The following is a 57,671-nucleotide window of genomic DNA, read 5'->3' on the forward strand; positions in this document are numbered from 1 at the left end:
GATACGACAAACTCGCCGTCCGCTACCTGGCCACTGTCCACATCGCAGCCATCAACATCTGGCTTGGCACCGGCTACTTCTTAAACACGGCCTAGTCGGGAAGAAGCTTTCCCAAGGGACCCAGGTCGATGTTGAGATCTTCTGGGGTGAGGCCGAAATGGTCACGCAGTTCGTCCATGCGTTGTTCGAGCAGCATCAGGGTGGTGCCGATGCGTTCGATCTGGGTTTCGGTCAGCTCGCCGTCGTCCACGCGCCGCAGGGCCTGCCGTTCCATCAGCTGCCGCAGCAATTCCACCAATGTGAGCACGAGCGTGACGAGCCCACGCTCGACGGATTCAGGGTTGGTATCGATACGCGGTGGAATGCCACTGATTTCAGTCATCGCGGGGCGGTTCCAGTTCAGGGTGAGCCGCCGCGGGTTCGACCGAGAAGGCAGACAGCGTACTGATGGATGAGACGAGGGCTCGCAACGAGATCGCGACCAGGTCTACGTCCGCGATGGCCAGCCTGATGTCGCCGGTGATGATTACCCCGTCGGCCAGCACTCGGTCCAGCAGGTCGACGAGCGCGACCCGGCGCTCGCCGTCGACGCTCTGTTCCGCGGGTTTCATATCGGCTCCTGGTCCACGCCGGCGAACGAATACGGCGGCCACGGACCGGTGATTTCGAACCGGATGCCGGGCAATTCCTTGCCGAGTTCGTCCACGGCCGCGGCGAAGTCACCGGCATGGTCGTCATCGACCAGATAGGTGCCGTTGAGCACCATCCAGTCACGGCGGCCGCTCAGCGCCGGATCCGTCGCCGCTTGACGACGGCCCGCGGCGGACTGGCGAACCAAGCGCGCATGTACCGCCTCGGCCCGCTCTGCCGCGTCGCGTTCCACAGTTTCCTGTGCGGACAGTTCCGCGCGACGACGAGCCAGATAGGCCGTGCCCGAGCCCTTTTCGCTCCCGGCACTCGCGGCCCTGGCATCGGCCACTGCGGCGGTGAGGGCAGCACGGTCGGTATAGGCTTTCACGCCCCACTCGGTGCGGCCGGTCACCAGCGTCAGCGCTGCGATGAAGTCCGTACGCCTCGTATCGAGCAGCTCGCGTACCCGCTCGTCGTCGAGAAAAACCGTGGCCAGACGTAGCGGGACGGTCGGGCCGCGGCGCACCAAGGCCGACACGACGGCGTCGTGCGCGCGGGCGGTCGCCGCGAGCCAGTCCAGATCCTCCAAGTTCCGGTGTAGGGGCTGCTCCCCGAATACTGCGAGGGGCACCGATCCCACGAACGCCGCCAGCCCATCGCAGACCACCGTGCGTACCCGCTCGCCCGCCACACCGGTGATCGAGCCCAGCCCCGACGCGGCGTCGGTGGCGCGAGTCACCGCGTACAACCAGACGCCGACCTCGTCAGTCACGCTCTCTCGATTCCTCGGGTTCACGGCGGCGTTCGATGGATTGGTGGCGCTTGCCCGCGGCCTCGAGTTCGGCGATTCGGTCGCGTAGTTCCCGGTTCTCCAGTTCGAGGTCGTGATCCTGCCGCTCGAGCGTGCGGGCCTTGCTGTTGAGCCAGGGGTCGGTCTCCCACCAGTCGATGCCGACCGCCTTCGCCGTCTCCAAGGACGCGATGACCAGCCGCAGCTTGATCGTGAGCAGTTCGATGTCGAGCAGATTCACCTGGATGTCGCCCGCGATCACCAAACCCTTGTCGAGCACCCGTTCGAGGATGTCGGCGAGATTCGTCGACTGATGTCCGCCACCGTACGGCTGCGGTGCCGACGACTCGCCTCCGACCACCGTCATCGTCGATTTCTTCCGCCGATATCGGTGCTGCCGCGGTAGTAGCGCCTGGTTCTGCGGTAGGCCAGTAGATTTCCGTCCAGGTCGAGCTCGAGCTCGTATAGCGCCAGCATGTCTCCCGACGACGGGATACGGCGATCCTCGAGCACTTCCATCTCGACCAGCCATCCGTCCTCGATCGGCTCCATGGAGGTGACTCCCTCCACGTGCTTCGAGGTCAGTTCCACGAGGATCTCGATTGCCGCGGCCGAGGCCTGCGCCGCGGTGATGGGAGGCGGTTCGTCCGACACCGAGTCGACATCCTCGGGGTTTTCGGGAGTGGTCATGCGTGCCACGTGAGTCACTCCTTCCGGTTGGTCGCAGTCGTGCCGCCCGCGGGCCGGAGCGTGCGATCGAGAACAGCCTTCTGCGCTTGCTTGCGCTCTTCTTCGGACAGGCGACCGGCTGCGGCCGCCGCATCGATCTCCTCGAGTTCGCGCCGCACTGCCGCGGGACTTTGAACCTGTTGCTCTACCTGGTCCTGGATCAGTTCGCCCAGCCAGATCACGCCGCGCACCGGAGCGAGGGGCAACGACAAGATCGATGACAGCAGACCCATGGTCAGCTTTCGGGTGCCTGCTTCATCACGAAGTCGTAGGCCGCCATCGGTCCGAGCAGAGTCAGTTCGACGCGGTCCTCCCAGTCCGCGGCGAGCCGGCGCAACACATCCTCCAGATCGCCTTGCCGACTGCTGTCGAGCAGAACCGCGACGTGGACCGCGTCCTCCTCATGGGTGGGCTGGCGCTGGTTGACGAGCGGATCGAAATCCTCGAGTTCGGAAATCACCCTGCGGGTGTCCTCGGCGCGTTTGGCTTCGATTGCCTGATTGATCATTTCACCCAGTGCGATTCGGGCATCGCGGGTGGCGTCTTCGGGTTTGTCGTGGATCTCCTCACGTAGCCGGGCGACTTCGGCGTTCTCGTCGACGAGTTCACGCAGGACGGCGTTCTCGACGTAGCGTCCCTTGATCACGAACTGCGCACGACCCTCCAGTTCCGCCAGCGCGGCGCGGAACTCGTCCTCGTGTTCGCCGAGCAACTCGTTCTCCACCGCCTCCTCATCGGTCATCACCGCTCCGAAGCGCAGCGGCAGCACCGGAACCACGGCCGCCGAATCGTCCAGCAGCTTGGCGTGCGCGGCAAGGTCATCGGGCTCGCCGAGCGGGTGATCGGTGGCGATGTCACTGACCAGCGCGGCGATCTCGCCGTGCCGCACCACCGCGACATCGCTCGGGGGGTCGCCGATACCACTGGCATGCGGCTGCGGCTCCACATCGGCGGGCACGATGCCGTAGACGTACACGGCGTGGGCGGTAGCCATCATTCCTCCCTGCGCCGCGAAGACCGGGGTGCTGTCTGGCGCTTGTCCTCGACGTCGTCGAGGAAGCTTTTGACTTTCTCGCCCGCCGCCTCGAGCGCACCCTTCGTCTTGTGTTTGCTCGCGCCTTCGGTGACGTCGCCGACGATATCGGTCAAGCCCTTGGGTTCACTGGTGGAAATTTCGAGCCGGTTGACGGCCTCCGCGAAGCGCAGATACGTGTCGACGCTGGCCACCACGACTCGGGCGTCGATCGTCACCAGTTCGATGCCGACCAACGACACGCGCGCGAACGCATCGATAACCAGACCTTTGTCCAGAATCGTGTCCACAACGTCGGCAAGGCTGGAGGAATTCGGGCGCGCCATCGTGCCGGCTCCGCCACCGCCCGCGGGTTCGATGGTCATGTTCGTGCTCTCCTCTCGCTCGACCGGCGGGCCGCCGTGGTGCGGCGCTGCGAACCCGATCGACGGCGGAGCGGCGGGGGCGTGGTCTGCTCGTCCTCGTCTTGCTCGTTCTCGTCTTGCTCGGCCTCGTCGTACTCGTCGGACTCCTCTTTGCGTTCCTCTTCGTCTCGGTTTTCGTCGTCCGCAGTTTCGGCCTCGGCGTCTCGATCTTCCTCGTCCGCAGTTTCGGCCTCGGCGTTCTCCTGTTCCTCGCGCCGCGCGGTCTCGTCGTCCTTGACGACCTTGCTGTCGTGGATCTCGCCGTGCCAGCCCACGATGTCGTCGGGGTGCAGCACAGCCTCGGTCATGACATGCCGCTCGAATTGCTTCAGTTCCAGGCGGCATCGGCGACCGGCCGCGCGCCACAGATTGGCTGTCTTCTCGAAGACGCCGTTGGGTTGGTACTCGAGCACTACGAGGATGCGGGTCAGATCCGGTGTGATCTCATGGAAGCTCACCGCGCCGTCGATGTAGCCCTTGGCACCTGAGGAACGCCAGACGATCCGCTCGAAGGGCACCTGTTCGAGGATCGTGGATTTCCAAGTCCGCCTGGACCAGAACACCTTGCCGGTCCAGGTGAGTTTCTCGTCGGACTCCTGCTCGACCTGCTCGATCTTCTTGGTGAACTTCGGAAAGTCCGCGAACTGGGTCCACTGGTCGTAGGCGAGGTCGATCGGAACGCCGAGATCGAGTTGCTCGACGATATTGGTCGGTTTGCGCTTGTTGCCGCCACCCTTGCCCTTGCCCCCGGTCACGGACTCCTTGACCGATTCGAAGTTGTCGCGGACGGAGTGCTTCAGCTTCTCCATGCCCGCACTCATCGTCGCTCGCAGCGGCGAGGCGCCTTGGCTGAGTTTTTCCACTCCCGTTATCGCCGAAAGTAGATTTCCCCCACCGTCTTCAGCGTATTGATTCAGCCGGTCGGCGGCCTTCGATACCTTCCCCGAGAGCCCGGAAGCCGCACGTTCGGCCAGGGTCGCGGTGAGATTCTGCACCGATTGCTGCAGCGGGCCGGTCGGGACCGCTTTTTGGGTCTTCCTCTGAATGGTCGATCCGGCCCCGGTCGCGGCTTTTGTGGCCCGGCCCGCGGAGGCGGCGGCCTTCTTGCCGACTCCGCTCGTCGCATCACGCAGTGTCTTGGCCGCCATCGGCCTCATCTCCTCGTGCGTCGCACAGGCGCTTCGTCGGCTTCATCGGTATCGACGCGACTACGGCGTCGGCGGGCCGAGGATGCCTTACGCTCGGCGGACCCGGGCGCACGGTCCGCGGTCCGGGAGCCCGTCCTACGCGTGGCTGTACGCGTCCGGCGTGCCCGCGGCCGCGCGCTGGTCCGCTCGGAGTCCTCGTCGTACTCGTCTCGGGTTCGGTCGGAGTCGTCCTCGTCGTACTCGTCTTCGTCGCCTTCGTCCTCGGCCGGTTCTTCCTCAGCGGATTCTTCTTCGGCCAACTCGTCCTCGGGCCGCTCGTACTCGTCCTCGTCCGAAACCGGCTCCTGCGACTCGGCTCGGTCCTCCTCCGCGTCGGGTATCGCACGCTGCTGCAACCGGGCGTTGAGCGCGTCGATGCGGTTGCTGGCCGCGGTGACTGCGGCGGAGCGCACAGCGCCCACCAACTCACCCTTGACGGTATCGGTGATCTGGGTCAGCTCCTGCGACGATTTGAGCAACGACGTCCCCCGCTCCAGCAGTTCCGCAGGCATTCCCGTCGACCGCCTCGACATCGCCGCCCCTGCCAGCGCCAGCGCGAATCGCATCTTTCGCGTGCGCCCCAGCACGTAACCGATGCCCACCCCTATGGCAATTCTTGCTCCACCTTTCACAGCTCACTCCTTGCTCGCCTCGACACCCAAACGCATCAGCGAAGCCCGGACATCCGAGACACGACGCCCCAGAGTGGGGACACATCGGGGCGCAGAATTTTGGCAAACTTCAGCGTATTCCTGGTTACCGAATAGGTCCATGGGTGCGGCCGGCGAAAAGCGGTCGAGATGGATGTCAGTGCTGCCCGAAACCGTGAGACCGCCGATGGTGGACCAGTGTTGCTCCGGTTGGTTCGCTTCTGCTGACGACGCTGGATCAACCAGGCCCTGACAGATGCCGTGGAAACCCGGACCACCTGCGCCAGGTCCAGGCACATCCAGGTCGAAGCCTTCACGGCCGGGCCGCGGACTTCCGACGAAGTCACCGTCTCGACCCGTCGCCGATCAAACTCGGCCTGTATCACTCCGGGCCAGCCGCATGATCCGCGATGCCGTCGCGGCTGGTTACCGCACTCGCGTCGACTCCGCCCATGACCGGCGACGAGTGGTACCGAAACTCACCGACAACGGTCGAGACTTGCTCGCCGTCTCCCGCGATTGGCAACGGCGATGCTTCGATCAACTCACCGCGTCCTGGCACGAACGCGACCGCCGCCTACCTGCGACGCCTGGCCGACGGTGCAACCACCTGCCCCTCGAAATCTCTTGGGACGGTGTCGCATATCGACGTCGCAACGGCACTGAGTAGCGTCGACTGGTATGGCTACACCCCCGCATCCGGTCGCCACGGCGGGTACACGGAAGTTGGCCGCGGCCTGCCGGGCGGAGATTCCAGTGCTGACCCGGCGGTTGCTGTCGGCGATTTTCACCGATAACCCGGAGTGGACGGATTACACCTCGGTGCCGCGCAAGGAGTTGCGGGAAGGGTGCCGGCAATATCTGACCCGGATCTTGGATCTGCTGGGTGGGGCGGCGACCGATCCCGAACACGATGATGTGGCCGCGGCGATCGGCAGGCATCGCGCTGCGCAAGCGGTGCCGTTGGAGGCGATGTTGCGCACGTTCCGGCTCGGCGGCGGGATCGTATGGGAGGCGTTGCTGGGCAAGGCCGAGGCGATCGACGCGCGGGAGGTCCGCGAGGCGGGTACCGCGATGTGGACGGTGATCGATGGGTTGTCCTCGGCGTTGGTCACGTCGTATCGCAATGCCGAACTCGAACAGGTGCGCCACGATGAACGCCGCAGGCATGCGCTGATCGAGGATCTGCTCGCCGGGCGCGCGCACGATGCGACGTTTGCCGCGCGGGTGGCGCGCGAGCTGAACTTGCCCGCCCAGGGTGCGTATCTGGTGGTCGCGGTCCGTGGCGGTGAGGGACGGCCGCTGCGCGCAGGTGCCGAAACCGCGTTGGGCGCGTCGGGGATTCGGTCGGTATGGCATGACCGGGTGGATGCCACGATCGGGCTGGTGTCGCTGGCCCGTCACGACAGCGCTACCGTGCTGGCTCATCTGCGTCCCCAGATACGCGGACTGGCCGGCGTCTCCCCCGCTGTCGCGGGACTCGCGGATGTCGATACCGCGCACGCGCTCGCTCTCGTCGCGATGCAGACAATGCCCTGGGACGCAACGGGATTGGTCGCCTTGGACGAGCGTTATCCGGAAGCGCTGCTGGTCCGCTCGCCCGACCTGACCGAACTGCTGGTCACCCGAACCCTGGGCCCGGTGCTGGCGCTCCCGGTCAAAGAGCGTGACTCGCTGCTGCACACCCTTGCGGTGTGGCTGGCGGAGAACTGCTCGGCGGCCAATGCCGCACCGCGTCTGCATTGCCACCGCAATACCGTGATCAACCGGTTGCAGCGCATCTCGACCCTGCTCGGTCGTCCGCTCGACGGACAACGCTCTTATCTGGAGCTTTCGCTCGCGCTCGCGGCGCTCCGACTCGGCGAATCAGAGTACCGATAGGCATCCGCGAAATTGGGCTCAGCGCCCATTTTCGAGACCGATTTCCTGGGCTTCGGAGTGATTGTCTGTGCGCTGGGTGGTGACGAGACTCGTCGATGATGACTCGCGCCATACCCGTGCCGAGTCGAAATCGTTCGAGACGAGGAGCACCACGAGTGCCGGACTTCGATCTATTGGTGGTCGGTGGCGGCCCCGGCGGCTATGTGGCCGCCATCCGGGCGGCCCAGCACGGCTCGACCGTCGCCCTGGTGGAGAAGGAACGGCCCGGCGGGGTCTGCCTGAACTGGGGCTGCATTCCGACCAAGGCCATGCTGCGATCGGCGGAGGTTTTCCAGACCGTCAGCGCCGCAGCGGATTTCGGTGTCTATGCCGACAATGTGCGCTTCGACTTCGCCGCTGTGCGCCAGCGCAAGGACGGCATCGTCAAGGAACTCACCGACGGGGTCGCGGGTTTGCTCGCGGCCAACGGCGTGACGGTCATCGAGGGCCATGCCCGGTTCATCGATCCCACCACCGTCGAGGTGCACGAGGTGGGTCCCTCACCCGTCGGTCCGCAGGGACCGCGCTACGCCGCCGCCCCGACCACGCCGATCCGGCAGGTCAGTGCGCGCGATGTGATCATCGCGACCGGCTCGGTGCCCGCTCGGCTGCCGATTCCCGGCGCCGACCTGCCCGGCGTGATCACCTCCGACGGCGCCTTCGGGTTGACCGAGGTACCGAAGCGGCTGGTGATCATCGGCGGCAGCGCGGTCGGCGCCGAATGGGCCAGCCTGTTCGCCACCTTCGGCGCCGAGGTCACGATCGTCGAAATGCAGGACCGGCTCGTTCCCGCGGAGGACACCGATATCGGGACCGCACTCGGCCGTTCCTTCGGCAAGCGCGGCATTTCGGTGCTCACCGGGTCGACAGTGAAATCCATTGCACAAGAGTCGAATCAGGCACTGCGCGTCACTGTCGACGGCCCGCGAGCATGCGAGCTCGATGCCGACGTGGTGCTGGTCGGTGTCGGCCGGCGTCCCAACACCGCCGACCTCGGCTTGGACATTGCCGCAATCGCCACCGACGACCGTGGATTCATCACCGTCGACGAGCAATTGCGTACCGGTACCGCGCATGTGTACGCCATCGGCGACGTCACCGGTCGGGCGCTGCTCGCCCACGTCGCCTCCCATCAAGGCCTCACCGCCGCCGACGTGATCGCAGGACATCAGGCCCATATCGATTACACGGTGATCCCCGCGGCCACATTTACCCATCCGGAGATCGCCAGCGTCGGACTCACCGAAGCCGCCGCCCGCGCCGCCGGGCACGAGGTGATCACCGCGCGCTTTCCGTTCGCAGCCCTGGGTCGAGCCAAAACGTTCGGCGAGACCGAGGGATTCGTGAAAATTGTTGCCGGGCTACAGCATCAGGAAATCCTCGGTGTGCACATCATCGGGCCATCGGCCAGCGACCTGATCATCGAAGGCGCACTGGCGATTTCCCTCGAGGCGACGCTCGACGAGCTGGCCGACACCATCCACGCCCACCCGACCCTCGGCGAGATCGGCATGGAGGCGGCGCTGGCCGGCCTCGGACTGCCCGTACACATCGCGCCACGCAAACGCTGAGGAGCCACCGTGACCACGACCACAGCACCCCGTAAAATCACGTCGAAGGCCGCGGCCCGCAAGGCATTCACGGGTACCGATCCCGACACCCTGCGTGGCTACTTCCGCGACATGCTGTTCGTGCGCCGCTTCGAAGAGCGCACCGCGCAGGGCTATACCCAGGCCAAGATCGGCGGCTACTGCCATCTCAACCTCGGCGAGGAAGCCACCGTCGTCGGACTCGCCGCGGCGATGCGCCCGACCGACTACCTGTTCACCAACTACCGCGAACACGGCTACGCGATCGCCAAAGGCATCGGGCCCGGCCGGGTGATGGCCGAGCTCTACGGCCGATCCACCGGCACCTCCAAGGGCTGGGGCGGCTCGATGCATATGTTCGACACCGCGACCCGACTGCTCGGTGGATACGGGATCGTGGGCGGCCAATTGCCATTGGCCGTCGGCGCCGCACTGGCGATCGACTACCGCGGCGGGGACGATGTGGTGGTCTGCCAAATGGGTGATGGCACAACCAATATCGGAGCATTCCACGAATCGCTGAATATCGCGGCGCTGTGGCATCTGCCCGTGGTGTTCCTGGTGATCAACAACCAGACCGGCATGGGCACCACAGTCGAACAGTCCTCCGCCGAACCCGACCTCTACAAGCGCGCAGGCGCATACCGGATGCGCGGCGAACGAGTCGATGGGACCGATGTACTCGCGGTGCGGGATATCGCCACCGAGCTGGTGGAAGCCGCCCGCCGGGAGGGAAAGCCAGCTCTGCTCGAGGCCGTCAGCCACCGACTCAAGGGGCATTCGGTGGTCGACCCGGCGAAATACCGTAGCGCCGAAGCAGTTTCGACCGCGCGTGAATCCGATCCGGTCGCGCGGCTACAGCGCGAGCTGATCGTCGCCGGTTTCCTCGACGAGGACACCGTCGCCGCCATCGAGGCCGAGGTACGCGAGGGAGTCAACGCCGCCGTGGCCTTCGCCGACGCCAGTCCGCACCCGGAGCCGGCGAGCCTGTTCGACTACACCTACGCCACCCCGGTGGCCGGTGAATCCCGACGGCTGCCAGCCGATCCGCTGTTCTGAAAACACTTCCCGCGACCGCTGAGGACACCACCGTGCCTGTCATGACCTATCGCGAAGCGCTGCGCGAAACCCTGCGCGAGGAGATGCGTCGCGATGACGACGTCCTGCTCATCGGGGAAGAGATCGGCATCTTCGAAGGCTCCTACAAGATCACCGCCGGACTGCTCGCCGAATTCGGCGAGAAACGGGTCCGCGATACCCCGATCGCCGAGGAGGGATTCGTCGGCGCGGCCATCGGCGCGGCCATGCTCGGCCTACGCCCGGTCGTGGAACTCATGACGATCAACTTCTCCCTGCTGGCGCTGGACCAGATCGTCAACCACGCCGCCAAGATCTACGGCATGTTCGGCGGACAGACCAGCGTGCCGATGGTCATCCGTACTCCCGGTGGCGGCGGCCAGCAACTGGGCGCCACCCACTCGCAGAACATCGAGCTGTATTACGCGTTCGTGCCCGGACTGAAGGTCGTCGCCCCCAGCACTCCGGCCGACGCTCGGGCACTGCTGCGCGCCGCGATCGAGGACGACGACCCGGTGCTGTTCCTGGAGAACCTCGCCCTCTACAACACCAAAGGCGAAGTGCCCGAGGATCTTCCGCCCGTCCCGATCGGCAAGGCAGCGATTACGCGTCCCGGGACCGACATCACCCTCATCGGCTACTCGCGCATGGCGACGATCGCCACCCAGGTCGCCGAACGCCTGGCCACCGAAGGGATCTCGGCCGAGGTCATCGACCTGCGCAGCCTGCGCCCCTTGGACCGCGACACCATTGTCAGCTCGGTACGCAAGACCGGCTGCGCCGTGGTCGCCGAAGACGACTGGCTCACCTACGGCATCGGCGCGGAAATCGCCGCCTCCATCTCCGACGGCGCCTTCGACTACCTCGACGCACCGGTCCGGCGAGTCGCCGCCGCGGAAGTGCCACTGCCCTACGCCAAAACTCTCGAACAGATCGCGCTGCCGTCCGCCGAATCCCTTTACACCGCCGCCACGGAAACACTCGCGGCCGTCGGCCGACGCCGCTGAGAGGACTTCACATGCCCGACATCATCATGCCCCGCCTGTCCGACACCATGGAGGAAGGCGTCGTCGTCGCCTGGCTCAAGCAGGTCGGCGACAAGGTCAGCCGCGGCGATATCCTCGCCGAAATCGAAACCGATAAAGCCCTGATGGAACTCGAAGCCTACGAGGACGGCATTCTCGAGCAGATTCTGTTCGAGCCGGGCTCGCGGGTCCCGATCGGCAACACCATCGCGTTGATCGGCGACGGAACCGGGTCCGCGGCGGGCAGCTCTGCCGGACCGAACGCCGCTGCTGCCGCAAGTGGTGTGGCATCGAGTGATACGGCTGCGGACCGGGCGGCCGATGCGCCGGGAAGTGTTGGTATACAGAATAATCCGATCGACGCATCGGGAACTGTTGCCGCGGCTACAGAGACCCGAACTCACAAGAAGTCCTCACCACTGGCCCGCAAAATCGCCCGCGAACTCGACATCGACCTCGCCACCGTAACCGGCACCGGCCCCGGCGGAAGGGTCACTCGCAATGATGTCGAATCCGCTCACCGCACTATCGAATCCACACCCACTGCACCGCCGGTAGCACCCGTGACCGTCTCAGGCGACTACGACGAACTCCCGCTCAGCACCATCCAGCAGGTCTCGGCCAAACGCCTCACCGAAAGCAAACAGCAAGCCCCGCACATCTACTTGACCAGCGCAATCGACGTTACCGACCTCCTCGCCTTCCGCGCCGAGATCAACCGCACCCTCGAACAAGCAGGCAAAACCAAGGTCAGCGTCAACGATCTACTCGTCAAAGCGGTCGCCACCGCACTGCGCACCGACCCGGCCGTCAACGTGTCCATCGCCGACGACAAACTCCTGCGGCACCGCGGAATTCACCTCGGCATCGCCGTCGCCACCCCCGCCGGACTCCTCGTTCCCGTCGTCCGCGACGCCGACCGCAAGAGCGTCTCCGAAATCGCCACCGAAACCCGCGACAAAGCCGAACGCGCCCGCGACCGCAAACTCCGCGCCGACGAAATGAGCGGCGGCACCTTCACCATCTCCAACCTCGGCATGTTCGGCATCGAACAATTCACCGCCGTCATCAACCCACCCGAATCCGCCATCCTCGCCGTCGGCGCGGCCAAAGACGAACTACGCCTCGACGACTCCCAGGTCGTCACCCGCAGCATCCTGCGCGTCACCCTCTCCGCCGACCACCGCGCAATCGACGGCGCAACCGCCGCACGGTTCCTTCAGCAGTTGACCGAACTCCTGGAACACCCCTTGCGCATCATCACCTGAGCGGTCCTTCTCGCTGAACGGAAGGACCAGACCACCGCACCGGCCCAGCCGGATACCGTTTCGGCGTCCACTCCAATGCGACGAAGGAACACCGGTGAACTCACCGCTCGTATCACTGGCTCTGCCACTGGCTTTGGCCGTGATCATGTTCGGCCTCGGACTTTCGCTCAGCATCGACGATTTCACCCGCATCGCGCGCCAACCCCGGACGGTCGCTATCGCACTGGTGTGCCAGCTGCTCGTGCTGCCGTCAGCCGCGTTCGGTCTGGTACTGGTCTTCGATCTACCGCCAACCCTTGCCGTCGGCATGCTGCTGCTCGCGTCATCGCCGGGCGGTACCACGGCCAACCTGCTCAGTCACCTGTTCGGCGGCGATGTCGCACTCAATGTGTCCCTCACGGCCGTCAATTCGATCATCGCGGTCGTCACCGCACCCCTGATCACGAACTTCGCGATCGACTACTTCGAACCCGAAGCCGGTGCGAGCGGACTGGGCCTGCAGTTCGGCAAGGTGATCCAAGTGTTCGCGATGATCTTGATCCCGGTCATCGTCGGCATGCTGGTGCGACGGGTATCCACCGACTTCGCCGACCGGATGAATCGGCCGGTACGCATCGGCTCGGCGCTGACCCTGATACTCGTCATAGCCGCAAGCGTGATCAGTGGTGCCGCCGACCTGCCGGGATATCTCCTCGACGTCGGCGCGGTCACCTTTGTCTTCTGCCTGCTGAGCTTGACTGTGGGCTACTTCGTCCCCCGATGGCTCGGCGTCGACATCCGTCAGGCAATAGCCTGCTCGATGGAAATCGGTATCCACAACAGCGCCATCGCCATCACCATCGCCATCAGCGTTCTCGACAGCACCGAAATAAGTGTGCCCGCAGGGGTTTACGGCGGAATCATGCTGCCGGTCGCAGGCGCTGTCGGCTGGCTCATCACTCGGCGACACGCCGCGGTGCGGACCGAAGAGGGTGACGGTCTCAGTCGCCGAATTCGGCGTTGAGGCGGTGCAGGAGTTCGGCGAGTGTGGCCAGGTCGGATTCGGGCCAGCTCGACAGTCGTTCGTGCAGCACTCGGCGGCGGGCGGCGCGGGTCGCGTCCAGCCGCTGTTTGCCGAGCGCGGTCAGTGCGAGCAGTTGGGCGCGACCGTCGTCCGGATCGGGTTGCCGGTCGATCAGTCCGAGTTCCTCTAGTGCCGAAAGTTGGCGTCCGGTAGTGGCTTTCCCGATGCGGAAGTAGCCGGCCAGGTCGCTTGGACGGCTGGGGCCGATGGCGTCGAGCCGCATCAGGAAGGCGTAAGCGGCGGGCTCGAGACCGGGATGGACGCGTTCCGCGGACTCGAACGAGGTTCTGCGGCTGCGCCGCAGCGCCACAATGAGCTGTTCCTCGATCTCGTCGATCGTATCGTTCACCGTCTTACCCACCTCCACAGCGCCGCGTGAAGCATACGGGTTACTCAGGAGTGGCCGACTGTACCCTCGGTCCGCGGTCCGGCCGCTCCGACTACGGGATCCGGGGCATTTGTGGTGCGCAGCGGAACCTCTCGGATGAACAGCACAGCGACCAGCGCGAGGACGGCCAGCGGCGCGGTGCAGAGAAAGGCATCGGCGACACCGTGTCCATAGGCGTCTTCCACTACCGAGCGGACCGGGGCCGACAGCGCGGACAAGCTCGGCAGGCTGCTACCCGAATGAACGCCGCTGCCAGGGATTCCCAGCCGGGCCAAACCCGTTTCGGTGTAGTGGGTGATGCTGTTCGCCATGACCGCACCCAGTGCGGCAACACCGATCGCGCCGCCGAGAGATCGCATGAACGCGACGGTCGCACTGGCCGCGCCGATCTCGTGGATGCGCACTTGATTCTGTACGGCGAGTACCAAGTTCTGCATGGTCATGCCGACTCCGGCGCCGACACAGAACATGTAGACGGCCAGCAGCCCATAAGGAGTGTCGGCGCGGGCGGTGCCCAGCGAGGTGACACCGACCACCATGAGCACACTGCCGACGACCAGGACGATCTTCCAGCGACCGGTCCGGGAGATCAGCCGCCCCGACACGATCGACACGATGGCCAAGCCGAAGATCATCGGCAGGGTGAGCAGGCCTGCCTCGGTCGGTGACGCATCCCGGGCAAGTTGAAAGTACTGGCTGAGGAAGGTGGTGCCGGCGTACATGGCCACACCCGCGACCAAGGAGCCCACAACGGCAAGCACGATGGTGCGATTGCCGAACAGGTACAGCGGGATGATCGGCTCGCTCGTCTTCGACTCCGTCAGCAGCAACAGCGCGACCAAAACCACTGCGCCACCGATCATCACGCCGGTCTGCCACGACAGCCAGGCGTACTTGTCGCCGGCGAACGAGATCCAGATCAGCAGCAGCGAGGTGGCGGCGGCCACGAACAGCGCTCCGAGCCAGTCCACCGAGGTCTGCCGTTTGACCATCGGCAGGTGCATCGTCTTCTGGAGTACGACCAATGCGACCGCCGCGACCGGGATGCCGATGAAGAAGCACCAGCGCCAGCCCAGCCAGGAAGTATCCACGATGGCACCGCCCACCAGCGGTCCGACGACGGTGCCGACGGCGAAGAGACCGCTCATGTAGCCGCCGTAGCGACCGCGTTCGCGGGGCGAGATCATGACCGCCATGATGGTCTGAGTCAGCGCCGTCATGCCGCCTGCGCCGACACCTTGAATCGTCCGCGCCGCGATCAGCTCTCCCACATTGGCGGCCAGACCCGCGATGATCGAGCCCACGACGAAGATGACCAGGCTTATCTGCACGAGAAGTTTCTTGTCGACCAGATCCGACAGTTTTCCCCAAATCGGCGTGGTCACCGTCATCGCGAGCAGGGTCGAGGTGATCACCCAGCTATAGGCGGTCTGGCCCGCATGCAGATCGGAGATGATCGTCGGCAGCGCGTTCGCGACGATGGTCGAGGACAGGATCGCAACGAACATGCCGGTCAGCAGTCCGGTCAGCGTTTCCATGATCTGACGGTGTGTCATCGGAGCGCCGGGCTCGGCGTGCTTGTTCAGGTCCGGCGCGGCGTTCTGCTGGTCGGCGTCCTGCAAATTCTGCGACAAGGCAGGCCCTCACTCTCTCGTGGCGCTGGTGCACGCGACACCGGATTGCCCGCTGAGTGGATGTCACCGCGGACCCCGTCGATAGTTGCTCGGGGCTACCATATCCAGATTAGTTGCCCGGAGCAACTAGTCGAGGGCGGGATGGGCTACGACAGGAGACGTCCTGCCGCGTCGACGACGGGCGTTTCAGCTGCTGTCCGTCGGGGGAAATGGTCCGCACCGTGCAGCCACGGCTTGGTTGCACTCAAGAAGATCGAGGTGTTGAGGACCATCAGCAGCAGGCACAGCGGCGGAACCGCACCCATGATCGCTTTGGCGGCCAGCGAAAGCTCGCCGGGATCCGTTGCGTTGAACGCATTTCCGAGGACACCGACGGCGACACCGCTCAGCAGGAGAACCCCGAAGTACAGCCGGATGATTCCGGTCCGATACGGCAACGTTCCGACCATCACGTAGCAGTAGGCGATCTGAAAGATCGTGAGGCCCAACACGATCGGCCACAGCCACGCGATGGTCGGCGGCGTTCCGGCCAACCGTGCCAGATGGTGTGCGAACGCGAAGGACGCGACCGCCGCCACCGCAATCAGGACAGAGGCGGACACGACAGCGACTCTGTTGACCGAGAGCCGCTCAGTCCATGGGTTCATCCGTTCCTCCGAGTTGAGAAGACTTGAGAATGGCTGGAATTCGTCGCCGCCGACATCGAAGAGCAACAGCTGGCGAAGACGGCTGAGACCGACGGGACTCGTTGCCGCCGCGATCGCCATGATGAATCGAGCGATATCAGCTGGGCAGTGGGCAATCCAGGTTCGCGAACGGCTGGCGCAGATCGCACCGAGCGTCGCGCCTTTCTGCCTGGCTCTGGGTGTGGTGCCGTCGAGCCAGTCGCGTGCCCGGCCGGAGGTGGCCTGCTCGCGGCGGACGCGTCTGCTTACCTGTGCTCGGTCGATAGCTGCGCGCGTTGGATTTTCAATGCGTCTACCGCCGCGCGGGTCTGGCGCAGTTCGGCGTGGGGTTCGGCGGTTTCGACAACACGAGCGACGATCGCACTGGTCACGACGGGCCCTTCGGGTCTTGTCTCTCCTCGGTGCAGCTTTGGCTCGCACAGTATGCCCTCGCCGTCACACCGACATGCGGAATACCGACATTCCCCGGCCACCGCACCGGATCGCGATGCGTACTGTAGGTTGCGGGCCCGTGGCTCTGATGGCCTGGCCCGCAACCTATTCGGATGTTCGATCAAGACTTCTTGTAAAGCTTGTAGATATCTTCGTTGTAGGTCGTCATCATCTTCGCGGCCTTGGCAAGTCCGCCGAGCGGGTCCTTGGTCTGGACCGAGCCGGATTGTCCGCTGGCCGCATCGGCCGCGGCGGCGGCGAACCACAGGATGTTCTCGAGGTCCGCGGGCGGAATTTCAGCGAAGTCGGTGACGATGTCCTCGAAGACGAGCGGCGACTCGACGACCGTCTTGACGAACGATTCGGTTGCCCTGATTGTCAGCGGCACATCGGCGCCGATGAGCGTTCCGTCCAAAACCGTACAGCCCACGAACTTTCCGGTCGAATCGATGCATCCCTTGAACGGATTGCGGAACAGCACCGGATCGAGATCCACCGGGTGGCAGGCCAGGAAGTGTTCTTCGCCCGGTGTCGCGACGAGCACATACTCCGTCTCGTACAGGCTGATGCCGCGGTCGAGTGCGGGCATGGCGGAAACGCCCTTGTCGCGCAGGGTGGCGATATCTATGCAGAGCAGATACGGCGCCTTGTTGATGATGTTCAGGACATTCTTGTCGCCGCCCGCCGATGCGGCGGTACCGATAAGTGCGCCGACGTTGCGGCAGAACGAAGAAGTTCGCACGTGTGGGCTCTTCTTCTCGTTCCCGCTGCTGTGCGCGCCGATGATCTTGATGATTTCCGAGATGGCCCGTATCGGCACCGATCGAAATCTTCTCCTCGTACGGCGTCGCACTGAAGCGCCAGATGTACTGGCGGTCAGGGTCATCGAATTCGGTGTAATGCCGCCAGCCGTGCGTGTTCGTGTAACTCATCCAATCCTTATGGGAGTGCCACAGATCCGTGAGCCCGCCCGCGAGTACCGCTCGGCCGCTGTCGTGCAACCACTTCAGATGCCTTTCGGCGGCAGGCGAGAAAGTAGATGCGGCAGCGGGTTGTTGTACTACCGACGCTGTCGGCGGTTGTGCCGGAACCTCCGCCTTTGCCTCCTTCTCGGGCTGCTTGGCACGGACGACAATCTTGAACTTCGATTTCGGTTGCTGGTGCTGAATCAGCCGCCCCGCAGCGGGTTTCGGCGGCTGAGCGGAAGCCGTTGCCGCGTTGTCCGTCGACTCCGGTAATGAATGGGTCATGACTGCTCCTCCGATGAAGTCCGGCACCGCGGGGCGCACTCTCGGCCCCCGAGCCAGGATCGCACCCGCACTCCGCCGACTCACCGAATTCGCGACCGATGTTTTCCGGTTTTGCACGCCGAAGATCAACTGCCGCAGCCGGTTTCGTGGACCGGCGAAGCCGAACCGCCCGCGCCGCCGAGCTCCAGGATCGCGATATGACCCCGCCCATCACCGGTGATCGGTGTTCGACGCGTGCCTGAGCACCGCGCCGCGCGATGGTGGTCGCCGCGCGGGAGTTGTCCGAAAGCGACGGGTTCCGGTCGACGATAGTGGCCGCGGTCGCCGACCGGGCAGGCGTGTCGGCGGAGAGTGGCAGTCGATAGAAGGGCAGCGACGGCCAAGGCCGTATTCGACTTCGTGATCGCAGGCGATGACCGGTAACGGTCCACAAGCAGCCCGAGCAGAAGGCGATGCTCGCCCGACGTGCGCCGCCAGATCGAAACCTTCATCCACGGTCCGACGCTGCGGCAAGCGCGGTTGAGCCCGGCCGAAAACGCGACGAGATCGATCTCCTTGGGGGCGACGCCGACTGTTTCAGGTGCGGTGGGCCGGGAACGCCCAACTTATGGAGGAAGTACTCGAACGTGAAAGCAAATGGGAGGTCGACGGGGTCTTTTCTCTTCCGGCATTGGACAACCTCGTCTCCGACAGTCGTATCGAAAAGACGTCGGTCGAATTGACCAGCACCTATTTCGATACCGCCGAGCGAGATCTGCTCGCTCACAATCTCACCCTGCGCCGCCGGGAAGGTGCCGACGAATCCGGTTGGCAGTTGAAAGTTCCCCATCCGAGCGGTCGCACCGAATTGCATGCTCCGCTCTCGGAGGAACTGCCGCCCGAGTTCGTCGAGCTGGTCACCGGCGCGGCGCTGGGTAAACCATTGCACGCGATCACCACGATTCACACGCTGCGCAATCGCCACCGCGTACTCGGGCCGGACGGCGAATTGATAGTCGAAGTCGACGACGACATCGTCGATACGACACCGGCTGACGGAAGCTCGGTCGCCTGGCATGAGATCGAGGTCGAACTCGGCCCGCGGATCGACGCTGTACCCGAGGCGCTGGTGGACAGTCTCGCCGAGGCGGGTGCACGCAGGTCGGAGTTTCCCTCCAAGCTGTCGCACGTGCTGCCCGCGCAGCCCGGGCCGGTTCCGGGCACTGCGGCGGAGCGCGCCATCTATGAATACATGGCCGCGCAGATCGACATGATCTTCGCCGGTGACGTCGCTTTGCGCCGCGGCCAGGAACCGATCCACGACACCCGTGTCGCGACGCGACGCCTGCGCAGCACCCTGCGCGTGTTCAAAAAGCTGTTCGACCGCTCCGCCATCGGTGCTGTCGAAGACGAATTGAAGTGGTATGCAGGGTTGCTCGGCGATGTACGCGACTGCCACGTGCAACATCGCCGTCTGGCCGACCAGGTGCACAAACTGCCGCCCGAACTCGTCCTCGGCCCGGTTGCCGCGCGCATTGATGCGACGATCCTGGCCCGGCAGGTGCCCAGTCGAAACACACTTACCGAGGCCATGGACTCGACTCGCTACCTGGAATTGCTCGCGACCCTGCATGCCTGGCAATCACACCCGCCGTTCGACAGGCGACTTCGCAAACGTGAACTCGCGAAGCGGGCTCGCAAAGCCACGGCCAAAGCCGATAACCGGCTCGCGACCGCCCTGCACGACCAACGGCACGCGTCATTGCACCGCGCCCGCAAGGCCGCCAAACGAGCCCGCTACGCCGCCGAACTACTCGAGCCCGTGGGAAAGCGCAAGCAAGCGAAGTCGAACATCAAGTACTACAAGAAGATTCAAAGAGTGCTCGGCGACTACAACGACGGCATCGTGTCGTCACGATTCCTGTGGCGCACCGCGACAACCGCAGGCACCGCAGCGGGCGAGAACGGATTCACCTTCGGCCTGCTGTACGCCAACGAAATGCACGCCGCTGAGGACGCCCGGCGTAAGGCCGCCGAAATCGCCACGAGGTAACTCGTGCCGTCAGGAACTCTCTTGCCGGCCTCGGTCCACGATCCAGGCCGCGGTGTCCACTGGCACCGGGCCCTGCCGACGAACCCACGCACTCACCTCCACCGCGGCGGGCACGCTCACGTCACGTTGAGTCCGCGGCGCATCATCGCCGACCATCAGCGGCGCGCGATCCACTCCACATGCGCACGGTAGCGGGCATCATGCGCTAGCCCTTTCGACAATGCCCAGCGTATCGCCAACAAAGGTGAACGGTCCGCCGGTTCGCATCGCGAGTTCCCGAGGCCCGGTTCACCCAACGAGGTCGGGGGGTGGACAAATGGGCCCAAGGGCGAAAGGCTGTTGGTGAAGTGCCAGCTACTCGCCGGAGGGATCCGATACCCCTCCGTGCGGGGCCCGGGCTCGACCACTTCGAAGCGAGCGACGATGGATCAGAACCTCGGCGCGAGCACACCCGGCGCCGGTGTCGCGCGCGCGACGGCAACGCAGACCGCGTTGACGACCCTGGTTGCCCAGTTCGCCGGGGACTGGAAAGCATCGAGCGAACCGCCCGATCTGTCGGCGCACCTGCCCGTCGAGCCCGCGCTGCGGCGGACCACGTTGATCGAGCTGATCAAGGTGGATCTGCACGAACGGTGGCAGCGCAGCGACGACGCGCTGCGTCTTGCCGACTATCGCGAACAGTTCCCGGAATTGGGCACTGCCCCGTTGCCGCCGGATCTCATCTACGAGGAGATCAGTGCCCGCAGCTGCCGCAACGACGTCGACCTCACCGAGTACGAGCACGACTATCCGGCCCAAATGGCCTGCATCACCGAGACTTTCGATGTCGGCGGCCTGCGCAGCACGCTGCTGGCCGACCCCGGGGCACTCGATGCCCTCGAGGCCATCGGTACGGGCGCCTCCGTCGACGATTTCGATCTGCTGCTGCCACTGGGCCGCGGCGCCTTCGCGCGCGTATTCCTGGCCCGGCAGCGATCGATGAGCCGGCTGGTGGCTGTGAAGATCTCCCGCGACCGCGGGACCGAACCGCAGACGCTGGCCCAGCTCGACCACGATTACATCGTCCGCGTCTTCGATCAGCGTCAGCTCGCCGAACAGCATCTGAAGCTTATGTACATGCAGTACATACCCGGCGGCACCCTGCTGGGTGTGCTGCGGCAACTGCGCAGCACCCCACCGGTCCGACGCAGCGGCAAGCTGCTGCTGCAGGCCGTCGACGCCGCCACCACGAGCGGCGGCGTGCTCGAGCCGCAGCACTCGCCCGCTCGCGCGGCGCTGGAACAGCTGACCTGGCCGGAGACCGTGGCCTGGTTGGGCGCCCGGCTGGCCACGGCGCTCGATTACGCCAATCACCATGGTGTGCTGCACCGCGACATCAAACCCGCGAATGTGCTGCTGACCGCCGACGGCCAGCCCAAACTGGCCGACTTCAACATCAGCTTCAGCCGCCACCTGCCCGGCGCGAACCCCGTCGCATACTTCGGCGGCTCCCTGGCCTACATGTCCCCCGAACAACTCGAGGCCTGCCACCCCACCCTGGCCACCACTGCCGCCGATCTCGACACCCGCAGCGACCTGTACTCGCTGGCTGTGGTCCTGTGGGAACTACTCACCGGACGGCGACCGTTCGACGACGAGTTCGGAGCAGGCGAATCGGAGCAATCGTTGCAGGCGATGATCGATCGACGCCGTCGGCTCGTCGATGCGACCCTGCAGGCCGACCTGCCCCCGGACTGCCCAGCCCTACTGCGTCACGCCCTGCTCACCTGCCTTGCGCCCGACCCTGCCGACCGCTACCCCGGCGGCGCCGAACTGGCCCAGCAGCTGGAATTGAGTCAGGACCGGGCCGCCCGCGATCTGGTCGACCCGCCCGCACACAGCCTGCGGGCACGGCTGCGCATGCGGCCGATCCCGGTGGTGATTCCGGCAAGCATGTTCGGCCAGGTCGCGGCGGGACTGTACCTTTCGGCGCACAACGTCCGGCTGATCCAACTCCAATTGGGCTCCGAGGCTGCCGGGCGGCTGACCCACCTGGGGTACGTGGTGATCGCGATCTCCTATCCGGTCGCCATCGCCGGCCTGCTGTACTGGTGCCGCAACGTCTTTCTGGTTCCCGACGGCCTGCGCCGGGGCAAGCAATTCGACGAGGCCACCCTCGCCCGGGCGCGCGCCGACACCCTGGCCTGCGGCGACCGGATCGCGGCAGTCGCGTTTATCGGATGGATCCTGGCCATGGGTATCTTCGCGGTGAAACTGCTGTCGCTGGGGCCGATACCGGCCGGGCTGCTGGCGAATCTGATTGCCTCGAGCCTCGTCGCGGCCGCGGTGGCGGTCGTGTACACGTACTTTCCGGCCACCTTTTTCGTCTTGCGCTGGTACTACCCGGGTTTGGTCGCCGCCGGTCACATCTCCCCCGACGACGCCCCCAGGCTGCATCGGCTGATCCGGCGCAGCCGCGTGTATCTCGGTGTGGCAGCATCGGTTCCGCTGATCGGCGTGTCGTTGGGGTTGATATTCCTGACTCCGTATCAGCAGCACACGGTGATCGGCTCGATAGTAGCCCTCTGTATCGGTGGGCTCGTCGCGTTCGCCGTCGCCCTGCGCACCTTCTATGCCCTGCAATCGGATCTGGCGGCCCTCGAGCGCATCGTGAACCCGCACTACCGTACCCACACCTGACCGCTGAACGACCTGCCATTCATCGCTGACACCATGGGGTGATATTTATGCGAACGGACGGAGACAGCTGGGACATCGTGACGAGCGTGGGTCTGACTGCCTTGGGCGTCGCCACGTTTCGCGCACTCGAAACGCTCGATCCCGAGCCGATGATCCACGACGACTATGCCGCGTGGTTCGTGGAGGCGGCGGGTGAACCGCACTTTCTGCAGAAACTGGAGGAACCGGCGTCGGCGGGCGCGGGCGGATTGTTCGGGCGGTTCATGGGGGTTCGGACAAGGTTCTTCGACGAGTTCTTCGCCGCGGCGTGGCAGCAGGGCGTGCGGCAGGCGGTGATCCTGGCATCCGGCCTGGATGCGCGGGCCTATCGACTCGATTGGCCCGCGGGCATGGTCGTCTTCGAGATCGATCAGCCCCGTGTGCTGGAGTTCAAGGACCGGGTGCTCGCCGAGCACGGTGCCGTGGCTACGGCCGATCGGCGTGCGCTGGCAATCGATCTGCGCGACGACTGGCCCGCCGCGCTCACTACCGCGGGTTTCGATCCGGGGCGGCCGTCGGCCTGGTCGGCCGAGGGGCTGTTGCCGTTCCTGCCGGGTTCGGCGCACGACGCATTGTTCGAACGCATCGACGCCCTGTCCGTCCCCGGCAGCTGCGTGGCCGCCGACGACTTCGGCCGCGGCATGGACCAGCGCCACTTCGACATGGAGGAAAAGTTCTTCGGCCCCAACCCGTTCGGGAACTTGAACGTGCACGACCTGTGGTACGACGACGCCCGCGCCGATCCCGGGGACTGGCTGTCTCGGCACGACTGGTCGGTCCACCGGGTCAGCCCCTTCGATCTGGCCGCCACCTACGGCCGCCCGATCACCGACCTGCCCACCGACCTGCCTGCCGAACTGCTCGACCGGCTGCAGCAGGCGGCCTACATATCCGCCGAGAAGCACCGATGAACCCGGACCTGCGTGGCCGGCTCAGCCGTTGGCGAGTGCACGGTCGGCGAGTGCGGCGATGACCGGTCCGAGAGTTCTGGCGTAACTGACGGTGAGGTGGTTGTCGTCGCGGTACACCAGGTTGTCACCGATGATCAGGGGGCAGCTGGCAGCAGTACAGAACAGCGAGGTCAGATCGGCGTACTGGCCGCCGCCGGTGGTAGCAGCCGCCTGCTCAGCCGTTATACCCGCGTCGTCGACCGCTTCCGGCCGCGCCGGCGTGCATGCCTCGGCATTGTCGATATGTTCGGACAGGCACGCGGGCACGGTGGTGTGCGGATCGGGGATCGACCCGAGCACGAGGACCGCCGCCCCAGTCGCTCGCAGCTGGCCGACCAGGCGGTTCAGGCTCTCGATCCAGGCCTGGTCGTAAGAGACGAAGCCGAAGTCGGCGCCGTAGCGCCGCGACATGCTCACCACGATCAACCGGGGGCGTTCGGCCTGCAACCTGGCCAGGATCTGGCCGCGCCACTGCTCGCATTCGGTGTACTCCCGGCCCAGATAAGGGCTGGTGATGGGCAAGCCGAGCAACGGACAGGTGACCTTGGCCATGGTTTCCAGCCGCCAGTGCCGCTGCCCGGCGATCGACTCGAACGCCGGATGCCACATCGCGGCGTGTGAATCGCCGACCAGGGCCACTGTCGTGGCCGAGTCCGGATCACCGGAGGCGCACTCGGCCTGTCCCACGTCACGCCACGATCGCACGCAGCCGTCGGCGAACACGCCCGCCTTGTCGCCTGGCGCGTCGGCCAGCGAGGGGGTGAGATTCGAAGGGACAGCACGGATTTCGGCCGCGGCGGCGACTGCGGCCTGCGTCTGCGCGGTCAGCTGCCGGACCGCCGCGTCGTGCGCGTCCGCGCTGGAGGTGGCCGGTGCGGCCGGCGTGGCGAGCGTGAGAGCCGCGGCCACCGCGCCGCGGCCGACCGGGACGGGAGTGAGCACGAGCAGCATCAGTGCGACACCGCCGGCGACCGCGGTGATCGCGCCGCCACAGGCGAGGCTGCGCGCGGCCGACCCTCGCAATGGGGCGGCGAAGCGAACCGGGTTCTCGACCAGCCACAACGTGAGCATGGCGAGTCCGCCTGCCATCATGACCGCGCCCATCGAGCCACCTCGTCCGAGTTGGTGGCCGAGCACGCACGGCGCCAGCAGCAATACCGGCCAGTGCCACAGATACCAGGAGTACGACACGCGCCCGATCGCCCGCATTACCGGCACCGCCAGTCCGCGGCCAACCCCGAATCGTGTTTCCGCACAGCCCGATACGATCACCAGTGCGGTACCGAGAACGGGCAGCAGGGCCGCGGTGCCCGGATACGGTGTCTTCCCGTTCAGCTGGGTACACGCAGCGACGATCAGGGTCAGACCGATCCATCCGGCTGGGGCAACGACTGATTTCGGCAACCGGGACCACGTACCGGCCGACAGCGCGATCATGCCGCCTGCGCCCAGCTCCCAGGCCCGCGTCGGCAGCGAGAAGAACGCCCACGGTGGCAGCGTGTGGGTCCAGGCCAGCGAGATCGCGAAGGAGAGCGCGGCGACAACCGCAAGAACGACCAGGTACGGGAGCACAGCGGCCGAGCCGATTCCGCGCCGCCGCGCGAACCACGCGGTGCCGGCGATCAGTGCGGGCCACAACAGATAGAACTGCTCCTCCACACCGAGCGACCAGAAGTGCTGAAACGGCGACGGAAGCGTGTCGGCGGCAAGGTAGTCGGTGCCGTGCAGCGCGAGCCGATAGTTCCCCGTGTACAAGGCGCTGGCGATCCCATCGCCGAGGACCTGGCGAGCCTGCAGCGGTGGCAGCAGTACCGCCGCGCCGATCGCCGTGGCAACCACCACGACACCGGCAGCGGGCAGCAGGCGGCGGGCCCGCGCGCCGTAGAACCGGAGCAACCCGACAGTATCGGCGGAAGCCGCTTCCCGCCAAAGGATTCCGGTGACGAGGAATCCGGAAATTACGAAAAAGACGTCGACACCAATGAATCCGCCCCCGAGACCGGGCGTGTTCGCATGAAAAAGCACAACGACGAGTACGGCCACTGCTCGTAACCCCTCGATGTCGGGCCGAAATCTCGCGCGCGGTGTCGTATCGGACGCCTGATCAATCCGCCGATTTATCAATCCGCCGCTCGCCGCCACCGTCATGCGCGGAATTGTTATCGGTGTAGCTGGCTAAGTCACGGCAACTCACCGCACACCAGGCGCCCGACCTCGATCTTTCGGCACCACAGGCAGATCGAGTTCGGTGTGGGATTTCACTGTGCGCCGAGCGCGCGGTCGTCTTCGACGCTACTGTGGTCCAGCCCACAATCAAGGCCGACTACCGCGTGGGGGAAGCGCGGTCCATCCCGGGAAGGCGAAAGGCGGCTATGTCGCGAACGATTCTCTACCCATCCGACGAGTTGATCCGCACCGTGACCGCCACCTTGCTCGGAGCCGACGAGCAGTCCGACTCGACTCCCCTCTTTTTCGGCCTCACCCTGGCGGGTCCGGATCAGATCGGCGTTCTCACGCTACCGACATCGGCTGATCCGCCGTTCCAGGATCTGGCGACGCTGGTCTTCTCGCGGGCGCCCCGTAAGACGCTGTGGGGGTTCGGATTCCACGCGGAAGCGACCCTGATGCGGACCGCCGACGCACGGGGGAATCTTTGGTCGGCGTCCCAGGAGCACCCCGGCGCCGATGTCGTGGAAACATTCCGGTCGGCCGATCACGGTGTGCCGGACGATCCGATCGATCGGGAGCTGTGGGTCGCCGCGCTGGCTCTCGCAGCGCTCTGAGCAAACGGTGAGCGCCGTGCCCCGGAGGTAACCCGTGTGACGTCATGACGCCGGTGCCTGTGATTTGATAGGGCACAAATACTCCAAAATCGATACCTTCTCGCTTTGTTCGACACTGGTCCGCCAACGGTGTGCCGGGATCCGGCCGGGTTCGTTGGTTTCGGCAAGACCTGTGGGCTCGACGCGAGAGGACTGTAGTACTCGAATGGATAGGGTTCGTCGCACTGCTCGGGGTCGAATTCGCCGCAGATCGAGTAGCCCGCTGTTCATGCAGTTATTGGGGGCAGCGGTCGAATCCGCGGCCGACTCCATCGCGATCCGCTACAACCCGACCGGCGAATCCGCTGATCAGCGCGAACTCACCTACACCGAGCTGGACGAGTCGTCATCGCGACTGGCACGGGAACTGATCGAGCGGGGTGTGGGCCCCGGCGACGTCGTTGCCGTCGGTTTCACCCGCTCGATCGAATCCGTACTGGCCGTATGGGCCATCGCCAAGACCGGCGCGGCGTATGTGCCGGTCGACCCCACCCTTCCGCCGGAGCGCAGCGAATACATCGTCGCCGACTCGCGAGCGGTGCTGGGGCTCACCGACTCGACGCATCGCTCACGGTTCGGCACCGAGATCTACTGGCTCGACATCGATGATCCGCTGCACCGGGAGCGGATCGCGGCGCGACCCGCACATCCGATCTCCTATGTGGACCGGGTGAGCACACCGACCGAACAGCATCCGGCCTACGTCATCTACACCTCCGGCTCCACCGGTCGCCCGAAGGGCGTTGTGGTGACTCACGCAGGTATTGCGATGCTGGTGAACGCTCAACGGGAGCGCTACGCGGTCGATGGCGATTCGCGGGTGCTGCACGTCTGTTCGCCGAACTTCGACGTATCGGTGCTCGAGCTACTGCTGGCCTTCAGTTCCGGCGCGACGCTCGTGGTGGCCCCGCCCACGGTCTTCGGCGGCGCCGAGCTGGCCGACCTGTTACGCCGTGAGCGTGTCACGCACATGCTGATCACGCCCGCAGCGCTGGAGTCGGTCGATCCGGTCGGACTCGACACGGTGCGGGTCGTGGTCGTCGCGGGTGATGCGTTCGGCCCACGGCTGGTCGAGCGATGGGCGGTCGCCGGGCGGTCTTTCTACAACGCCTACGGGCCCACCGAGGCCACCATTCTCGCCACCGGCAGCGCCGAGTTGGTGCCCGGTCAGCCGATCACCATCGGCACCGCCCTGCCGGGTGTCGGCGCGGTGGTGCTCGATTCGCGGTTGCGGCCGGTACCCGCCGAAGTGATCGGCGAACTCTACCTTTCCGGTCCCGCGCTCGCGCAGGGCTACCTGGGGCGGGCGGCGCTCACGGCGGAACGATTCGTGGCGAATCCGTTCGGCGGGGAAGCCGGCAACCCCGGCGCACGGATGTATCGCACCGGCGATCTGGTGCGGCGGCGCATGACCGATGGCGCGATCGAATATCTGGGTCGCTCGGATTTCCAGGTCAAGATCCGCGGCTTCCGAATCGAGCCAGGTGAGATCGACGCCGCACTGACCGGTCACCCCGATATCGAATACGCCGCGACGCTCGGCAAGGTCGCGCCCTCCGGCGCGACCCTGCTGGTCTCCTATGTGCTGGCGCGCAACGGCATTTCCGTCGATGCCGGAGAACTCTTGCGCTTCGCCGGGGCCGCATTGCCCGGCCATATGGTGCCGTCCGCGATCGTCGTGCTCGACGCGATCCCCTTGTCCGCCAACGGAAAGCTCGATCGGCAGGCGTTGCCCGAGCCGGTGTTCGAGGCGGCGGTGTCGCGGGCCCCCGTGGGCGCTGTCGAATCCCGGCTCGCCGAGTTGTATGCCCAAGTGCTCGGTGTGCGGGTCGGGGCGGAGGACTCGTTCTTCGCCGCCGGTGGAGACAGCATCCTATCGATCCAGTTGGTCTCGCGGGCCCGCGCGGCGGGGATAGTGTTCACCCCTCAGGATGTGTTCGAGCAGCGCACCGTGGCCGGGCTGGCGCGGGTCGCGGTTGTCGGTGCCGAACCCACGCCGAGGCTCGCGGAGTTGCCCGGCGGCGGTATCGGGGAGATTCCGCTGACACCGGTGCTGGCCGCCCATCTTGTCGGGGGGAGGTCGTTCGGCCGGTTCACCCAGCAGATGGTGCTGGCCCTACCCGAGCACATCGACCGGGCGGGTTTGGTGGCCACACTCGCCGCGGTGCTGGACCACCACGACATGCTGCGCGCACGACTTTGGTCTGCCGACGGGCGATGGCAGTTGCACACTCTGGCGCCGGGTGCGGTGGACGTGGACGCGCTGCTCACTCGTGTCGACGTGCCCGCCGGACTGGACATCGATGAGTTATGCGGAACCGCCACTGCGGCAATGGATTCCGCCCTCGACACGCTGGACCCGGCGTCGGCCCGGATGATCGCCTGCACTTGGCTGTCTCGATCGGACGGCCGGGACGCGCTGGTCATCGTCGCGCATCACTACGTGATCGATGGCGTGTCGTGGCGAATTCTGATCTCGGACTTGGTGACCGCGTGGGCGCAACGCGACGGTGGTCACCGGATCGACCTGCCCGGCGTCGGCACGTCGTTCCGGCGGTGGGCGCACGGTCTGGAGGCGGCGACCGCCGCGGACCGTACCAGCGAATTGCCGTACTGGCGGCAGGTTCTGACCGTCGCTGATCCCCTGTTGGGCGCGCGGGCACTCGACCCGGTCATCGATACAGCGGCCACGGTGCGGCATTTCACCGTCATGGTGCCGGCCGAGATAACCCATGCGGTGTTGACCGAGTTGCCGAGGTTGTATCGGAGCGGAGTCAACGACGGTCTGCTCGCGGCATTGGCGCTCGCGGTGCGCTCGTGGCGGGCGAGAAGAGGGGTCGATGCCGCGGCCACGCGAATCCGGCTCGAGGGACACGGTCGTGAGGAAACCGCCGTCGCCGGTGCCGACCTGAACCGCACTGTCGGCTGGTTCACCAGCATGTATCCGGTGGCGCTCGATCTGTCCGGCATCGACGCCGATGCCGCGTGGAACACCGCCGACGCGACCGCGGCGATGCTCAAGACGGTGAAGGAGCAGCTGCTCGCGGTGCCGGATAAAGGCATCGGTTTCGGCATGCTGCGTTATCTCGACACCGATACCGCTGGCGAACTCGACGGTGCGCTCGGCCAGATCGGTTTCAACTATCTCGGTCGGATTTCCGCAGGCGACGTACCGGCGGGGCTGACGGATCACAGTTGGCTGCCGACCGCCGACTGGGGCGCCCCGGAAGCCGACCAGGATCGGGCGATGCCCGCGGCCGCCGTGGTGGATATCAACGCGATCGTCACCGATACCGACGCGGGCGCGCAGATGAGTGCGTCATTCGCGTACGCGTCCGAGATCCTCGACGAGGCCTCCGTGCGGGAGCTGGCCGAGTACTGGGTGGCCGCGCTGACCATGCTTGCCGGACATGTCCACGATCCGGCGGCCGGTGGCCTGACTCCGGCGGATGTCCCGCTCGTGCGGATCGCTCAGGGGGAACTCGATATCTGGCAGCGGGAGCACCCGGGCCTGGTCGATGTCCTGCCGCTGTCGCCCCTGCAGCTCGGATTGCTTTTCCTGACACAGCTTTCCGACGATTCGGCGGATCCCTATCTGCTGCAGTTGGCGGTGGAGTTGTCCGGCGTGATCGACCTGGATCGCCTACGGCGGGCGGCGCAAGCAGTGTTGGATCGGCATGCGATCCTGCGGGCCGCGTTCAGAACTTCGGTCGAGGGCGCCCCGGTCCAGATCGTCGCGGAGGGTCTCGAGGTCCCGTGGCGGATCGTCGACACCTCGGACACCGATCCGGCGTCGCTCCTGGCCGGCGAGGCACGCGTCGGGTTCGATCCGGCGGTGGCGCCGCTGCTGCGATTCACGGTGTATCGCACGAACTCCGGACGCGTACATCTGGTGTTGACCGCGCATCACATCCTGTTGGATGGCTGGTCGATGCCGTTGCTGATGAAGGAACTGCTGATTTCCTATGCGGCCGACGGTGATTCGACGCCGCTGCCGCGAGTCCGGCCGTATCGGGACTATCTCGCCTGGTTGGCGCGCTACGACCGGGACGCCACCCTGCGGACGTGGCGCGCGGCGCTGGCAGATCCGACGCCGACTCGGCTGGCCGCGACCCTGCCATCGCCCGCAACGGCCACCGACGGCCACGGTGTCTGCGCCGCCGACCTGTCACCTGCCGAGACTGCTGAACTGTCGAGGTTCGCCGCCGCAACCGAGGTCACCGTCAATACAGTGGTCCAGGCGGCGTGGGGTCTGGTGCTCGCGGCATGTGCCGGGGGCGATGATGTCGTGTTCGGCGCGGTGGTTTCCGGGCGGCCGCCGCAGGTCGACGGGGTCGACGAAATGGTCGGCCTGTTCGCCAATACCGTCCCGGTTCGGGTTCGGTTCGACTCTGATGCGCCGGTGCGGCAACTGCTGATTCGGCTGCAGTCCGAACAGGTTTCGTTGCTCGACTGTCATCACATCGGGTTGGCCGATATTCAGCGCGCAGCTGGTGCCGGTGAGTTGTTCGATTCTCTCGTGGCCTTCGAGTCGTATCCCGTCGACACCGATGGTTTGCGGCAGGCCCACGCGACGATCGACGGGCTGGAAGTCGTCGATCTCCAAGGTCGCAACTTCACGCACTACCCGGTGGCTGTCGTGGTCGAGTTGGGCACTCGACTGCATGTACAGGTGCAGTACCGGCGCGACATTATTACCACCGCCGCCGCGCAGGCGCTCGCCGCGCGGTTGCGGATGCTGATCGGTGAATTCGTTGCGACGCCCGAGCGCACGCCGGCGGAAATAAATCGGTTCTTCGATGAGCGCGGCGATCTGATCTCGCGGACGCGCTACTGGCGCACCGCGCTCCGGGGCCTGCCGGATGAGCTGAACCTGCCCGCGGATCGCCCACGTCCTGCGATCCCCTCCCTCGCGGACTCGTGCGTCCAGTTCGAGATCGATGCGGATCTGCAGCACCGGATACAGCAAGTCGCGCACGACACCACGGTGTTCAACGTCGTACACGCGACCTTCGCGGTACTGCTCGCGCGACTATCGGGGACCGATGACATCGCGATCGGCACCCCTGCCGAAGCGGGCGGATCGGTCAACACGGTCGTACTGCGCACCAGGGTGCCGGGTGAAATCTCGTTCGGCGATCTGCTCGCGCAGGCGAAAGACATTGCCCTACAGGCATTCGCACGAGCAGAACTGCCCTTCGACGAGTTGGTGACACTGCTGGATCCGGTTCGGTCGGACGCACGTCACCCACTGGTACAGGTGATGTTGTCCGCAGGTGATCGGGCTCCCATCACACGCGGCCCGTTCGACCTGTCCCTGCACATTCGGGAGAACCCAGACAGCGCCCTCGTCGCGAACCTGTCCTTCGCGCCCGATCTGTTCGACCGGCGCACCGTGGAGATCTTCGCCGAGCGATTCCTCCGGCTGCTGGCCGCCGCGGTGCACCGCCCCGGAGACCCGATCGGTGACCTGCCGCTGCTCGGCGACGACGAGCTGGCCCTGCTGACCCGGATCCACGACGACGGGCGGGCGCCGCGGTTGCTGCCTGATCTGCTGACTCGTGGACTCGCCTCGGGCCGGGACCGGATTGCGGTGCGATACCAGGGTCGATCGATCAGCTACGGCGAACTCGACGACCAATCGTCACGGTTGGCGAGAGTCCTGATCGATCGAGGTGTCGGTCCCGAACTGCCGGTGGCGGTGTCACTGCCCCGTTCCTACGAAATGGTGCTGGCAGCCATCGCGATCGCCAAGGCCGGTGGTGCGCATCTGCCGGTCGACCCGGCTCATCCCGCGCATCGGGTGCGGCACATGTTGACCGATTCCGTTGCGGCCCTGGGTATTACCGGATCCGACTATGTCGATCGCCTACCCGATGCGGTGGATTGGCTGGTGCTCGATGCACCCGAGACGGCGGTGTTGTGCGCAGGCAAGTCCGCCGGCACGATCACCGATGCCGAGCGGATCGCGCCGTTACGGACGCAACATCCGGCCTACGTGATCTACACGTCGGGCTCGACGGGCCTGCCCAAGGGGGTCGCCGTAACCCATGGCGGGTTGAGCGATCTGGTCGATCATTCGGTCGGCCAGTACTGTCTCGAGCCGCACCACCGGTACCTGCATATCTGTTCGCCGAGTTTCGATCCGTCGGTGATGGAATGGATGTGCGCGTTCTCGGTGGGGGCGACGTTGGTGGTCGTGCCGTCGGATGTCATGGGCGGACCGGAACTCGGCGAGTTGCTGCGGACCGAGGGGGTAACGCACACGATCATCACTCCGGCGGTGCTCGGCACGGTCGATCCGGCCGGTGTGGACCGGATGGAAGTGCTGTTCGTGGGTGGGGATGTGCTGACCCCGGAGCTGTTGGCCAAGTGGCAGCCGGGCCGCCGGTTGTTCAACGCGTACGGTCCGACCGAGGCGACTGTCATGTCGTCGAATGTGGAACTGGTTGCGGGGCAGCACATCACGATCGGCAAGCCGATTCTGGGTAGCTCGGCGTTCGTGCTGGATTCGCGGTTGAATCCGGTACCACCCGGTGTTACGGGTGAACTGTATCTGGCCGGCACTGCCTTGGCTCGTGGCTACTGGAACCGCGCCGGGTTGTCCGCGCAGCGGTTTGTCGCCAATCCCTGGGGTGGGCCGGGTTCGCGGATGTATCGCACTGGCGACCTCGTGCGCTGGTACGCGGCACCGGAGCAGCGAGCGGGGAATCTCGCCGTTCCGTCGGCGGATTGGCAGCTGGACTATGTCGGTCGCGCTGATTTCCAGGTGAAGGTCCGTGGTTTCCGAATCGAGCTCGGCGAGATCGATACCATGCTCGGCCGACATGCCGATATCGATTTCGTGGTCACGCTGGGTCGCGAGATGGCCGGTGGCTCAACGGCATTGGTGTCGTACGTGCGGGCCGCGCCGGGGCGGGTGGTGGATCCGGCCGGGCTGCGGGAGTACGCGGCCGGGATCCTGCCGTCGCATATGGTGCCCACGGCGATTGCGGTGCTGGACCGGATTCCGTTGACTTCGAACGGAAAACTGGACCGTAAAGCGTTGCCGGAGCCGGTGTTCCCGACGGCGGTGTCGCGCGCTCCGGTCGGCGCGTTGGAGTCGCGGCTGGCCGAGCTCTTCGCGCAGGTGCTGGGTATGGAGCGGGTCGGGGTGGACGATTCGTTCTTCGCGGTCGGCGGTGACAGCATCATGTCGATCCAGTTGGTGTCGCGGGCCAAGGCGGCGGGGATGGTGTTCACCGCGCGGGATGTGTTCGAGCAGAAGACAGTCGCGAGGTTGGCTCGTGTTGCCGTGGTCGGTGCGGAGTCGGCGGCGGTTCTTGCGGAGTTGCCCGGCGGCGGTGTCGGCGCGGTTCCGTTGACTCCGGTACTTGCCTGGTTCCTCACCAACGGTTCGTTCGGTCGGTTCGCTCAGAGCATGGCGCTCGGATTGCCGGAGGAGATCGATCGCGCGGGTGTGGTGGCCACTGTCGGCGCGGTGCTCGATCATCATGATGTGCTGCGCTCGCGGGTGTGGCAGACGGACGGGTCGTGGCGGTTCGAGGTGTCGGCGCGTGGCGCCGTCGAGGCCGACGCGCTGGTCGCCGAGGTCGAGGTGCCCGCGGGTGTCGACGAGGCCGAGCTGAACCGAATTGCCAACGCGGCCATGGATTCCGCGTTGGCGATGTTGGATCCCGCTGCGGGCCGGATGATCGCGTGCACGTGGCTGCGCAGACCCGATGCGCGCGATGCTGTCGCCGTCGCGGTCCACCACTATGCGATCGATGGTGTGTCGTGGCGCATCCTGATCCCGGATCTGGTGCTCGCGTGGGCACAGCGCAGCGCCGGACAGCCGGTGGCATTGCCCACCGTCGGCACCTCCTTCCGACGCTGGGCGCACGCCTTGGTGGAAGCGGCCGCCACACCGGACCGCGCCGAGGAACTCGGCTATTGGCAACGGGTGCTGGCCACGCCGGATCCACTGTTCGGCGCGCGTGCCCTGGACCCGGTCGCCGATACCTTCCAGACCCGGGGCGTATTCGATATCCGGGTTCCGGTCGAGGTCGCCGACGCGGTGCTCGCCAAGGTTCCCGCGCTGTACCAGGGCGGCGCCAACGACAGTCTGCTCGCCGCGCTCGCGATGGCGGTGCGTTCCTGGCGGGCGCGGCGCGGCATCGATGCTCCGGTCACTCGGCTACGGCTCGAGCGGCACGGTCGCGAAGAAGACGCGGTGCCCGGCGCTGACCTGACTCGCACCGTGGGTTGGTTCACCAGCATCAGTCCGGTGGCCATCGATCTGTCCGGAATCGACACCGAAGCCGCCCTCGCCGGTGGCGAGGCGACCGCCACGGTGCTGAAATCGGTGAAGGAGCAACTGCTTTCCGTGCCGGATCGAGGCATCGGTTTCGGCCTGCTCCGGCATCTGAATCCGGATACCGCCGACGCGCTGGCCGGTGATCTCGGGCAGATCAGCTTCAACTACCTCGGCCGTGTCTCGGCGGGTGCGGTGCCCGACGGCGTCTCGGACTGGTTGCCGACCGGAGAACTGGGAACCATTGCCGCAGAGCCGAATCCGGACCTCCCACTGTCCGCGGTGATCGACATCAACACGATCGTCAGCGATACGGCCGATGGCCCGCGGATGGTGGCGTCGTTCGCTTTTACCGCCGCGATCCTCGACGAGGCGGCGGTGCGGGAGTTGGCCGAGGACTGGCTGACCGCGCTCACCGCGATTGCCGAGCACGCGAAGGATCCGGCTGCCGGCGGTCTGACTCCGTCGGATGTGCCGCTGGTGCGGGTCTCTCAGGTCGAGTTGGACCAGTGGCGGCGCAACCATCCTGGACTGTCGGATGTGCTGCCACTGTCACCGCTGCAGAATTCGCTGCGGGTGCTCATCGAGCTGCTGGACGGTTCGATCGACGCCTACATAATCCAGCTGGCGGCGCGGCTGACCGGCGAGCTGGATATGGGCCGGTTGCGCCGAGCCGCGCAGACCATTCTGGACCGGCACGCGAATCTCCGGTCGGCCTTCGTACCCATGGCCGACGGGACGTCGGTGCAGCTGGTGATGGACGGGGTCGAGGTGCCGTGGCAGGTTGTCGACGGCGTGTCCGAGGCCGAGCTGCCGGAACTGCTCGTCGCCGAGCGGCGACGCGGATTCGATCCGGCGGTCGCGCCGCTGCTGCGATTCACGGTGTACACCAACGACTCCGAGCACCATAAACACAGCCACCTCGTGTTGACCGGACACCACATTCTGCTCGACGGCTGGTCGATGCCGCTGTTGATGAAGGAGCTCCTGGTCCTGTACGCGACCGGCGGCGACACGTCACCGCTCGCACTGGTCCGGCCCTACCGCGACTACCTGCGGTGGCTCGCGCAACAAGACCGGGAGGCCGCGGTACGCGCCTGGTCGGACGTGTTGACCGGCGCCACCGCGACCATGCTCGCCCCTGAACTGGCGTGGCCCACGGCGACCGGCGACGGGTTCGGCGTCTGTGAATTCGATCTGTCGACCGCACAGACCTCGGCGCTCACCGCGTACGCGGCTACGGCCGAAGTGACCGCCAATACGGTGATCCAGGCGGCGTGGGGTCTGGTCATCGCCGGTAGCACCGGACGCGACGATGTCGTCTTCGGCGCGACCGTCTCCGGCAGACCGCCACAACTCGACGGTATCGGCGACATGATCGGCCTGTTCGTGGATGCCATCCCGGTACGGATCCGGTTCGATCCAGACACGACAGCGCGGACCCTGCTGGCGGGTTTGCAGGGCGAGCAAGCGTCGCTGTTGGACCATCACCACCTCGGACTCGGCGCGATCCAACGCGTCGCCGGGCTGAGCTCACCCACCCCGCCGACTACGCAAGCTTCGTCCGCCGGCGTCCCCAATGACGAACTGTTCGACACAATGCTGGTCTTCGAGTCCTACCCGGTCGACGCCGAGGGGCTGCAGCAGGCGGGCAGCGCCATCGACGGGCTGCGGATCGAGCAGATGCGCGGGGCCGACTTCACGCACTATCCGATCACCGTTGTGGTCTTCCTGGATACCCGGACGCTGGTGCAGGTGAAGTACCGGCGCGATGTCGTCGCCGACGAGACGGCACAGGCCGTGGCCGATCGGCTTCGCCGCGTGCTCAGCGATCTGCCCGCGACACCGGACCGTACCGCGGCCGATATCGCACTGCTGTGCGACACCGAATCGGACGACCCGATCACCAAGTCTCGGTACTGGCGCACCGCATTGGCGGGGCTGCCCGATCGGCTGGAGCTGCCGACGGACCGGCCGCGCACGGCGGTGCGGTCCGATGTCCGTGGGCGAGTGGAGTTCTCGGTGCCGAACGAGGTACACCTGGGTCTCCGACAGCTTGCGCACACGGCGGGCGTGACATGGACCGCGGTGGCGCGCGCGGCATTGGCGGTAGTGCTCGCGCGACTATCAGGCTCCGACGACATCGCGATCGGCACCCCGACGCCAGGCAGCCGCCGTGCCGAGCTGGTGCTGCGTACCCGCGTGGATCGAGCCGCGCGCTTCGCCGACCTCCTACCGGAGGCACACGTGCGTGAACTGGAAGGGTTCACGCACGCAGGTATCCCGTTCGACGAGTTGATCGATCTGTTGGGAGCGCGGCGGTCGCCGGATCGGCATCCCCTGTTCCAGGTGGCCCTGTCGTTCCAGAGCCCGCCGGATGCGGTCGGGGATCTGGCACTGGCGATCTCGGCCGCGGATGGCGACTCGGACCGGATGCTCGGCGAACTGTCTTTCGCGCGTGATCTTTTCGATGACGGTACGGCGGAGAGGTTCGCCCGGCGGTTCGTCCGGGTGCTGGCGGCGGTCGTGAACGAGCCCACGACGCGGGTGCGCGATCTGCCGCTGTTGGTCGACGACGAGTACGAGTGGCTGACCCGGATGGGAGGCGGCGCCCCGGCTACCGTCGGGCTGCTGCCGGATCTGCTGACCCAGGGAGTCGGTTTCGGGCGCGATCGGGTCGCGGTGCGCGACGCGGGACGGGCATACACCTACGGTGAGCTCGACGAACTATCATCGCGTCTGGCGCGCGTACTGATCGATCGAGGCGTCGCGCCGGAGACGGTGGTGGCGCTGGCGATGCGACGTTCGTACGAGATGATCGCCGCGGTATGGGCGGTCGCCAAGGCGGGTGGCGCGTACCTGCCGGTCGATCCGAGCTATCCGGTGGACCGGGTGCGGCACATGGTGGCCGATTCCGGTGCGGTGGTGGGCATTACGGTCGCTGAGCACGCAGATCTACCCGATACGGTGGACTGGCTGATCTTCGACGATCCCGCGGTGCTCGCACGCTGCGCCGCCCACTCGGCGACCGCGGTGACCGACGCGGATCGTCGTGCGCCGCTGCGCGTGTCGCATCCGGCGTATGTGATCTACACGTCGGGGTCTACCGGACTGCCCAAGGGGGTCGCCGTCACCCACGCCGGGCTCGGTGGACTCGTCGGCCACACGGTCGACATGCTCGGCCTCGAGCCGCAACATCGGATGCTGCATGTGTGTTCGCCGAGTTTCGACCAATCGGTCGAGGAGTGGTCCAGCGCGTTCTACAGCGGTGCCACCCTGGTGATCGCCGCACCGGATATCGTCGGCGGCACCGAACTGCGTGACCTGCTGCGTGGCGAACGGGTCACGCATACGATCATCACCCCAGCGCTGCTCGGCACTGTTGATCCCGCCGACCTGGACGACCTGGCGGTGGTGTCCGCAGGAGGCGAGGCCACCACCGCTGACCTCCTTGCCAAGTGGCAGCCGGGTCGCCGCTTCATCAACGGATACGGTCCGACCGAGGCGACGATCGGCGCCACCTATACGACTCTGCTTGCGGGACAACAGGTAACGATCGGCCGTCCGATACCCGGCGGGTGGGCGGCGGTGCTCGATGAGCGGTTGCACCCGGTGCCCGCGGGTGTCACCGGTGAGCTGTATCTGGCGGGCCCGGCACTCGCCCGCGGCTATCACGGGCGTTCCGGCTCGACGTCGGAACGTTTCGTCGCGAATCCGTGGGGTCCGCCGGGCGACCGGATGTACCGGACCGGCGATCTGGTCCGATGGGTCGAGGTAGCCAATGCCACGGCTACCGGTTGGGAGTTGGAGTACCTGGGCCGCACGGACTTCCAGGTGAAGATCCGCGGCTTCCGCATCGAGCTCGGGGAGATCGACGCAGTGCTCGCCGCGCATCCCGACGTGGACTACGCGGTGACCATCGGGCGCGAAAACCCGAGCGGGGCTACGATTCTGGTGTCGTATGTGATGGGCCGGTCGCTGAAGCCGGATCAACTGGCACAGTGGGCCGCGCAGAGCCTGCCGTCGCATATGGTTCCCGCGTCGGTCGTGGTACTCGACGAGATTCCATTGACCGCAGTCGGCAAACTCGACCGAAATGCACTCCCCGAACCCGGGTTCGCGGCGCGCATCTACCGGGAACCGTCGACGGTGGCGGAACAGGCCGTAGCCGGTGTCTTCGCCGAGGTGCTTGGCATCGAGCGGATCGGCGCCGACGACAACTTCTTCGAGCTGGGCGGCAATTCGCTGCTCGCCACGCGGGTGACCGCTCGCCTCGGCATGGCGCTGGATGCCCGGGTTCCGGTGCGTGTGCTGTTCGCCGCGCCCACCGTCGCGGGTTGTGCGCGCGAGGTGGCGAAGCTCACCGGTACCGGTAGTCGCCGCGCCCTGGTAGCGGGCCCACGGCCGGAACGTATTCCGCTGTCGCCCGCACAGCAGCGGATGTGGTTTCTCAACAGGTTCGATACCGAGTCGACCGCATACAACATTCCTGTCGCGATCGGTTTGACCGGCGATCTGGATATCGCCGCGCTGGGGCAGGCCTTCACCGATGTCGTTGTGCGCCATGAGATCCTGCGAACCATATATCCGCAGCCGGGCGATGCAGCGGATCCGTTGCAGGTCATCCTGCCCCCCGGTCACTCCGGGGTGCCGCGGCTGGAGGTTCGGACCGTCAGTGCCGCCGAGGTGGAATCGGCTGTGCTGGAACTGGTTTCGACGACGGCCTTCGACGTGACTGCCGCGGTGCCTGTCCGCGCCGTGCTGTTCCGGGTCGCGGACGCCGAATTCGTGCTGGCCATGGTCGTCGACCACATCGCGGGTGACGGCTACTCCGGTGGCCCGCTCACTCGTGATCTGGCGTCGGCATACGCGGCTCGTGCGCTGGGCCGGGCCCCGGATTGGTCGCCGCTGGCCGTGCAGTACGCGGATTACACGCTGTGGCAACGTGCGCTGCTCGGCAGTGCGGACCAGCCGGGCTCGATGGCGGCCGAGCAGATCGCCTACTGGCGGCGAGCCCTTGCCGACCTGCCGGATCAGCTGGATTTGCCGACAGACCGGCCACGGCCGGCGGTGCAGTCGTTCGCAGGCGGCCGAGTCGAGTTGCACATCGATGCGCGTGCGCATGCGGCGTTGGCGGGGCTGGCACGGGCCGAGGGCGCGACGCTGTTCATGGTTGCGCATACCGCACTGGCAGTGTTGCTGGCTCGCTTGTCGGGCACCGACGATATTGCGATCGGTACACCGATAGCGGGCCGGGGTGAGGCGGTGCTCGACGATCTGATCGGCATGTTCGTCAACACCCTGGTGTTCCGTACCCGGGTGGATGCGGGTGCGAGTTTCACGGAGTTGCTTGCGCGGCAACGCGATATCGACGTCCAAGCGTTCGCCCATGCCGATGTGCCGTTCGAGCAATTGGTCGAAGTGCTCAATCCGATGCGCTCGACGGCGCGGCATCCACTGTTCCAGGTGGGGTTGTCGTTCCAGAATCTGGCCCCGGCCAGGATGGAATTGCCGGGCTTGACCGTCACGGCGTTGGCACAGGATCGACAGCTGTCGCAGTTCGATCTGCATGTGATCATGGCCGACAGCTACGACGAGGACGGTGTGCCGACCGGTATCGGCGGCTTCTTCACCTACGCCGCGGACCTGTTCGACGAGTCCACGGTGCGGAGTTTCGTGGACCGGTTCGTGCGGGTCCTCGATGCCGTGATCGCGGATCCGCAGGTTCCGGTCGGTGCCATCGATCTGCTCGCGACCGAAGAAAATACACGGATCCTCACGGCGTGGAACGACACCGCGCACCAGGTGAATACGGCCGCCACATTGGCGTCGCTGCTCGACGAGACTGTCGCCGCCACACCGGAGTCCACGGCGCTGGTCGCCGCCGACGGTACTCCGATCACCTACGGTGAGCTCGATGGACGCGTGAACAAGGTTGCGCGGTACTTGATTTCGTCGGGTGTGGGCCCGGAGTCGCGGGTGGCGTTGGCTATTCGGCGTTCGGTGGATCTGGTCGTCGCGATGTATGCCGTGACCAAGGCCGGTGGTGTGTACGTGCCGGTCGATCCGGATCAACCCGCGCAGCGGACCGACTACATGCTGGAGACGGCGGCACCGGTATGTGTGCTGACGAATGTCGATGCGGGTTTCGGGACCTCCGCTGCGCCGGTGGTGCTGATGGATCGACTGGACCTGTCCTCGGTGGACGCGGCGCCGATCACCGACGCAGAGCGGATCGCGCCGTTGCGCGCCGAGCACGCGGCCTATGTGATCTTCACGTCCGGTTCCACGGGTCGCCCGAAGGGGGTCGCGGTCACACACGGTGCGATTGTCAACCAGTTGCTCTGGAAGACAGCGCAATTCGGATTGACCGCTGATGACGCGGTGTTGCTGAAGACGGCGGCGACGTTCGATTTGTCGGTGTGGGAATTCTGGTCGGCCGCGGCCTGCGGCGGCCGCCTGGTCATCGCCGCGCCGGACGGCCACCGCGACCCGGCATACCTGAACGAGCTGATGACACGTGCGGGCGTGACCACGCTGCACGCGGTGCCGTCGATGCTCGACGCATTGCTGACGGGTCGGCTGCCGGACTCGTTGCGCCAGGTGCTGGCGATCGGTGAGACCCTGCCTGCCGCGCTGGCGCGCCGATTCGCGGCGGCTGTGCCGGATGCGACGCTGTACAACCTTTACGGCCCGACCGAGGCGGCGGTGTCGATCACCAGCCATCAGGTGCGCAGGTTCGATGAACTGGCCGTCCCGATCGGCAGACCGACGTGGAACAGTCGGGTATACGTGCTGAATTCGCGGTTGCGCCCGGTTCCGGTCGGCGTCGCGGGTGAGTTGTACTTGGCCGGAGTGCAGTTGGCGCGGGGCTACGTCGGTCGCGCTGACCTGACGGCGGATCGTTTCGTCGCCGACCCGTTCCAGCCGGGTGCCCGGATGTATCGCACCGGCGACCTGGTGGCATGGAATACCGAGGGCGAGCTCGACTATCGGGGCCGCACCGATTTCCAGGTGAAGATCCGTGGCTTCCGCATCGAACTCGGCGAGATCGATGCGGTACTGGCCGCCCACGCGGAAGTGGATTTCGCCGTCACGATCGGCAGGGAGAATTCCGCTGGGGCAACGGTTCTGGTGTCATACGTGGTGGCCGCCCAGGACCGGGTGATCGATCCGGATCGGCTGATCCGCTGGGCCGCACGGACCTTACCGTCGCATATGGTTCCCGCGGCGATCGTGGTCCTCGACGACGTCCCGTTGACCCAGGTCGGCAAACTCGATCGCGCGGCGCTGCCAGAACCGGAGCTCGGGACCCGCGCCTTCCGCGCACCGACGACAGCGCTCGAGACCATGGTCTGCGAGATTTTCGCGGATGTATTGGGTCTGGATCGCATCGGATTGGATGACAACTTCTTCGAACTCGGCGGCAATTCACTGATCGCGACCAAGCTGACGGCTCGGTTGAGCGAGGCGATGGCCGAAACGATTCCGGTGATGTGGGCGTTCACCGCCCCCACTCCCGCGGGCATAGTCGCGGAGTTGCGTGCGCGCGGCGCAGCGGGCGCCGGTGCCGACGCGGCATTCGATGTGCTGTTGCCGCTGCGGGTTTCCGGCACCGCCGAGCCGCTGTTCTGCATCCATCCGATCGGGGGCATCGCGTGGTCGTTCGCCGGGCTGGCAGCCCATCTCGATGCGAATCGGCCCATTTACGGCCTCCAGTCACCCGCGCTGAGTTCGGCGGACCCACTACCGGATTCGATCGAGGATTGGGCGCGGCACTACGTCAAACACGTTCGTGAGGTGCAACCGGAGGGTCCCTACCACCTGCTCGGCTGGTCACTCGGGGGTGTGCTCGCGCATGCCATGGCCGTCCAACTCCAGGACGAAGGCGCGCAGGTGGCGCTGCTGGGCATGATGGACAGTCGACTACTCGACATCGGCGTCGGATCCAAACTCGCGGGGATCGAGGTGACGGTCCCGGAACTGCTCGGTGGACTGCTCGGCGCTCGAGCCGCGGAATTCGGCCTGGACGAAACGGTGGAATTGTCTGAGCTGGCACAGCGATTGAGCACGCTCCCCGAGCCGTTCGCATCCTTCGGGGCCGCGCGGATCGAACGGGTCGTGGCCGCGGCGATCGATTCGGCGGCTCTCGACGCGGCATATCGTGCGCGGTCCTTCGATGGCGACCTCGTCTATTTCACCGCGGCCCACGACGATCCGACGGGTTCCGTCGGCGCCGCGACCTGGACTGCCGCAGTGGCCGGTACCGTGCACAACCATCCGGTGGCCACCACACACTGGCGGATGACCACTGATGCGGCGCTCCGGCGTATCGCGGAGGTCCTGCACGAGTGGTTCTGACACGCGGCTGCGGCGTGGTCAGCGTGTGATGAGGGTGTCGAGTTCGTCGGCGAACAGCAGGGCCGGGTCGAACTCCATTCCGGTGAAATGCCCGGCGAGTTCGAGGGAGAGGACGCCGTGCAGCCGGGTCCAGAAGGACACCGCTCGGTGCACAGTTGTGGTCGGTACCGAGTGGTCGCCGGCCCATCGGCGATGGTGTTCGAGGTGGGTGTCGAACGGTGTCGTGCGTGGGTCGGGGGGCAGCGCGGAGAATGCCTCGATCAGCATCGTCATGATCTCGTTCGAGATCTCGGTGGTGTCGTCGGGTGCGCGGTAGCCGGGGACGGGCGTGCCGTAGATGAGGAAGTATCGCTGCGGGTCGGCCAAGGCCCACTCCCGTAGCGCGTAAGCCAGTCCGGCCAGGTCGGCGCTGGAGTCTCGGGCCGCGCGCAGGGTGTTGGCGAGGCTGCGGTAGGCGTCGCGAATGAGTTCTGTGATCAGTTCGTCGCGGCTGGCGTAGTACCGGTAGAGAGCGGGGCCGCTCATGCCCACCTGTTTGGCGATGGCGTTGAGCGACAGCGCGGACGCCCCCGCCGTGGCGATCTGCTGCCAGGCACACTGCTTGATCTCCGCCCGCATCTGCACTCGATAGCGCTCCCGCGGGGTCTTCGCACCGGGGTTTGCCATGGACCGCTCCCTTCCCTGCTATCCGCCACGCTCATCGGTTAGAAGGTATCACTTTTGCTCTTGCTTCTCACGGCAAGAACGTTATAGCCTCTAACCATTGCAATAGATGCTCACCAATTCGGATGAGCCCGTCGATGAGGAGCAGAACCATGAACGACACTCGCCTTTCCAGCGCCCCGAACGCGCACGCCGAGTCCGGCACCATCCGTCGCCGCGGGCGGGCCGCCCTGCTCGGGATCGCGTTGTCCGCCGCATTCCTGAGCGCCAACATCACCTCTGCACATGCCGACGGCCCAGCCGACTCGACTCCGCTGACCTGCGAGGGTGCGGGCATCGACACTGCCGCACCGATTCATTACCGGACCGAGGCCCTGATCAAAGCGCCACTGGACGTCGTCTGGAATCTGCAGACCGACGTAGCACGCTGGTCGTCCTGGCAGCAGCCGGTCACCAGCATCGAGCGTCTGGATTCGGGGCCGCTGCAGGCTGGTTCGCAGTTCCGATGGACCACTCCTGCCCCCGCCACCGCCACGACCCCCGCGACCACCCTGACAATCACCTCCACCGTCCAGCAGCTGCAGCCCGCGCGGTGCATCCGTTGGAGCGGACCAGCGATCGGTGACGGGATGCGCATCGACGGCGGAATTCATGTCTGGACCTTCACCCCGGTGGACGGCGGCGTCCTGGTGCGCACCGAGGAGAACTGGAACGGAGCACAGGTCGAAGCGGACGTGCCGACCTCAACTCACTTTCTCGGTGCCGGTCTCGAAGCCTGGCTGGCCGACCTGCGGACCGCCGCAGAAACACAGCGCTGACGGTTATTTCGCTGAGCTCATCGCCTGCTACCGCCGTGCGACGACCGATGAGGTTCGGCGCGCACGTGCGCACGCATTCCTTGCAGGCCGAACAGGATAAGTAGTTCGACCACACCGCCGTCGGCGCTGCCCAGCCAGTGCGGCAAGGACGTGTCGAACTCGGCGGCCTCACCCGGCGGCAATGTCATGTCGCGCTCGCCGAGCACCAGCCGCAGGCGACCGTTGAGCACGTACAGCCATTCGAAGCCTTCGTGAGTCTGCGGGGTCGGTTCGACCGATTCCGGCTGAGCGGGAATGATCATCTTGAACGCCTGTATCCCGCCGGGCCGCCGGGACAGCGGCACGAAGATCATCCCGGATCGCCGGATCGGCTTCAGGTGTATCCGCGGGTCGCCGGTGCGTGGGGCGCCGACGAGGTCGTCCAGCGGAATGTCGTAGGTGCGGGCGAGCGGCAGCAGCAACTCGAGAGTCGCCCTGCGCTGCCCGCTCTCCAGCCGGGACAGGGTGCTCTCCGATATGCCGGTTGCCGCGGCGAGGTCGGCGAGGGTGATGCCGCGGTCGCGCCGCAGCGCACGCAGCCGCGGCCCCACCGCGTCGAGCACGTCGTCCGTTTCGCGATCCACGAGGCCATCTTGCCGGAACAGCAAGATCGCGTGCCAGGTCGTAGTGAGCGTGGCAAGACTGGGCGCGTGCCGACCACAGGAGGCTTGATGAGCACCACCACGCGCCGCAAACGCCGCGGCGACACCCCGCCGCCCTCGACCGGAAGCAGCGAGACCGAAATCCTGCGCGGATTCCTCGACTACCTCCGGGCCGCGATCGCCGCGAAGGTCGAGGGCGCCCCCGAACCTCAGGTGCGAACAGCCGCAGTGCCGTCGGGCACGAACCTGCTCGGGCTGCTCCAGCATCTGACCTTCGTCGAACGCTCGATGTTCCTCGGCGACAACGTCATCGACTGGCAGGCGACATTCCAGGCCGCGCCGGCCGACAGCGTGGCCGATATCGTCGCCCGCTACCGAGCTGCGGTCGAGCGTGCCAACGAAATACTCGACGGCTGCACCGATCTCGGCGCGAGGGTCCCTCGGCCGCGGCCGGGCCGTCCCGCTCCCAGCCTCCGCTGGGCACTCACCCACATGATCGAGGAGACCGGTCGCCACGCGGGCCACGCGGACATCCTGCGCGAGCTGATCGACGGCACGACCGGGCGCTGACTTCTACTCCAGGACAGGAACACATGATCACCACAACCCGGCCGCCGACGCACCGCCTCCTCGGATCCGCGGGCGCGATGGCTACCGCCCTCGACAAGGACGTTCACGACACCATGGCAGCAGCACCGACACCAGTCCCGACCCTGGTCATGACCGCCCAGGGGCAACTCGACGCGGTCCGAGCCACAGTGGCCGCGCGCGTGACAAACATCGTGCAGGCGGTCGACGTGCCGCATGCAGGGCACTGGCTCGTCGAGGAGAATCCCCAATTCGTCACCGCCGAGCTATTGCGTTTCCTCGAGGGATAGCCCCGCCATCAGGGGTGGCGCACATCGCCTCCAGCGCGGTGGTCATCGCGGCGACGACGCACTCGACCGTCGATTGATCGAAAAGTTCGGCGGCGTAGACCATCTCGCCGCGGATTCCGGCGCATTGTCCGTCGGGGTGGTATTCCTCCCGCAGGTTCAGCAGTAGCTCGAAAGGGGTTCGGCACACCGCTACCGGCCGGTGCCGGATCGCGAATCCATCCGGGGCCGTGCCGGTGTCGAATCCGCGCAGATAGGTCACCATCACCTGGAACAGCGGATGATGGGTCCGGGAGCGTGGCGGGTTCACCAGCGCGACAAGGCGATCGAAGGGGAACTCCTTGTTTTCGTACGCACCGAGGACACGCTCGCGGACCTGATGGACGAGTTCGCGATGGGTGGGCGCACCCGACAGGTCCAGGCGCACCACCGCGGTGTCGACCACGCACCCGACGACATCCTGGAGCCCCTCCGAATCGCGTCCGCTCAATGCCACCCCGATGGGCAGATCGGTGCCGGCGCCGTGACCGTTCAGCGCTATCGCGAGCGCGGTGTGCACCAGCATGTAGATGCTCACGCGGTAGTCGAGGGCAGTCCCGGCGAGCCTGCGATGGGTGTCGGCGTCGACGAGAACGGGCACCGCCGCCGCCGTATTCGCCCGCCGATCGGCGCGGGGACGGTCGACGGGGAGCACCGGATGTTTCGGCACGCCGTCGAGCACTGTGCGCCAGTACCGCGTCTGCTGCTCGAGCACATGGGTCTCCGGACCGAGCAGCTGCCGCAACCACATCGCATAGTCCGCGAATTGCGTTGCCGAACTGGGCCATTGCGGTATCTGCCCGGCGGCCCGCGCCCGGTAGGCGGTCAGGAAATCACGCTGGAGAATGCCCATGGATTCGCCGTCGCCGGCAATGTGATGGACCACCCCGAACAAGACGTGATGCTCGCGCCCCAACCGGTACAGGCGTGTTCGCATCGGCTGCTGCACCGTCAGGTCGAACCCGCGCAGCATCTCGGATTCCATTGCCCGCTCGACACTGTCGATACCGTCGGCGTCGACGATGCGGAAATCCGCCTGTGCCGAACCGATCGGCAGAATCCGCTGCACCGGGCTGTCCACCGCATACGGCAGTACGGTGCGCAGGATTTCGTGCCGGGCGACCAGATCGCCGATCGCCGCATGAACTGCCGCCGCGTCGAGCGGTCCATGGATGTCGAGCGCGGTCGCGATCAGGTAGTCGGGTTGCTGCGCGCCGAGATAGTTCACCGTCCACAGGCGCGACTGCGCGGGCGAGAGCGGGATCGCGTCGGTGCGGGGGACGTGCGCGAAGCCCGGCCGGGCAGTCTCCGTGCCGTGCCCGCGCCGATCGAGCGCCTGCTCCAGCGCGGCAATCGTCGGTGACTCGAACAGATCGCGCAACGACACCTCGACGCCGAGTGCGGACCGGACAGCGGCGACAACGCGAATCGCGGACAGGGAGTTGCCGCCGAGTGCGAAGAAGTCGTCGGTGACTCCGATCTCCCGGCCGCCGAGCGCCTGCGCGAAGGCTGCCGCGACGACCTGCTGACGCGGTGTTCGGACGGGAACGGGAGCAGCGCCCGTCGGCATCGGGAGCGCGCCGATATCGACCTTGCCCGTGCTGGTCAACGGCAGTTCGTCAACCCGCACGAGCACCGACGGCACCAGGTAGGAGGGCAAGCTCGCGGCCAGCCGGGTCCGCAGTGCCGCGGTGTCGACCCCGTCGCGCCCGACAACATGCGCGACCAGTGACTGCCCGCCACCGGCCCGCCGCAGCGTGACTATCGCCGCGACAATGCCGGGCTCGCGTCGAATCGCCGCTTCCACCTCCCCGGGTTCGACCCGGAATCCATTGATCTTCAACTGCCGATCGGCGCGGCCGAGGAAATGCAGCGGACCGGCCCCGTCCCATCGGCCGAGGTCACCCGTGCGGTACATACGGGCACCGGGCGGTCCGTACGGGTCGGCCACGAACCGCTCCGCGGTGAAGGCCGCGGCCCGGTGGTAGCCGTTGGCGAGTCCCGTACCGGACAGATAGATTTCCCCGGATACACCGGGGGGTACCGGCCGCAGCGCCGAATCGAGCACCGTGACACGGGTGTTGTCGGCCGGACGCCCGATCGGGACGGGCAGTTCGGGAGACGCGTCGTCGGGGATCGAGAAGGTCACCGCGAAGCTCGTCGCCTCGACGGGTCCGTACAGGTTCCGCACCCCAGGCGGTTCCGCACCGCGGCGCACGGCCACGGCGGCCCGCGGCGACAGCACGTCCCCGGCCACCGCGAGTTCCGACAGGCGGGCGAGCTCGTTCGGAGCCTGCTCGGCCAGTAGGTGAAACAGGCCCGCCGACAACAGCATCGACGTGACACGTCCCGCGCGCAGCACGTGCGCGTAGTCATGAACATCGAGCACGCCGGGCCGCGCGATCACCACGGTGCGTCCGGTGAGCAGCGGCAGCCACAGCTCGTACACCACCATGTCCCACGTGTACGGCAGATGCATCAGCACCCGTTCGTGCCCGTCGCTTCGGCCGACGCGATCGCGCGCCCGCGCCACGATATTGCGGTGGGTCACCTCCACGCCCTTCGGCGCTCCGGTCGACCCGGATGTGAACATGAGTGTCGCGACCGCGTCGGGGGCGATGGCGATACCGAGGTCGCTGTCATCGTCGGTCGCCGCGGCCGCGCCGTCGAGATCGTCCAGCACCAATTCGGTTCGCCGTTCGTCGATCTTGCCGTCCTGGCCGCCTGCGAGGCGCTCGCCGAACGACAGCAGTCACTGGTCGGGCGAGTCGCTCTGTTCGAGCCCACGCGCCGGATCGAGCTCGTGGCCGCCGGACGCGGCAAGCGCACCGATATCGAAAACGCGAGCATCGCCGACTGTTTCGAGTCGGTCGTGCGACAGTGCGCCTCGAGGTATCCGGCATCGCGCGGATCGGCGCCCGCATTCCGCCAGGCTTTCGTGATCACCCGCGCCTGGGCGGCGGCGCTGGGGGTGCTGATCGTCGCGGAGGCGTGCCCGTTGTGCAGCACCGCGCTGCCCCGGATGACGGCGTAGACGGGCGTGCGATCGGCGCGGGCACGGCCGAGCGTGGTCAGCAGCAGGGCGGCGCCGCCCTCGCCGGGCACCGTGCCGTCGGCGTCGACGTCGAACGCCCGGCACTGTCCGCTGGGCGAGGCGATTTCCGTCATCGTCTGCGCGGTCCATTCCGGAGATCCGCCGGCGCCCACGCTGACCCCGCCCGCGAGCGCGTAATCCGCGTCGCCACAACGTAACTCGCGACATGCGTGGTGGACGGCGATGAGCGAGGCATTGCAGCCGCTGTCGATCGCGTAGCACGGACCAGTCAGCCCCAGTAGGTGCGCGATGCGGGCCGTGACGCCGAAGGGCAGGTTGCCCAGCATGCTGAGCGGGCCGGGATCGACCGCCATGGCGTGGTAGGTGGGCATCGGTGCGCTGAACACCACCGCGGTCGTGGCCTCGTGCAGGGTGGCGGGCGCGTATCCGGCGTCCTCGATCGCCCGGTGCGCCAGTTCGAGCGCGATGCGCTGTTGCGGATCCATCAGCGACGCTTCGCGTTTGGACAGCTCGAAGAAGGCGTAGTCGAAGGTGTGGATATCGGCCAGATGCCCCATGGGAAGGTAGCCGACGGTGCGGTCCAATGCGGTCGCCTCCGCGCGGGCGTCCGGCATCGGCCCGATCGAGTCCCGGCCGTCGGCGAGATTCGCGCGGAATTCGCCGAGGTTCGAGGCGTCGGGGAAGCGCACTCCGATGCCGACGATCGCGATGTCGTCGTTGCTTGCTGTATTCACGGTTACGGTGTCCTCACACCTCGAAAGCCAATGGCGTGCTGTCCGCCGATTCGGACTCGAATCGGGTCGCCGGATCCAGCGACAGCGCGCCCGCCTGTGCGGCCACGGTGTCGAGGTCGAACAGCATCCCCACCGAGATCGCGCCCGGCCACCCGGCCTCGAGGCGCAGATGGAGTGCGACCACCCGATGGGAGTTGCCGCCTACGTCGAAAAACCGGTCACCACGGTCGAATTCGTCGTGCAGGAGCACCTCGGACCAGATCTCGCCGATCGCCCGTTCGTGCTCGGTCCAGCCGTCTCGTGACGGGGCTGTGCGCCGTTCGGGACGGGAGCGCAGCGGCGCACGCAGCGCGGCATCGTCGAGTTTGCTGCTTCCCGGTGCGATCGGCAGGGTATCGACCGCCACGAACCGTTCCGGAACCGATTCGGGCGCAAGGTGTTCCGCGCAGTATCCGGTCAGCTCAGGGGCGGTGGGCGTCGGCGCCGTGGCGGCCGCGGGCACCCAGAAGGCGGCCAGGTACACGGCATCGTCGGAGTCCGTCGCATCCAGCACGACCGCCTCGTGCACGGCGGGATGTCCTTGCAGCACCGCCTCGACCGCGGCGCGTTCGACCCGCACGCCCCGGACCTTCACCTGGCTGTCGGCCCGCCCGTGGAATTCGATGTGGCCGTCTCCGTCGAGCCGCGCAAGGTCTCCGGTGAGGTACATGCGCCCGCCCGGCTCGGTCGAGAACGGGTCGGCCACGAATCGGGCCGCGGTCAGTCCGGGCTGTGCCGCATAACCGTCGGCGACCTGTCCACCTCCGAGGTACAGGTCGCCGCGTGTGCCCCAGCGGACCGGCCGCAGCGAGCGGTCGAGAATGTGTGCCGCCGTGCCGTCGGTCGGTGTGCCTATCGGCACGACAGGCTGGGGCGCCTCCGGTACGACGTGGCAGATGCAGGTGACGGTCACCTCGGTCGGGCCGTATTCGTTGTGCAGATTGGTCGCGGGCAGAACCTCGCGGTGCTGCTCGACGAGGCGAACCCCTACCGGCTCGCCGCAGAGGGTGACGATGTGCAGCGTCGACTTCAGCTCACCCAGTCGCGGCAGCAGCAGCCGGTAGAACGAGGGCGTCGCAACGAAATGCGATACGCCATGGCGGACGGCGAGTTCGGCGACCGCGTCGACATCGGGCAGCCTCCGGGCGTCGGGGAGCACGCTGGTACCGCCGAGGGTGAGCGCCCAGGCCAGTGCCGAGAGAGAGCCGTCCCAGATCAGGCGCATCGCCGAGAATGTCACGAGTTCGCCGTCGGTGTACGGATAGTTTCGTGAGCCGATCAAGGTGGCAAGGTTGGCCCGGGAAACGACGACCGCCTTCGGCTCACCCGTCGAGCCGGAGGTGGTGATGACGTACGCGGGCGCGCGCAGGGGCGGCTGGTCCGGCAGTGCCACCGCGGGTGGCTCGGTGTCCTCGCTGATATCGAGCACCGCTGCCGCCGTGTCCGTCACCAGCGCGGCCACCTCGTCACGCGGAGTGGCATCATCACGCCCATCGATGATCAGCGCGGTACAGGTCGCGACCGCCACCACCGAACGCACCGCCGACGCGGGACGGCCCGGTTCGACCACACACCACGCCGCGGCCGCGCGCAAAGCCGCGATCATGCCGATCACGGTGTCCAGGCTCTGCCGTTGGTACACCATGACCGTCTGTCCGGGCCGAACGCCGGCAGCGACCAGCCTGCGGGCGAGATGCCTGGTGGCGGTGTCGAGTTCGCGGTAGGTGAGCGACCGGTCCCCCACCACCAGCGCGATGCGGTCGGGTACCCGCTGGGCCTGGTGGAGGATTCCCCGCAGCAGGTCCGAATCGCTATGCGACGGCGTGCGCCCACCCGTCACCCGGCCACCACCCCTCATGGAATCGCTACGCGATGCCGTGCTCATCGGATCACCTCGACATGGCCGGTTCCGCTGATGTCCTCCGGTGGCACCGTGCAGACGAGCAGGACACGGTCGCCGTCGGACTCGAGCACCTCGAATCCGGCGAACCTCAGGGTCACGAGCATCACCCGATTGACCGGGGTCGCCACGAATTCCGCGGCCGCACGCCTGCCGGCCGCGCGCACGCCGGACGATTTCCCGGATCAGCGCCGTCCCGACGCCGCGTGACATCACCCGGCAGGACATGAGCAGCAGGAGCAGCACCGAGTCGGAGCCGCGGATCTCCGAGACCGCCAGCCCGACGGTGCCGTAGCCGCCGAATCGGTCGCGCAGGGATGCCACTAGCACCTCGTGGCGTGGTGACGCGCACAGTTCCCGGAGTTCGTCGAGGTCGAAGGTGACCCCGGTGGTATTGAGCTGGTGTGTGCGGATGGTCAGCTCGTTGGCCCGGGCGAGGTCCGCCTCCGATGCCGTGCGCACGGTCATGACCAAGCCCAGCGAGGTGAGGAAGTCCGCATCCGATCCGGCGAATTCGGCCTCGTCGACGCTGCGGGCCCGCTCCGCGCGATGGTACGACCGGCGGTGCCGCGCTTCGGATGTCACCGTCTCGGGCGTGAATTCGGGAAGATTCGGCAGGTCGGGTATGCGATCGGCCGGATAGCACCGGACCTCCGGGCACGAGTTCGCCACCTCGGCCAGTTCGACCGGATCGTTGTCGACGAATGCCACGGTCTCGCGCCCGATATTCAGCGATTCGGCGATCCGGCGGATCGCCGCCGACTTCGGGCCCCAGCCGATCTCGACCGCCGAGAACATGTCCTCGATACCGTGCCGGCGCAAATGTGCTGTGGCAGCGGATAATTCGCCGCGGCTCGCGACGGCGTGCAGGATTCCGCGTTCGTCGAGGGTCCGGATCGCCCGTAGTACTTCGGGTTTCGGAGTCCCGCCGTCGGATTCGAGCACTACGCCGGGCCAGACAGTGTCGTCGAGATCCCAGACCAGGCACTTCACCGTTGCCGCCATCGCTCATCCCCTCCGCATCAGGCCGGCGCTCCACGCGGCCACCGGGCTGCTGTTCAACAGCAGCGCATACTCACCGGAGGTGTGGGTGGCCGCCGCGGACTCCAGGTTGACCAGCATGTCCACCGAACCCAGGTGGCCGTATGCCGCCAGATTGCTCCGGCACGCCTCGTCGATCGTGGCGTCGAGGGCCTCCTCCCAGAAGGCGAAGGCACCGCCCGACAGGTTCTGCATGAGGATCGGCCCGACCGAGCCGAGCCGGATGCCGTTGCGTTGCAGCAACTCCGGAATGATGACGTCGAACCGCTTCTTGCTCTCGACCGCGAGCCGGAACGAGTAGATGGATTCGTCGGCGCATTCCTCGGTCCACGCCGCCGACGGCGTGTCGCGGTAGTCGATTCGGAACAGGTCCGCGTATTTGCCGTCGCTGCGCAGGATCTGGTCGACGAACTCCCAGCGCCCGTCGCCGGAGGCAGTGACGAGCAGCGCGGCCGCGCCGTCGCCGAGCAGCGTCATGGGCGGGCGGTAGCGGTTGCGGGTCGGGGTCTTGGCCGCGGCGACGACGAGCACCGTGCGGTACCCGGCATCGGCGCGCAGCAGCGCCGCGGCGAGGGTCAGCGCGGCGGAGACCGATACGCACCCGAGGTCGCCCACGCCTGCGGTGAAGGCGCGAGTGGCGCCGATCCGGTGTTGCAGCCGCGTCGTTTCCGATGCGAGCAGGTACTGCGGCGCGCGTCCGGTGACGAGCAGCAGCGCGTCGATGTCGGTGGCTTCGAGCCCCGCCTCGGCCAATGCCGCCGTCGCCGCCGTCGCAGCCAGGTCCACCTCGGACAACTCGCCCGCGGTGTAAACCGATTCGATGCCGAGTGCCAGCGCGTGTTCTCGTCGGTGCGCCGGAAGTTCATCCAGTTCGGCCAGGGTGGCCACCCGCGCGGAGCAGGCGGGGAACCACGTCGCCACCGGACCGAGCCGGACCGGACCGTTCACCATCGCGCACCTCGCAGTACGTGCTCGCCGATGGTCACCTCGGCGACCTCCTGTGCTCCCTCGATAATCTGCATGACCATCGCGTCGCGGTAGAACCTGCCGACGCGGCTGTCCGGAGCGCACCCCGCCGCGCCGAGTACCTGCACCGCCCGTTCACTCACCGCGGCCGCGGCGTGGGACGCCGCGTACTTCGCGGCGATCGTCGCGACGAGGGCATGCGGAGATCCGGCGATCCGGTTGTCGGTCGCCCGTTCGCAGATCGCTTGTGCGCCTTCGACATCCACCCAGCAGCGGCCGAGCGACGCGCGGATCACCTGATGCTCGGCGAGTGCGGTACCGCCCTGGACGCGGGAGGCGGCGTGCGCGGCGGCGGCGGCGGCGAGACAGGCTCGCGCGATCCCGACACACCCCCACGCGACGGTGAACCGCCCGTGGTCCAGGGCCGTGCCGACGACATGGGACAGGCCGAATCCCGGCGGTGCGATCAGTTGCGCGGCGGGTATGCGCACGCGGTCGAACCGAATGTGCGCCACCCTGGCGCCACGCATGCCGAGCTGCCCCTCGACCGGCTGCACGGAAACGCCTGGACGGTCGCGCTCGACGAGTGCGGCGCACAGCCCACCGGCTGCCGTGCCGAGTACCAAGAAGACATCGGCGACCTGGCCGAACGTCACCCACAGCTTGTGCCCGGACACGATGCGGTCCGCACCCTCGGCCTCGAAAGTTGTTGTGACACCCGCCAAATCGGTCCCTGCCCCGGCCTCGGTCGCTGCCAGCGCGGCAACGACCTCGCCCGCGGTGAGCACGGGCAGCCAGTCGCGGCGCTGTTCGGCGGTTCCCCCCCGATCCAGCGCGGCGGCGACCATGCCGTGCACCGTGACCAGCGATCGCAGACTCGTGCAGTATTCCCCGAGCGTCGCGGCGATTCGACCGAGTTCACGCGCATCCAGACCCGCACCACCGAATGCCACCGGCCGGTCGGCACCCAGCAGCCCGGCGCGGGCCGCGAGCGTGATCATCTCGTCGGGCAATCCTGCGCGATCCCACTGGGCCGCATCCGATTCCGCGGCCGCCACCACCTTCTCGACATCGATCACGACGGCCCGTTCCCGGACTGCTTGCGCTCGACGTACGCGGCCGCGCGGGCCGCGGTGCGGAAGTTGTCGAGATCGAGATCCTCGACCTCGACCGAGATCCCGTAGGTCTGCTCCACGTGTACGACGATCTCCAGTGCCCGCAGGGAGTTGACCAGCCCCAGCGCGAAAATATCGTCGTCACTGCCCAATTCGGCGGCGGCGATCGAACCGAAGTACGCCCGCAACTCCTCGGCCAACTCCGCGCGGCGTGCCACGACCGGCTCCACCTGTTCCACGCGCACCCTCACCTCTCGACGTCATCCCGCTGGCGAACGGTCACGCGCCCTCGCAGAACACGACAACATGGGCCGTGATCACCCGACAAGACCCGGTTTCCACCGTCCACATCAAGGGGGGCGGCGGTGAAAATCATTGGTGCCGTGGGGTGAACGCGGTCTACGGTGGGCCCGTGTTTACCGATGTGCGGGGTTCCTACGACGCGCGGTTCGCCGGAGTCGCCGAGGCACTCGCGACATCGCTGAACGCCGACGATGTCGGCGCGTCAGCGGCGGTGTACATCGACGGCGAACCCGTGGTCGACATCTGGGGTGGTTATGCCGACGCGGATCGCACCGTGATGTGGGAGGCGGACACCATCGTCAACGTCTGGTCGACGACCAAGACGATGGTGGCATTGTGCGCGCTCATATTGGCCGACCGTGGCGAACTCGATCTGAACATGCCGGTCGCCAGGTACTGGCCGGAGTTCGCGGCGGCGGGCAAACACGATGTGCTGGTGCGGCATCTACTCGGTCACACCGCGGGGCTGCCGGTATGGGACGACCCCGTCGCAGCCACCGACCTGTACTCCTGGCCGACCGTCACCGCGCGTCTCGCCGGACAGTCGCCCCAATGGGAACCGGGCACCGAAGGGGGTTACCACTCGATCACCTTCGGCTTCCTCGTCGGTGAGGTCATCGCCCGGGTGACCGGACGCAGCGTGGGCACATTCTTCACCGAGGAAGTGGCCGCGCCGTTGGGCGCGGACTTCCACATAGGACTCGCCCCCGAGCACGACCATCGCGTCGCCGCGCTCGTCCCCGCGCCCGAGGGGGACCGCCCCGAAGGATTCACGGTCGGAGTGTCCGACGCCAACACCGCGGCGTGGCGGCGCGCGGAGATCCCGGCCGTCAACGGTCACGGCAACGCGCGCTCGGTCGCCGCGGTCCAGTCGATACTTGCTTGCGGCGGCAGCGTCGGCGGTGTTCGCCTCCTGTCGCAGCCCGGCTGCGACCGCGTATTCGAAGAACAATTCCACGGCCGGGACCGTGTGCTGCAACGGCCGATCCGCTGGGGCATGGGCTACCGCCTCGAGGGTCGCACCTGCTCGTGGGGCGGATGGGGCGGCTCCCTGGTTCTCGTCGATTTCGAGCACCGCATGACGGTGTCCTACGTGATGAACCAGGTGCTGTGGTCCGACGACAATATGCGAGCCCTGAGCATCCTGATCGCCGCCTACGATGCACTGACCACCTGACGGCGCCAGCCCCAAGGTGGCTGTGCCACTGCCGAATTCGAGATCGACACGCACCCGATCCGGCCGGGGACATACGGCCACATTGCCGGACCGCTTCCCGCACCTATCACTCGCGGAGCCGGGGCCATGGCACCGACTCCCGTCTTCCGGCCATACCGGCTTCAGTACGGGATGGGCTTGTTCTGCTCGGCCCAGGCCTGCTCGATATCGCTGCCGATCGGCGGCGGGAACAGCCCGGCGATCATCCAGGTGTCCCGGGCGACCTCGTTGATATTGAATTCGAGGTACAGGCCGCGGTCGTGCGTATAGGGGGCCATGAGCATGTCGAGGCCGCGGGTCATGCGTTTTCGCATTTCGGGGTCGTCGAGTTGCCGGGCCAGGTGGTCGATGGTGATGCGCACCGAGGCGGCGGTGGGTTTGCCGCCCACGTAGAAGGAGTCGGCGGGGAGTTCATGGAAGAGGGCCACGGCGTAGAACTCCGGGAGGCCGACGCGGGCGTAGTAGGCGGTGATGTCCCGGGCGAAGTTTTGCTTGTCCTCGGCGGTGTAGGTGTTCGCGGGATGGTAGATGTGCCAGAGCGGCATGGCGAATTCCTTTGGGCGAAGCGGTGTCTCAGCGACGGAAGGACAGGACGAGGTTTTCGACGGGACCGGAGAGGGAGGCCTTCACCTGCCGGGTGAACTCATCGACGAGAACTTCGTTCGCCCCCTGCTCCAGGCCATCGGCGACCGCGGCGGCGACCGTGGCGGGGCTGAGCTTGGCGGTATCTATGGCCTTCACCATGTCGGTCTCGGCGAAGGCGAGGTGGACACCGACGACCTGGGTGCTCTGCGCCGCCAGTTCGATGCGCAGGGAGTTGGTCAGCGACCACAGGGCGGCCTTCGACGCACCGTAGGCCGCGGCTCCGGAGCTCCAGGACAGCACGGAGTGGATATCCACCAGTGCGCCACCACCATTGGCGGCGAGGATGGGGGCGAAGGCCTGGGCGATGCGCAGGGGACCGAAGACGTTGGTCTCGAATGTTTCGATCACATCGGCCATTTCGGCATGCAGTAGCGGCGCCGGGCGTAGTACACCGGCGTTGTTGATGACGATATTCACATCAGTGGCCTGATCCGATACGGCCGCAACCGAATCCGGGTCGGTAACCTCGAGTTCGAGCGGGACGATGCGAGAGTCGTCGCCCGCCTCGGGCTTGCGGGCGGTGGCGTAGACCTTGGCCGCGCCACGCGCCAGGAGTTCCTCGGTGAATGCTCGGCCGAGGCCGCGTTGGCCGCCGGTCACCAGGGCGATAGCACCTTCGATTCTGGTCATGTCTGCCTTCCTCATTCGTTCACATCGCATCTGACTATAGAAAACTATAGCCAACATTCT

At 66.6% G+C, this 57,671-nt stretch carries 39 protein-coding genes and 1 pseudogene; 15 read left to right on the forward strand and 25 right to left on the reverse strand.

The features are described from left to right. Positions 1-91: 91 nt before the first annotated feature. The 10 genes from ACZ60G_RS40420 to ACZ60G_RS40465 are packed head-to-tail and all read right to left on the reverse strand — an operon-like array spanning position 92 to position 5,405. The gene (locus tag ACZ60G_RS40420; protein WP_465817252.1) at positions 92-382 is read right to left on the reverse strand and encodes a gas vesicle protein K; all 291 of its coding nucleotides are present in this window, start codon (positions 380-382) and stop codon (positions 92-94) included. Continuing rightward, positions 375-611, reverse strand: coding sequence for a gas vesicle protein (locus ACZ60G_RS40425; RefSeq protein ID WP_465817253.1), 237 nt, complete (start codon positions 609-611; stop codon positions 375-377). Before ACZ60G_RS40425 ends, ACZ60G_RS40420 begins: the two co-directional genes overlap by 8 nt. Further along, positions 608-1,402 carry a GvpL/GvpF family gas vesicle protein gene (locus ACZ60G_RS40430; protein WP_465817254.1) on the reverse strand — a complete coding sequence of 265 codons (795 nt, stop codon included), beginning with the start codon at positions 1,400-1,402 and terminating at the stop codon, positions 608-610. The genes ACZ60G_RS40425 and ACZ60G_RS40430 overlap by 4 nt, the downstream gene beginning before the upstream one ends. After that, positions 1,395-1,787 (reverse strand): gas vesicle protein GvpJ, encoded by a 393-nt coding sequence (gene gvpJ / locus ACZ60G_RS40435; RefSeq protein ID WP_465817255.1) that lies wholly within the window; start codon positions 1,785-1,787, stop codon positions 1,395-1,397. The genes ACZ60G_RS40430 and gvpJ (ACZ60G_RS40435) overlap by 8 nt, the downstream gene beginning before the upstream one ends. Further along, entirely contained in the window at positions 1,784-2,110 is a 327-nt protein-coding gene (gene gvpO, locus ACZ60G_RS40440; protein WP_465817305.1) for a gas vesicle protein GvpO, read from the reverse strand. Before gvpO ends, gvpJ (ACZ60G_RS40435) begins: the two co-directional genes overlap by 4 nt. A gap of 14 nt (positions 2,111-2,124) precedes the next feature. Continuing rightward, positions 2,125-2,382, reverse strand: coding sequence for a gas vesicle protein GvpG (locus ACZ60G_RS40445; RefSeq protein WP_465817256.1), 258 nt, complete (start codon positions 2,380-2,382; stop codon positions 2,125-2,127). A 2-nt stretch (positions 2,383-2,384) separates the two neighbouring features. Further along, complete coding sequence (locus ACZ60G_RS40450) at positions 2,385-3,143, reverse strand: GvpL/GvpF family gas vesicle protein (protein WP_465817257.1); 759 nt, start codon at positions 3,141-3,143, stop codon at positions 2,385-2,387. Further along, complete coding sequence (gvpJ, locus tag ACZ60G_RS40455; protein ID WP_465817258.1) at positions 3,143-3,547, reverse strand: gas vesicle protein GvpJ; 405 nt, start codon at positions 3,545-3,547, stop codon at positions 3,143-3,145. The genes ACZ60G_RS40450 and gvpJ (ACZ60G_RS40455) overlap by 1 nt, the downstream gene beginning before the upstream one ends. Continuing rightward, positions 3,544-4,734 (reverse strand): SRPBCC family protein, encoded by a 1,191-nt coding sequence (locus ACZ60G_RS40460; RefSeq protein ID WP_465817259.1) that lies wholly within the window; start codon positions 4,732-4,734, stop codon positions 3,544-3,546. Before ACZ60G_RS40460 ends, gvpJ (ACZ60G_RS40455) begins: the two co-directional genes overlap by 4 nt. Before the next feature lie 5 nt (positions 4,735-4,739). After that, the gene (locus ACZ60G_RS40465; RefSeq protein WP_465817260.1) at positions 4,740-5,405 is read right to left on the reverse strand and encodes a hypothetical protein; all 666 of its coding nucleotides are present in this window, start codon (positions 5,403-5,405) and stop codon (positions 4,740-4,742) included. Between the two features lie 699 nt (positions 5,406-6,104). Between ACZ60G_RS40465 and ACZ60G_RS40470 the strand changes: the two genes are divergently transcribed. From ACZ60G_RS40470 to ACZ60G_RS40495, 6 genes are all read left to right on the forward strand, one after another. Beyond that, the gene (locus ACZ60G_RS40470; protein ID WP_465817261.1) at positions 6,105-7,304 is read left to right on the forward strand and encodes a PucR family transcriptional regulator; all 1,200 of its coding nucleotides are present in this window, start codon (positions 6,105-6,107) and stop codon (positions 7,302-7,304) included. 155 nt (positions 7,305-7,459) lie between these two features. Beyond that, positions 7,460-8,914, forward strand: coding sequence for a dihydrolipoyl dehydrogenase (lpdA, locus tag ACZ60G_RS40475; RefSeq protein ID WP_465817262.1), 1,455 nt, complete (start codon positions 7,460-7,462; stop codon positions 8,912-8,914). A 9-nt stretch (positions 8,915-8,923) separates the two neighbouring features. Continuing rightward, a complete protein-coding gene (gene pdhA / locus ACZ60G_RS40480) occupies positions 8,924-9,991 on the forward strand; it encodes a pyruvate dehydrogenase (acetyl-transferring) E1 component subunit alpha (RefSeq protein WP_465817263.1) in 1,068 nt (355 codons plus the stop codon). A 41-nt stretch (positions 9,992-10,032) separates the two neighbouring features. Then, positions 10,033-11,016 carry an alpha-ketoacid dehydrogenase subunit beta gene (locus ACZ60G_RS40485; RefSeq protein ID WP_465817264.1) on the forward strand — a complete coding sequence of 328 codons (984 nt, stop codon included), beginning with the start codon at positions 10,033-10,035 and terminating at the stop codon, positions 11,014-11,016. 11 nt (positions 11,017-11,027) lie between these two features. Continuing rightward, positions 11,028-12,302 carry a dihydrolipoamide acetyltransferase family protein gene (locus ACZ60G_RS40490; RefSeq protein ID WP_465817265.1) on the forward strand — a complete coding sequence of 425 codons (1,275 nt, stop codon included), beginning with the start codon at positions 11,028-11,030 and terminating at the stop codon, positions 12,300-12,302. A 94-nt stretch (positions 12,303-12,396) separates the two neighbouring features. Next, positions 12,397-13,305, forward strand: coding sequence for a bile acid:sodium symporter family protein (locus ACZ60G_RS40495; protein ID WP_465817266.1), 909 nt, complete (start codon positions 12,397-12,399; stop codon positions 13,303-13,305). Here the strand turns inward: ACZ60G_RS40495 and ACZ60G_RS40500 are convergent. The 4 genes from ACZ60G_RS40500 to ACZ60G_RS40515 form a co-directional block, all read right to left on the reverse strand. Further along, positions 13,283-13,714, reverse strand: a complete 432-nt coding sequence (locus tag ACZ60G_RS40500; RefSeq protein WP_465817267.1) for a MarR family winged helix-turn-helix transcriptional regulator — start codon at positions 13,712-13,714, stop codon at positions 13,283-13,285. The two genes, ACZ60G_RS40495 and ACZ60G_RS40500, sit on opposite strands and share 23 nt — an antisense overlap. Positions 13,715-13,758: 44 nt before the next feature. Then, positions 13,759-15,387, reverse strand: a complete 1,629-nt coding sequence (locus tag ACZ60G_RS40505; protein WP_465817268.1) for an MDR family MFS transporter — start codon at positions 15,385-15,387, stop codon at positions 13,759-13,761. A gap of 146 nt (positions 15,388-15,533) precedes the next feature. Beyond that, positions 15,534-16,154: a hypothetical protein gene (locus ACZ60G_RS40510; protein WP_465817269.1), complete on the reverse strand. Its 621-nt coding sequence runs from the start codon at positions 16,152-16,154 to the stop codon at positions 15,534-15,536. 472 nt (positions 16,155-16,626) lie between these two features. Beyond that, positions 16,627-17,325, reverse strand: coding sequence for a hypothetical protein (locus tag ACZ60G_RS40515; RefSeq protein WP_465817270.1), 699 nt, complete (start codon positions 17,323-17,325; stop codon positions 16,627-16,629). A gap of 1,037 nt (positions 17,326-18,362) precedes the next feature. Between ACZ60G_RS40515 and ACZ60G_RS40520 the strand changes: the two genes are divergently transcribed. The 3 genes from ACZ60G_RS40520 (at position 18,363) to ACZ60G_RS40530 (ending at position 23,416) form a co-directional block, all read left to right on the forward strand. Continuing rightward, complete coding sequence (locus tag ACZ60G_RS40520; RefSeq protein ID WP_465817271.1) at positions 18,363-19,787, forward strand: CYTH and CHAD domain-containing protein; 1,425 nt, start codon at positions 18,363-18,365, stop codon at positions 19,785-19,787. A gap of 423 nt (positions 19,788-20,210) precedes the next feature. Next, on the forward strand, positions 20,211-22,466 hold the full coding sequence (locus ACZ60G_RS40525) for a serine/threonine-protein kinase (protein WP_465817272.1): 2,256 nt from the start codon (positions 20,211-20,213) through the stop codon (positions 22,464-22,466). A 47-nt stretch (positions 22,467-22,513) separates the two neighbouring features. Further along, on the forward strand, positions 22,514-23,416 hold the full coding sequence (locus ACZ60G_RS40530; protein WP_465817273.1) for a class I SAM-dependent methyltransferase: 903 nt from the start codon (positions 22,514-22,516) through the stop codon (positions 23,414-23,416). A gap of 21 nt (positions 23,417-23,437) precedes the next feature. Here ACZ60G_RS40530 and ACZ60G_RS40535 read toward each other — a convergent pair whose 3' ends face one another. Next, positions 23,438-25,603, reverse strand: coding sequence for an acyltransferase family protein (locus ACZ60G_RS40535; RefSeq protein ID WP_465817274.1), 2,166 nt, complete (start codon positions 25,601-25,603; stop codon positions 23,438-23,440). A gap of 224 nt (positions 25,604-25,827) precedes the next feature. Between ACZ60G_RS40535 and ACZ60G_RS40540 the strand changes: the two genes are divergently transcribed. Then, positions 25,828-26,238, forward strand: a complete 411-nt coding sequence (locus tag ACZ60G_RS40540) for a hypothetical protein (RefSeq protein WP_465817275.1) — start codon at positions 25,828-25,830, stop codon at positions 26,236-26,238. A gap of 268 nt (positions 26,239-26,506) precedes the next feature. Then, a complete protein-coding gene (locus tag ACZ60G_RS40545; protein ID WP_465817276.1) occupies positions 26,507-42,931 on the forward strand; it encodes an amino acid adenylation domain-containing protein in 16,425 nt (5,474 codons plus the stop codon). 18 nt (positions 42,932-42,949) lie between these two features. Here the strand turns inward: ACZ60G_RS40545 and ACZ60G_RS40550 are convergent, their stop codons facing one another. Then, on the reverse strand, positions 42,950-43,597 hold the full coding sequence (locus ACZ60G_RS40550) for a TetR/AcrR family transcriptional regulator (protein WP_465817277.1): 648 nt from the start codon (positions 43,595-43,597) through the stop codon (positions 42,950-42,952). A 149-nt stretch (positions 43,598-43,746) separates the two neighbouring features. On the opposite strand from ACZ60G_RS40550, the gene ACZ60G_RS40555 reads away from it, so the two are divergent. Next, the gene (locus tag ACZ60G_RS40555; protein ID WP_465817278.1) at positions 43,747-44,412 is read left to right on the forward strand and encodes an SRPBCC family protein; all 666 of its coding nucleotides are present in this window, start codon (positions 43,747-43,749) and stop codon (positions 44,410-44,412) included. 17 nt (positions 44,413-44,429) lie between these two features. On the opposite strand, the gene ACZ60G_RS40560 is transcribed toward ACZ60G_RS40555, so the two are convergent. After that, positions 44,430-45,035: a helix-turn-helix domain-containing protein gene (locus ACZ60G_RS40560; protein ID WP_465817279.1), complete on the reverse strand. Its 606-nt coding sequence runs from the start codon at positions 45,033-45,035 to the stop codon at positions 44,430-44,432. 87 nt (positions 45,036-45,122) lie between these two features. Between ACZ60G_RS40560 and ACZ60G_RS40565 the strand changes: the two genes are divergently transcribed. Both ACZ60G_RS40565 and ACZ60G_RS40570 read left to right on the forward strand, forming a co-directional pair. Beyond that, positions 45,123-45,623 (forward strand): DinB family protein, encoded by a 501-nt coding sequence (locus ACZ60G_RS40565; protein WP_465817280.1) that lies wholly within the window; start codon positions 45,123-45,125, stop codon positions 45,621-45,623. A gap of 23 nt (positions 45,624-45,646) precedes the next feature. Then, complete coding sequence (locus tag ACZ60G_RS40570; RefSeq protein WP_465817281.1) at positions 45,647-45,931, forward strand: alpha/beta fold hydrolase; 285 nt, start codon at positions 45,647-45,649, stop codon at positions 45,929-45,931. Here ACZ60G_RS40570 and ACZ60G_RS40575 read toward each other — a convergent pair. From ACZ60G_RS40575 to ACZ60G_RS40600, 6 genes and pseudogenes are all read right to left on the reverse strand, one after another. Further along, positions 45,897-48,650 carry a condensation domain-containing protein gene (locus ACZ60G_RS40575; RefSeq protein ID WP_465817306.1) on the reverse strand — a complete coding sequence of 918 codons (2,754 nt, stop codon included), beginning with the start codon at positions 48,648-48,650 and terminating at the stop codon, positions 45,897-45,899. The genes ACZ60G_RS40570 and ACZ60G_RS40575 overlap by 35 nt on opposite strands. Before the next feature lie 197 nt (positions 48,651-48,847). Then, positions 48,848-49,756, reverse strand: a pseudogene (locus ACZ60G_RS40580) (beta-ketoacyl [acyl carrier protein] synthase domain-containing protein); the annotation flags it as partial. Positions 49,757-49,769: 13 nt separating this feature from the next. Further along, positions 49,770-52,700, reverse strand: a complete 2,931-nt coding sequence (locus tag ACZ60G_RS40585; protein ID WP_465817282.1) for an amino acid adenylation domain-containing protein — start codon at positions 52,698-52,700, stop codon at positions 49,770-49,772. A gap of 3 nt (positions 52,701-52,703) precedes the next feature. Continuing rightward, positions 52,704-53,687, reverse strand: coding sequence for a beta-ketoacyl-[acyl-carrier-protein] synthase family protein (locus ACZ60G_RS40590; RefSeq protein WP_465817283.1), 984 nt, complete (start codon positions 53,685-53,687; stop codon positions 52,704-52,706). Continuing rightward, positions 53,681-54,781, reverse strand: a complete 1,101-nt coding sequence (locus tag ACZ60G_RS40595; RefSeq protein WP_465817284.1) for an acyl-CoA dehydrogenase family protein — start codon at positions 54,779-54,781, stop codon at positions 53,681-53,683. Before ACZ60G_RS40595 ends, ACZ60G_RS40590 begins: the two co-directional genes overlap by 7 nt. Beyond that, on the reverse strand, positions 54,778-55,056 hold the full coding sequence (locus ACZ60G_RS40600) for an acyl carrier protein (protein WP_465817285.1): 279 nt from the start codon (positions 55,054-55,056) through the stop codon (positions 54,778-54,780). Before ACZ60G_RS40600 ends, ACZ60G_RS40595 begins: the two co-directional genes overlap by 4 nt. Positions 55,057-55,229: 173 nt before the next feature. On the opposite strand from ACZ60G_RS40600, the gene ACZ60G_RS40605 reads away from it, so the two are divergent. Beyond that, positions 55,230-56,297: a serine hydrolase domain-containing protein gene (locus ACZ60G_RS40605; RefSeq protein ID WP_465817286.1), complete on the forward strand. Its 1,068-nt coding sequence runs from the start codon at positions 55,230-55,232 to the stop codon at positions 56,295-56,297. 161 nt (positions 56,298-56,458) lie between these two features. On the opposite strand, the gene ACZ60G_RS40610 is transcribed toward ACZ60G_RS40605, so the two are convergent. Then, on the reverse strand, positions 56,459-56,881 hold the full coding sequence (locus ACZ60G_RS40610; protein WP_465817287.1) for a tautomerase family protein: 423 nt from the start codon (positions 56,879-56,881) through the stop codon (positions 56,459-56,461). A gap of 28 nt (positions 56,882-56,909) precedes the next feature. Then, complete coding sequence (locus tag ACZ60G_RS40615) at positions 56,910-57,611, reverse strand: SDR family oxidoreductase (RefSeq protein WP_465817288.1); 702 nt, start codon at positions 57,609-57,611, stop codon at positions 56,910-56,912. Positions 57,612-57,671 lie beyond the last annotated feature (60 nt).

Source organism: Nocardia sp. NPDC102475 (genome assembly GCF_055584605.1).

Excerpts from the sequence above, each read along its gene's own strand:
- ACZ60G_RS40420 (WP_465817252.1), bottom strand. The coding sequence starts at position 382 with ATGACTGAAATCAGTGGCATTCCACCGCGTATCGATACCAACCCTGAA.
- ACZ60G_RS40425 (WP_465817253.1), bottom strand. The coding sequence starts at position 611 with ATGAAACCCGCGGAACAGAGCGTCGACGGCGAGCGCCGGGTCGCGCTC.
- gvpJ (WP_465817255.1), bottom strand. The coding sequence starts at position 1,787 with ATGACGGTGGTCGGAGGCGAGTCGTCGGCACCGCAGCCGTACGGTGGC.
- gvpO (WP_465817305.1), bottom strand. The coding sequence starts at position 2,110 with ATGACCACTCCCGAAAACCCCGAGGATGTCGACTCGGTGTCGGACGAA.
- ACZ60G_RS40445 (WP_465817256.1), bottom strand. The coding sequence starts at position 2,382 with ATGGGTCTGCTGTCATCGATCTTGTCGTTGCCCCTCGCTCCGGTGCGC.
- ACZ60G_RS40450 (WP_465817257.1), bottom strand. The coding sequence starts at position 3,143 with ATGGCTACCGCCCACGCCGTGTACGTCTACGGCATCGTGCCCGCCGAT.
- gvpJ (WP_465817258.1), bottom strand. The coding sequence starts at position 3,547 with ATGACCATCGAACCCGCGGGCGGTGGCGGAGCCGGCACGATGGCGCGC.
- ACZ60G_RS40460 (WP_465817259.1), bottom strand. The coding sequence starts at position 4,734 with ATGGCGGCCAAGACACTGCGTGATGCGACGAGCGGAGTCGGCAAGAAG.
- ACZ60G_RS40470 (WP_465817261.1), top strand. The coding sequence starts at position 6,105 with ATGGCTACACCCCCGCATCCGGTCGCCACGGCGGGTACACGGAAGTTG.
- ACZ60G_RS40485 (WP_465817264.1), top strand. The coding sequence starts at position 10,033 with ATGACCTATCGCGAAGCGCTGCGCGAAACCCTGCGCGAGGAGATGCGT.
- ACZ60G_RS40490 (WP_465817265.1), top strand. The coding sequence starts at position 11,028 with ATGCCCGACATCATCATGCCCCGCCTGTCCGACACCATGGAGGAAGGC.
- ACZ60G_RS40510 (WP_465817269.1), bottom strand. The coding sequence starts at position 16,154 with ATGGCGATCGCGGCGGCAACGAGTCCCGTCGGTCTCAGCCGTCTTCGC.
- ACZ60G_RS40520 (WP_465817271.1), top strand. The coding sequence starts at position 18,363 with ATGGAGGAAGTACTCGAACGTGAAAGCAAATGGGAGGTCGACGGGGTC.
- ACZ60G_RS40525 (WP_465817272.1), top strand. The coding sequence starts at position 20,211 with ATGGATCAGAACCTCGGCGCGAGCACACCCGGCGCCGGTGTCGCGCGC.
- ACZ60G_RS40530 (WP_465817273.1), top strand. The coding sequence starts at position 22,514 with ATGCGAACGGACGGAGACAGCTGGGACATCGTGACGAGCGTGGGTCTG.
- ACZ60G_RS40535 (WP_465817274.1), bottom strand. The coding sequence starts at position 25,603 with ATGACGGTGGCGGCGAGCGGCGGATTGATAAATCGGCGGATTGATCAG.
- ACZ60G_RS40540 (WP_465817275.1), top strand. The coding sequence starts at position 25,828 with ATGTCGCGAACGATTCTCTACCCATCCGACGAGTTGATCCGCACCGTG.
- ACZ60G_RS40545 (WP_465817276.1), top strand. The coding sequence starts at position 26,507 with ATGCAGTTATTGGGGGCAGCGGTCGAATCCGCGGCCGACTCCATCGCG.
- ACZ60G_RS40550 (WP_465817277.1), bottom strand. The coding sequence starts at position 43,597 with ATGGCAAACCCCGGTGCGAAGACCCCGCGGGAGCGCTATCGAGTGCAG.
- ACZ60G_RS40555 (WP_465817278.1), top strand. The coding sequence starts at position 43,747 with ATGAACGACACTCGCCTTTCCAGCGCCCCGAACGCGCACGCCGAGTCC.
- ACZ60G_RS40565 (WP_465817280.1), top strand. The coding sequence starts at position 45,123 with ATGAGCACCACCACGCGCCGCAAACGCCGCGGCGACACCCCGCCGCCC.
- ACZ60G_RS40570 (WP_465817281.1), top strand. The coding sequence starts at position 45,647 with ATGATCACCACAACCCGGCCGCCGACGCACCGCCTCCTCGGATCCGCG.
- ACZ60G_RS40585 (WP_465817282.1), bottom strand. The coding sequence starts at position 52,700 with ATGGCGGCAACGGTGAAGTGCCTGGTCTGGGATCTCGACGACACTGTC.
- ACZ60G_RS40590 (WP_465817283.1), bottom strand. The coding sequence starts at position 53,687 with ATGGTGAACGGTCCGGTCCGGCTCGGTCCGGTGGCGACGTGGTTCCCC.
- ACZ60G_RS40610 (WP_465817287.1), bottom strand. The coding sequence starts at position 56,881 with ATGCCGCTCTGGCACATCTACCATCCCGCGAACACCTACACCGCCGAG.
- ACZ60G_RS40615 (WP_465817288.1), bottom strand. The coding sequence starts at position 57,611 with ATGACCAGAATCGAAGGTGCTATCGCCCTGGTGACCGGCGGCCAACGC.